Source organism: Rhizobium giardinii bv. giardinii H152 (genome assembly GCF_000379605.1).
GTDB lineage: Bacteria > Pseudomonadota > Alphaproteobacteria > Rhizobiales > Rhizobiaceae > Pararhizobium > Pararhizobium giardinii.
This window is the reverse complement of sequence record NZ_KB902746.1, coordinates 114,955-172,625: the sequence shown is the minus strand read 5'-3', so window position 1 is coordinate 172,625 and position 57,671 is coordinate 114,955. Positions and strand designations below refer to the sequence as shown.

Sequence of the window (57,671 nt, the reverse complement as noted above, 5' to 3'; positions counted from 1 at the left end):
GGATGCCCAGGTCTCGTGAAGCGCGCAGGAGTCCGATAGCCTGCTGATCGTTCGCGGTAGCGATTGCCGTCGGGCGCCGGCCCACGTTTCCCTGCAGGAGCTTTCGTCCAATCGCCTCTCCAGACTTGTAGTCGAAATTTCCTTCAAGAACTGTCAGTTGGACCAGATCCTGCGCCCGGTCGGAGGATGCCTCCTCGACTCGGCCCCGAAAGCCGTTCAGACGCTGTATTGATACGTCAGTTGTAGTAGGGCCACTGATGTAGCCGATCCTGCGATGACCAAGTTCCAGCAGGTGGCTTGCCGCTAAACGACCACCCTCGAAATTGTCGACCGCCACCAGCGAATGCCCGGTCAATGGGCGGTCGATTGTAACGCTCACCAGGCCATCGGGCAAAATTCCTCCAACCAGGCTACCGCTGACCGGAGCGATGACAATCCCGGCCGGCACGCGGCAGAGCAGGCTCTGAACCTGTTTGCACTCGGCTTTTGGATCATCATGCGTGTTCGCCAACAGGACAGAGTACCCAGCAGCCGAGGCGAGGGTTTCCAAATGCTTCGCCAGTTCTGCGAAAAAAGGATTGGTGATGTCGGGGATGATGAGGCCGATAATATCCGATTTGTTCAGTCTCAGGCTCCGGCCAAGGCTGCTTGGTCTGTATCCCAGCCTTGCGATGACCTCTTCCACCCGTTGTCGGATCCCCGGATTTACAGTTTCATTTCTGGCCAGCACGCGAGACACGGTTCCAACAGAAACCCTGGCCTCTCTCGCTACATCCTTGACAGTGGGACTCAACACGATCTCCAAACGCTCACTTCTGGGTTTTTAGCACAATTCTCCGGCCTGGGCGGCATTTATGGCAATGAAACGTTTCATATTGACCAAACGGGTTTTTCAGAATACCTCATACTCACGTTCTCATACACGCTATGAAACGTTTCATCGACGGCTGGAGGGCTGTCAGATCAAAGGAGGAGTGGTCATGAAATTCTTTACAGCTGCGTCTATTATTGCGCTCTCTGTTGCAGCCGCATTGCCGCCAGCCGCGGTCGCGGCCGACAAGCCGGTGGTCGGTCTTGTGATGAAGTCGCTTGCCAATGATTTCTTCAAGAACATGCTGGAAGGCGCCGAAGCTCACGAAAAAAAGCGCGGTGACTATGAGCTCAAGGCCATCGGCATGCAGAATGAAACGGATTTTGAAAGCCAGCTGAATGGCGTGGAGAACTTCATCACGCAAGGCGTGGACGCTATCGTCATCGCGCCGGCCGACTCCCGTGCGATGGTCACCCCGCTCAAGAAAGCAATGGATGCCGGAATCACCGTGGTCAACTTTGACGTCTCGCTCGATGAGCAGGCGAAGAAGGATGCGGGCATCGATCTTGCCTTCGTTGGCCCGGACAATCGGGGTGGCGCCAAGATGGTTGGCGAGGCGCTCGCCAAGTCGCTTGGCGCGGGGGGCAAGGTCGTCATCCTTGAAGGTAATCCTGGGGCTGACAACGCCGCCCAGCGCAAGCTTGGCTTTGAGGATGCGATCGCCGAAGGCAAGCTTGATCTGCTCGATTCCCGGACCGCGCATTGGGAAACGGAAGAAGCGAATTCGGTCTTTTCGACCATGCTGACCGCCCATCCCGACATCCAGGGGGTGATGGCCGCCAACGACTCGATGGCCATCGGCGTCATCAAGGCGCTGGACGTTGCCGGTCGTTCCGACATCAAGGTTGTCGGCTTCGACAATGTGCCGGCTGTCGCACCGCTTGTGAAGGATGGCAAGCTGCTGGCGACGGTAGACCAGTTCGGCTCGCAGATGGCGGCTGACGCGATCGACAAGGCACTCGAGGTCGTGGCCGGTGGGCCGAAGCTCGAGGGCTGGGTCAAGACCAACATCGAACTCGTTACCAAAGATAACGTGAAGTAGCCCCGACAACACGTGCCGCACTGGTCGTCCGGTGCGGCTCTCTTTTTTGAGGGGGTTCTCATGACACATACGGATTCCGGCGTAGCGCACCAGGCGATCGCACCGCGTCTGCCCATCCTTGACCTGCATGATGTCCGCAAACGCTTCGGTGGCACGGTTGCGCTGAACGGCGTGACATTGTCGGTTGCGCCCGGCGAAGTACACGGGCTCATCGGCGAGAACGGGGCTGGCAAGTCCACGCTGATCAAGGTCCTCTGCGGCATCGTGAAACCCGATTCAGGTGCAATCAGTCTGGCGGGCGAAGCCTATGAGCCCCATACGCCCCGCGAGGCGAAGGCGCGGGGACTTCAGGTCGTGCATCAGGAATTCAACCTGCTTCCTTTCCTTTCCGTCGCGGAAAACATCTTCATCGAGCACCTGCCGCGCAATCTGTTCGGCGTAGTCAGGCGCAACGACATGAATGCACGGGCCCGCGCAGCCCTCGATGCCATCGGTCTGAAGGATATCGACGTCCGCTGGCCGGTCGAGCGCCTCGGCATCGCGCACCGCCAGTTGGTCGAAGTTGCCCGTGCGCTGATGACAGATAGCCGTGTCCTCATTCTCGACGAGCCGACCGCGACGCTCACGTCACGCGAGACAGACCGGCTTTTTGCCATCATCAACGATCTGCGCAGCCGTGGAGTCTCGGTGATCTTCGTCTCGCATCATCTGGACGAGATCTTCCGCATTTGTGACCGCGTCACAGTTCTGCGCAACGGCGAGACTGTCTTTTCTCGCCGCATCGGCGAGACCAGCCATGACGAACTCGTGCGGGGTATGGTGGGGCAGCAGTTGCAGCGGGAAATGGCAAGTGGGGCGATATCCAGCGCAGGGGAGGGCACCGCACTCTCGCTCGTCAATTTCCGCCATGCCCAATCGCCCCATGCGGAGGGCATATCGCTTGATCTACACAAGGGCGAAATTCTGGGAATCGCCGGCCTTGTGGGCTCAGGCAGGACGGAATTGCTTCGCGCCATCTTCGCAGCCGAGCAGCCGCTCTCGGGAACGCTTCTGAGAGATGGCAAGCCGGCCACGTTTCGCTCGCCGCGCGAAGCGATCCAGGCCGGTATCGGCTTCGTGACAGAAGACCGCAAGGAAGAAGGCCTGATTCTAGCAATGCCGATAGCTGCCAACGTCACGCTTGCGTCTCTGTCCAGCATCTCACGGGTCGGCCTGCTCGACCGCAAGATGGAAAATACCATGACGCAACAGTTCGGCGCGGATCTGAAGCTCAAATATGGCGGTCCGTCGAGGCATGCAGCCACCCTTTCTGGGGGCAACCAACAGAAGGTGGTTCTAGCCAAGTGGCTGGCGCGCAATCCACAGATCCTGCTGCTCGACGAGCCCACCCGGGGGGTCGATGTCGGGGCCAAGGCGGAAATCTACGCGCTGATCCGCAGGCTCGCCGAAAAGGGCCTGGCTTTGCTGGTGGTCTCTTCCGAGCTGCCTGAGCTGATGACGCTTTGCGACCGAATCATGGTGATGTCGCAGCACCGCATCGTTGGCGAAGTGGCGCGCGCAGATTTCTCCGAAGAAAAGATTTTGACTTATGCCTACCATGGCGAACGAAGACAGACGGGGCACTGATGATGCAAGCACTTGATAAAACAACGCTGAACGCCCCAACAGAGGCAACTGTGTCGGGCATGTCGATGAAGTTGCTGCTTCGCGATGCCGGCATAGGGATCGCACTGCTGCTGCTGATCGTATTCTTCTCGCTGAGCACCGAGCATTTTCTCACCTCCAACAATATCTCCAACATCCTGACCCAGATCACGATCAACCTCATCCTTGCCATTGGCATGACATTTGTCATCCTGATCGGCGGCATCGATTTGTCGGTCGGGTCCATGCTTGCCTTTTGTGCGGTGGTGGCGGGCACGGTTCTGACCATCCCCGAGCTTTCGGTGTTTCAGGCTGTTGGTCTCGCAACGCTCGCGGCTATTGGCACGGGCGTGGTCTGCGGCTTCCTCAACGGCTGGATCAGCGCCTTTTGGGGCCTGCCGTCCTTTATCGTCACACTCGGCATGCTCAACATCGCGCGTGGAGCCGCACTGCAGGTGACCGATGCGCGCACGATCTATTCGTTCCCACCAAGTTTCAATGCCTTTGGTTCGCAAATGGTGGTGGGCGTGCCGGTGGTATTTCTCATTGCGCTGGTACTGGTTGCGGTCGCGTGGTTCGTGCTGTCCAAGACAGTCTTCGGCCGCTTGCTTTACGGGATCGGCAACAACGAGGAGGCAGTGCGCCTCGCGGGCCATTCTCTGATGTTCTACAAAGTGGCGGCGTTCACAATCGCCGGCGCGTTGGTCGGGATTGCGGCCATGATCTATATGGCGCGGCTCAACATCGCGAGTCCGATTATCGGAATCGGCTTCGAACTCAATGCGATTGCCGCCGTTATCATCGGTGGCACCAGCCTCAATGGTGGGCGTGGCACCGTGGTCGGCACCCTGCTTGGCGCCTGCATCATCGGCGTTCTGGCGAATGGTCTCATCCTCTTCGGATTGAGCGACTTCATGCGCCAGATGATCACCGGGGTCGTCATCATCCTCGCGGTCATTATCGACAAGTACCGCGAGCGGATCACGGCATCCTGAATGCAGGCGTTTCCCATCCACAAGGAGCGCTACGCTTAAGAACTCGATCCCCTCTTGAACGCGCCGACACGGCCTGTCTTGCCCGCCAGCGACCGGTCGCCGCAAAAAAACCTTCGTATTAACGACTTCGTGAAAAAAGGGGACCAATCAGGCGGTTACGGCGCGCGAGCAGGCGCGAAGGTCTCGTTCGTCGGCGACATGGCGTTGAAGGCCTATCAAGAGGCTGGCGTCACGGCAGAGCTAACCGTTCTGGATGGCGTCGCAACCGGGGCGGCGTTCATGTTGAACGATCAGACGGGCGAGAACGCAACTGTCGTCTATCGGAGTGCGCGGGGGGCCCTGTCGGTCGATGTCGAGACCTCCGGCGCGCGGAACGAAAACCCGCTATGGACGTTGGTTATCATTGCGACCGGCGCATCGTGCAAGCAGTGCGATGGAGATGGTCAGGTGCTTCGAGGAGACCTGCATGGATACGACCACACTTCTCATCATAGTACTCGTTCTTCTACTGCTCGGCGGAGGTTGGTACGGACGAGGACGCTGGTATTGAGCAGGGCCAACACACCTGGTGCAGAGGAGGTCGCGGCCACTCGTTATGAATCCGACGACGCTTCTGTCTGCCAGCTTGCGTCGATCAGCGTTGGTCAGCGGGGCCAAGTTTTCCGGTACGCCCAAGAACCGCACCTGAAGGTGGTTTTCAGGTGCGGATTGCTAGCCGCATGGACGGAGTGCCGGAAACCTACTCGGCCGCAGCCGCTGCGGCCAATTGCAGGTTTTCGGCTAGGCTAGGAGCCGGTTCGCTCCGCCCCTCGAGGTCGTCCAACAGCGCCATCCATAAGCAGACGCACAGCCCGACCATGACGACGAGGAAGGGCGCTGCCGCGATGATTGATGCGGTCTGCAGGCCTTGCAAACCTCCCATCACCAGCAACACGCAGGCTGACGCTCCTGCAAGGATGCCCCACAGGACGACGACGCCGCGTGCTGGCTCAAGCGCGCCGCGGGACGACAGCATACCCATCACGATAGAGGCGGCATCCGCTCCCGAGACGAAGAAGATGGCGACAAGGAAGATCGCGACGAACGACGTGAACGCAGTTCCTGGATACTGTTCAAGCAGGGAAAACAGCGAGATAGCTGCGCCTTTGTTGTTGACCGCCTCGACGAGCCCGCCGACCCCCATCAGTTCGGAATGCAGCGCCGTGCCACCCATGATGGTGAACCAGAGGAAGGTTACGCCGCTTGGAATGAGCAGAACGCCGATGACGAATTCGCGGATGGTGCGGCCGCGCGAGATGCGAGCGATGAACACGCCGACAAAAGGCGCCCAGGACACCCACCAGGCCCAGTAGAAGATCGTCCAGCTGCCCAGCCATTTGCCGTCGCTAAAGGCGGCGGTGCGGAACGACATGGTGACGAGATCCGCCAGGTAGTCGCCAAGCGCTTCGGTGAACGTGTTGAGGATGAAGATGGTCGGCCCGACGATGGCCAGGAAGAGGAGCAACGCGGCGGCGACCACCATGTTCATGTTGCTCAGAAACTGGACGCCCTTGCCGACGCCGGACACCGCCGAAAGGATGAACAGCACCGACAGCACCACGATGATCGCAAGCGCAATGCTTGTTCCTTCGCCGGTTCCCCAGAGAAAATTCAAGCCGCTGTTGATCTGCTGTGCGCCAAGTCCGAGTGATGTCGCCGTGCCGAACAGCGTGGCGATGACGGCGAGAATATCGATCGTCTTGCCGATCGGCCCGTTAACCGCGCTGCCGAGCAAGGGAGTGAATGCACTCGAGATCAGGATTGGCAAGCCCCTGCGGTAGGTGAAGTAAGCGATCGCCAGTCCGACCATCGCATAGATCGCCCAAGGGTGCAGCGCCCAATGGAAATAGGAATATTTCATTGCGACCAGCGCAGCTTCCTTGGTTTGCGCGCCCGCCAGCCCGTGAGGCGGTGCACCAAAATGGAAAACTGGCTCGGCAACGCCCCAGAACATCAGACCGATGCCCATGCCGACGCTGAACATCATGCATACCCACGAAACCGTCCGGAATTCGGGAAGTTCGTCATCGGCGCCAAGCCTGATCCTGCCGAAACGGCTGATCGCCAGGAACCCGGCAAAGACCAGGAACCACGCGGTCGAAACAACAAAGCCCCATCCGAAACCGTTGATGATCGCCGAAAGAGTAGCTTGGGTGACCGAGGCGAGGCTATCCGGTGCCACCGCTCCCCATGAGATGAACCCGGCCGTTATCGCTACGGCCGGCCAGAATACCGCCGGATCTATGCTTCGCAATCTGTCTGCAGTCGACATGCCTTATCCTCCAACTTTATGTGACGTTCCCTTTGACTTTCAATGGATAGCGCGACGGGGCCGGCCTCTTGCGGGGGAGGCCAGGTCGTGGACTGAAAAATACTGTTGAGGTAACGACGCCGGACGCGCCTTTGTGACTTGCGGTTCTACTGCCGCTTGCCTTGGTGACTAACAGATCACCCGCTTACACTCGTGTCAGTTGCGACGATGGGCTTGTCCAAAAGCGAACTTTGCAGGTGGCGAAATTCCACAGCCATAGGCGAAGCACACATTCGATACGACGAAGGACAATGATGAACAGGACCAGCCGGACGACTGCGGGTCAGTCGGTTGCATTTTCGGTCTTCCCCATTAAACTCTTGGGCTGCTCGACATCTGCCGATCGGTCATCTTTCATGTGATCCTTTCCGTGGCTATCGGCCTTGGGGAATGCAAAATCGATTCTGCCTGACCGTTCCTCAACGCGGACGTTGCCCTATGGACCATGTCCGTACAACACTCGCTGCGGCAGAAATGGCTGCCGGATGGGCAGTCCGAGCTCAGCCCCGGCGGGTGGTTGCGGGGAGGGGTGGGTAGGGCGCGGCCCACCCGAAGGTGTGTTCTCAATCGGCATCCATGAAATCTCCATATTCAGCCGCCTTGGCAGCCACGCCAGCACGACCTCGAATTCTGGCGGGCACCGCCAGACCCAAGCACACGGGCCGGCCATTCAGGCCGCCTTGTTCATGACCGACAACACCTCCGCCACCGTCTCGCCGAACGAAGACGGCGTCGGCACAATTGTAACCCCAGCGCTTTTCAAGAGCTCGACCTTCTCCTGCGCCGATTCCCCGAAAGCGGAGATGATCGCACCCGCATGGCCCATGCGACGGCCCTTCGGGGCTGAAAGGCCTGCGATGTAGGCGATCAACGGCTTCTTCATGTGATCGCGCGCCCAGAGTGCGGCCTCCGCCTCCTGCGGGCCGCCGATCTCGCCAATCATCAACACCGCGTCGGTGTTCGGATCTTCCTCGAACAGCTCCAGCATGTCCTTGAAGGACGAACCGTTGACCGGGTCGCCGCCGATTCCGACCGACGTCGACACGCCAATGCCGAGCGCCTTCATCTGGCTTGCAGCCTCATAGCCAAGCGTACCTGAACGGCCGACGATGCCAATGCGGCCAGGCAGGTAGATCGAGCCTGGCATGATGCCCATCACCGCCTCCCCGGGCGTGATCATGCCGGCGCAGTTCGGTCCGATCAGGGTCATGCGATCCTCGAAGCGGTAGCGCCTCATGTATCGCTTGACCCTGATCATGTCCTGGGAGGGAATGCCGTCGGTGATGCAGACGCAGAGCCGGATGCCGGCATCCGCCGCTTCCATGATGGAGTCTGCCGCAAAGGGCGGCGGAACGAAGACGATCGAGGCGTCCGCGCCGGTTTCCTGCACAGCACCCTTCACCGTGTTGAAGACCGGCATGCCGAGATGAGTATGGCCCCCCTTGCCAGGGGTGACGCCGCCGACCACGTTGGTGCCGTAGTGCTTCATGTCCTCGGTGTGGAAACTGCCGATCTTGCCGGTGAGGCCCTGAACGATGACGCGGGTGTTCTTGTCGAGTAGAATGGACATATCCGGAGCCTCCCTCAAGCAGCTTTGTTTGCGCTGAAAGCGCGCCACGCTTCGACGGCCTTGTCGGCAGCCTCGGCCAGCGTTTCCGCAACGATGATGTCTTCGCCGGACTCCGCGAGGATGCGCCGGCCCTCCTCCATGTTGGTGCCGGAGAGGCGCACGACGAGCGGAACCGGCACGCCAACCTCACGCAGTGCCTTGATCACGCCCTCGGCCACCCAGTCACAGCGGTTGATGCCCGCAAAGATGTTGACCAGGATCGTCTCGACCTGTCTGTCCCGCAGCACGGCGCGGAAGCTCTTTGCGACGCGCTCTGGGGAAGCGCCGCCGCCAATGTCGAGAAAGTTCGCGGGCTCGCCGCCGGCGATCTTGATCATATCCATGGTCGCCATGGCGAGGCCGGCACCGTTGATGATGCAGCCGATATTGCCCTCGAGGCCGACATAAGAGAGGCCGCGGTCGGAGGCGTAGGTCTCGCGCTGGTCTTCCTGGCTCTTGTCGCGCATCTCGGCGATATGCGGACGGCGGAAGAGGGCGTTCTCGTCGAAGCTCATCTTGGCGTCGAGCGCCAGCAGGTCGCCGCGGCGGGTGACGACCAGCGGATTGATTTCCAGCATCGCAGCGTCATAGTCGACGAAGGCGCGGTAGCAGCCGAGCAGCGTCTGCGTGGCGCGGCCAATCAGGGCATTGTCGATGCCCAGTCCGAACACGATCTCGCGGGCCTGAAAGTCCTGCATGCCGACGCCGGGATCGACGGTGGCGCGAATGATGGAGTCGGGCTCGGCCTCCGCGATCTCCTCGATCTCCATGCCGCCCGAGGACGAGGCGACGATCATGATGCGCTCGGATTTGCGATCGAGTACAAAGCCGAGATAGATCTCGCGTTCGATGTCCATTGCTTCTTCGATATATAGGCGGCTGACCAGCTTGCCCTGGGGCCCGGTCTGGTGAGTCACCAGCCTGGCGCCCAGCATCGCATCGGCAGCCTCGACGATCTCATGGTCGGACGAGCAGAGCTTGATGCCGCCCGCCTTGCCGCGCGCACCGGAATGGATCTGCGCCTTGACCACCCAGCGGTCGCCCCCGATCTCGCTTGCGCGATAGGCGGCCTGCTCCGGACTATACGCCAGCCCACCACGCGGAATATGGATTTGATAGCGGGCGAGAAGTTCCTTGGCCTGGTATTCGTGAATGTCCATGTCTTCCTCCTTCTACCGGCTGCCGCCCGCGATTGCGTCATGTGTGGCAAGTACGTTGCGCGCCATGCGCTCGGAAGCGGCGTCGATCATCTTTCCGTCAAGCGAGGCAGCACCCTTCCCCTGGCTTTCAGCAACCCTCAGCGCGTCGACGATGCGGCGGGCGCGCTCGACCTCCTTGTCGGGCGGTGAGAAGATGTCGTTGGCAAGCGCTATCTGGCTCGGATGGATTGCCCACTTTCCCTCAATGCCGAGGGCGGCGGCACGGCGGGCGGCGGCCATGTAGCCTTCGGGATCGGAGAAGTCACCAAACGGTCCGTCGATGGCGCGCAAGCCATAGGCACGGCAGGCGACGGTCATACGCGACAGCCCGAAATGCCACTGGTCGCCCGGATAGTCAGGGTTGAGGCCACCGATATTGACCGTGCGTGCCTTGAGGCTGGCGGCATAATCGGCGACACCGAAATGCAGCGCCTCGAGGCGACCGCCGAATGCGGCAATCGCTTCGACATTGGCCATGCCGAGCGCCGTCTCGATCAGGGCCTCGAGGCCGACACGGGTCTCGTAGCCCTTGCCAATCTCGATCTGGTTGACGATGGCCTCGACCGCGTAGAGGTCAGCGGGCACACCGACCTTCGGCACGAGCAGCGTGTCGATCCGGTCGCCGGCCTGCTCCATCAGGTCGACCACGTCGCGGTACATGTAGTGGGTGTCCAGCCCGTTGATACGGACCGAGATAGTTTTGCCGCGGGCGCGCCAGTCGATCTGGTTCAGCGCCTGCACGATATTGGCGCGGGCACGCTCCTTGTCTGGCGGGGCCACGGCGTCCTCGATGTCGAGGAAGATGTAGTCGGCGTCCGAATTGGCCGCCTTCTCGATCATCTCGGGATTCGAGCCCGGCACGGCGAGTTCGCTGCGTTGAAGCCGGAGGCGGCGCAGATGGTGGATGGTGTGGCTCATGAATTCCTCCCCTGATCTCTTCTCAAGCAGCTTTGGCTGTCGCCGTCGCGGCGGCGGCGCGGAACTGGTTGATCGCGGCCCCCCCGCCCGAGCCAGCCTCGATCTCCACGCCGCAATCGAGCAATGTGAGTTCGGCGGCTGCGAGCGCACCAAGCACCATGACTTCGTTCAGCGACCCGAGATGGCCGATGCGAAATACCTTGCCCGCCACCTTGCTGAGCCCGCTGCCGAGCGAGGTGTTGTAGGTGCGATAGGCGTGCTTGATGACCTCGGCGCCGTCGACGCCCTCCGGCAGTCGGATGGCCGAGACGGTGTCCGAGTACCACTTCGGTTCTGAAGCGCAGAGTTTCAGCCCCCAGGCGGAAACTGCGGCGCGGACGCCGTTGGCGAGGTGATGGTGGCGGGTGAAGATGTTCTCGAGGCCTTCCTCGAAAATGACGTCGAGCGAGGCGCGCAGACCCCGCAGAAGCTGCGTCGGCGGTGTATAGGGAAAATAGCCCGCGTCGTTGGTCTTGATCATGTCCTCGAACGAGAAGTAGCAGCGCATGTGACGCGCGGTCTTCGCAGCGTCGAGCGCCTTCTCGCTGACCGACAGGAAACCGAGACCGGCAGGCAGCATGAAGCCCTTCTGGGATCCGGAGACGGCGCAATCGACGCCCCATTCGCCCTGGCGGAAATCGATCGAGCCGATCGAGGAAACGCCATCGACGAAGAGAAGGGCCGGATGGTTGCAGGCATCAAGGGCGGCCCGGACGGCGGCGACATCCGAGGTCACGCCGGTTGCGGTCTCATTATGCGTCACGAAGACGGCCTTGATCGTGTGCGCCTTGTCGCCAGTGAGACGTTCCGCATAGAGCTCGACCGGCACGCCCGTGCCCCATTCCATGTCGATGCAATCAACCTTGAAGCCGAGGCGCTCGGCCATGTCGACCCAGAGATGCGAGAACTGGCCGAAGCGGCTCATCAGCACATGATCACCGGGCGAAAGTACGTTGGTCATTGCCGCTTCCCAGGCGCCGGTGCCGGAGGAAGGATAGATGAAGACGCGGCCGTTCTGGTTCTTGAACACTCGTCTGAGGTCGGCGAACAGTGGCAGCGTCAGCTCCGGAAAGCGTGGGGAGCGCATGTCCTCCATCGGCAGGTTCATCGCTTGGCGGACCTGTTCGGGGATGTTGGTGGGGCCGGGGATGAAGAGATGATTGTAGCCTGGCATGGTTTCCTCCGATGCACGCAGCGTCCGCGGGCGGACTGTTCCTCGGCACCAAAACTGCCTTGCTGACCTATTGCGCACAACACTCGCCCAGACGGAAAATAGTGCCTGACGGGCAGCTCAAACGCGGTACCATTGGGTGGCTCTTGGGAAGAATGGGTAGGGCGCGGCCTACCCGTAGGTAGTCTCAATGCGGATTGCGCCGACGCTCTCTGGTGTAAAGCGCAACGGCCATGGCGCGATTGCGCACTTCAAGTTTGTCGTAGAGATTTTTGAGATGATATTTCACCGTATTCTCGGAAATGCCTGTGCGGCTGGCGATCTGGGTGTTCGACCACCCATTGGAGAGCATGCCGAGCAGTTCCGTCTCGCGCGCGGTGAGTTGTTGGAAAGGCGTATTGGAAATTTTTGAGAGCACCGTATAGGGAATGCAGATGCGGCCCTGCATCACGGCGGTGAGCGTCGCAAAGAGAATCTCCGGATCTTCGAACTGGTAGCAGAGCCCGTTCACGCCGAGCCGGATCGTTTCATTGACCATCGAAGGGTTATTGGTATCGGCAAACAGCACGATTTTCGGATCGAAGCCCAGACGGCCGAGATCCGCCAGCACATCCGGAGCCTCGGCATCTTCGAGTTGCCAGGATAGCAGCACACAATCAGTCTCGACCAAGGTAAGTTTCTCGCAAAGCTCGGCTGATGTGCGCGCCGTATCTACGATGAAGAAGCGGGAATTTTCGGAAAACAACCCTCGCAGGGCGGCAATGACAAGCGGATTGCGTTCTGCGATCAGAACACGCCCTACCGCCTCCTGCGACACGGATGAAACCATGCTTTCTCTCCCATTGACGCAAACCTGTTATCGGAACGTAACATTTGAGTGTGCGTTCAGGTCACTGCAGAGCGACGGAAGATATTCAAATAGCCCGTTCTCTCAGCGCTGGCGCATTTGGTTGCTTTTCGCGCGGCGCGGCATCCCGGCGGAGTTATTCGCGGGGCTGTCCAGAGTTTCCAAGGTCGCGTTGGCAGCCGACGAGATCTGCAAACGCTTCACTCCACATCGCGGCCAGTTCCTCTCGTCTATAGGCGATCCGGCGCGCGACAATTTCCAGCCCCGGCGCTTGGGCGCGTCTTTTCAACCCTCCAAGGACAAAAAAGCGCGAACTGGTTGCCCACATAGTCGATCATGGCGGCGCTCGACGCGGACAGAGTAACTTTCTGTCCGGCAACCGCCGCGGGCGGCAAAGGATCCGAAAGCGCCGATCGCGCTCTCGGCCGGAAATGGCGGACGAAACTCAATTTTCAGGCAAGGTAAAAACCGAGCAGGGATGGGCGATACCGCGCAATCGGTGCCTGCCCAGGGACACCAAAGCTGTTGTTGCCTCTACCGCCACCGCGCCTGAGATGAGCACGTTGTAACCAAGGGGCTTGCATAGACCTTCGAGCCGGCTGACCAGGTTGACGGCAGGCCCGATGGCGGTAAAGTCCAGCCGGTCGGCAGCGCCGACATTGCCCCATAATATCTCTCCGAAATGTAGCGCCACACCAAAGGGTAGCGGAGGCAATCTTTGCGTCTGGCGCACCGCGTCGAGATGGGCCATCCCGGCGCGAGCGGCGGCGATCGCGCGCAATGCCGCGTCGCAAGCCTCGCCTTGCTTGCCGGCGACGGGGAAAATCGCCAGCACGCCGTCGCCTATGAACTTCAGCACTTCGCCCCCGAAAGCATGCACCGCTCCGGTGACCCGGTCGAACCAGGCGTCGAGGGCAGCTATCACCGCCGCGGGCTCTGTCGCCTCGGACAGTGCCGTGAAGTCGCGCAGATCGGCATAGAGTAGCGCAGCGCGGATCGTCTCCCCCGTGCCGCGAGACAGCGCGCCGGCCTGTACCCGGGCGGCACTCCGCCGACCGAGATAAGCCTCGAGCAGTGCGCTCAGCGCGCCGCGCGCGGCTAAGGCGGCCAGGGGCGCCGCGGCGAAACGCGCTGCCTGGCGCAGCCGATCGGCCTCTACGGGGCCGAATGGCCGGGCCCCAGCCCAGCCCAGCACCGGACCGTTTGATGCCGAGGGGACTTTGTCCTCCCGCACCGGTCCAAGCCCGGCCAGCCAGTCGCACCCGGCTTGATTGGGGGGGCCGCCGACGAAGCTCAGCGCTTCAATCACCGCCCCGGTTTCCGCCCGCCATAGCCATGTGCGATAGGCGATGATCGGATGGGGCGTTGCGAGCGTCAACGCTCCGCCGGCAAGCGGCAGGCCATCGGCCAGTAGGCGGGAGCCCAACTCGGCCAGGAACGATTGAGGGTCAGGCGAGGCAGCTGCCTCGTCAATCAACCAGACAAGAGGGGCGGGCAAATCCATGCTGAGATCATGCCATGGCGGCCACAGGCTGTCATCCGCTATGGTGGTTGCGCTTCTACCCGTCGGGTTGCCGCATGTGAATACTAGGACCGGGCTCCTTCGGGAAGGGCAATCCGCATGGGTTTCCGCTGTCCCACCGTCCCGTGCCAGGTCGCCATACTGCAGTGGCACGATGTAGTCTCGTCGGTTGCAACGTCTGCGAGCCGCCGGTTAAGCTAGATATCTCAGCGCTCAAAGGCGCCGATTTCGGAGTGCAATTACACCCGTCCAGCCCACGGGTCCGGACCCGGTTTGCCACCGGCGGCAACCTCGGCCAGTCGATCGAGGTAGTGAGCCCAGCCTTCCGCGTGGCCGGCACATTGCTCTGCATTGGGAAGGCCGGAATGAGTCAGGCGCAGAAGCGTTCCATCAGGTTGTTCGATCAGATCGATTTCGACCAGGCTCGATTCAGGAGGAACCACCTCGCTACCGTCCCAGCCGAAGCTGTATGCCAGGCGGTGCACCGGCACCACCTCGCGAAAGGTTCCACGAGCGAAGCGAGCGCCGGTGACATTGACGAGATAAATGCCCCCAGGCTGAGGTTCGATCTGTGCCTCTGTTCCCATCCAGCGCAGAATATTCTCTGGATCGGTCATGAGCGCGAACACCGCGGCGGGCGGCGCCGGGATGCGCATCTCGCGGCGAACGACATTGGGATCTTGCATCGGTCTCTCCCATGTTTGCTTGGCTAGTTCATCTTGGTCGGCGGATGGGTCGTTGGGTCTGCGCTATCGTGGGCCTGACAGAACAGTATGTAGGCGAACGTTCGCCTTCAACAAGGCTCAGCGCTCGCGCCACCGCCGCACGCAGATCCTTGCGAGCAACCGGGGCATGCCGCTTCCCTGTCTTCCGATAGCTACTTGACGTCGGATTTCACAAACTGCCGCAATTCCGGCGTCTGCGGGTTAGCGAACAGTTCCCGGGATGGTCCTGCTTCCCAGATCGTGCCCTTATGCATGAAGATGGTTTGCGTAGCCACGCGGCGTGCGAAACTCATTTCATGCGTCACAAGTATCATGGTCATGCCGTCACGGGCGAGTTGTTCCATCACCATCAGCACTTCCTCTGTCAGTTCCGGGTCGAGCGCCGAGGTTACCTCGTCAAAGAGCATTACCTTCGGCCGCATGGCAAGCGAGCGGGCAATCGCCACGCGCTGTTGTTGCCCGCCGGAGAGCTGATCGGGATATGAATCGAACTTCTCGGCGAGGCCGACGAGTTGGAGCACCTCGCGGGCAATTTGCTGCGTTTCGGGCCTAGTCGCGCCCTTGACGATGCGTGGCGCGAGCATGATGTTCTCGCCGACGGTCAGATGCGGAAAGAGGTTGTAGCTCTGGAAGACGATGCCGACGTCGGCACGCAGGCTGCGCAAGGTCTTGGCGTCACCGCCGAGCGCGTGGCCCGCGATCTCGATCCGGCCCGAATTGATCTTCTCCAGTCCGTTCATGCATCGGAGCAGCGTGCTTTTTCCGGAACCGGACCGGCCGATCAGCGCGAAGACTTCGCCGCGTCCGACGGTGAGCGACACCCCCTTGAGCACTTCGAGCGCACCGAAGCTCTTGTGAACATTTTCAACGACTACTTCAGGCATGAAGCCTCCTTTCCAGCCAACGCGAGAGCTGGGACAATGGGTAACAGACGACAAAATACAGAACGGCAACCGCGATGAAGACGCGGAAGGGCTGGAACGTCGCGTTATTGATCAGTTGCCCGGCACGCGCGAGTTCGACAAAGCCGATGATTGAGGTGATCGAGGTGTTCTTGACCACCTGCACCGCGAAACCGACGGTTGGCGGAAGGGAAATGCGCCCCGCCTGGGGTAGGACGACGTAGCGATACTGCTGCAGCCGCGTCATTGCGAGCGACTCCGACGCTTCCCATTGCTGCTTCGGCACCGCCTGGATGCAGCCGCGCCAGATTTCTGCAAGATAGCCAGATGTGTAAATCGTCATCGATGCGCCCGCGGCAAAGAGCGGCGGCAGTTCAAACCCCGCAAGGCTGAGACCGTAATAGGACAAAAACAGGATCATCAGCACCGGAATACCCTGGATGACCTGGATATAGGTGCCTGCTGCAAACCTAATGGCCTGGACGCTGGAGGTGCGGGCAAGCGCCACTGCAAATCCGAGAAGGCCCCCGCCGATCAACGCGATGACCGTCAGGAGGAGGGTCCAATGCAGCGCTTGCAGCAAAAAGCCGAATTCATCAAAACCAAATGTTCTGAGCGTCATGCCGGCACCTCCGGGAGCACCGTCATCGCCTGCCGGGCGACGCGGCGGCCGAAAAGCCACATGCCCACAAGTGCTAGGCCCGCCCTCAGCGCCAACGCAAGTGCGAGATAGATCAGGGTGACAACGATATAGATCTCGAACGATCGGTATGTCTGTGATTCAACGAAGGCAGCCGAGGCGGCCAACTCATGCGTCGAGATCGCCGAGCAGATGCTCGACGCCAGCATCATAAGCACGAACTGGCTGCATAGCGCTGGATAGACCTTGGCGATGGCCGGCACGATGACGACGTGGCGATAGATCTGAAAACGCGTGAAGCCGAGCGCCTCACCGGCCTCGATCTGGGGTTTGTGGACGGCCTCGATGCCGGCGCGGATGATTTCCGTCGAATAGGCGGCGAGATTGATGGTCATGCCGATCAATGCCGCTGTGTCGGCGCCGACGCGCAGACCAAGGCCGGGAAGCCCGAAATAGACAATGAAGAGTTGGACCAGAAAGGGCGTGTTGCGGATAATTTCGACGTAGGCATCGACTAGAAACCGCACCGTGCCGCCCTGTATGGAGCGCATCGATGCGAGCACGACACCGGCGGCTGAGCCGAGAATGATCGAAAGGACCGACAGCTTGATCGTCAGCCAGATACCGGTGAGGATTTCATCCTGGTACTGCGCAACCACGCCGAATTGGAACGTATAGGACATGAGCAAGCTCCGTCGAAGTTTCGCGGCCTGCCGGCGCCCGTCGCCAGCAGGCTCTTGCGCGACCCGGTTAGAAGGATGGAAGGGTCGGCATCGGGCGGCCTGTCCATTTCATTGCAACCTTGTCGAGATCTCCGGAGATCTTCATCAGGTAAATCGCCGTGTTCAGCCACTGGCGGAGTTCGAAATCCTCCAGTTTCGTCGCCATTGAATTGCCTTGCTGGAAGAAGGTGAATCCCACCTGCAGGCCCGCATCGGGACGCTGTTTGATAATCGCTTCGCCCACGGTCGAGGGCAGAGCAACCGCATCGGCCTGACCGGCGATCAGAGCCTGTGCGCTGGTGGAATCGTCCTCGAAAACAACGATTTCCAGGCCCGGTACGGCCGCCTTGCGCAGTGCAGTCTCCTGCGACGAGCCACGATTGACCGCCACGCGCTTACCCGCGAGATCGGCAAGGCTCGCGAATTTCTGGTCGGGACCGGAGATAATGTCCATGTTGAAGGCGCTGTAAGGCTGCGTGAACATGACGGTCTTGGCGCGCTCGCCGGTTGGTGCCAGCGTCGCGACCAGAAAATCCACTTTGCCGGTCTGAAGGGCTGGAATACGAGCCGGCGGGGTCAGCGGCACAAGTTCAACGGGCAGCGACAGATATCCAGCGATCAGATTTGCGACATCGACGTCATAACCAGTTGGATTGCCCTTTTCATCCACCATCCCCATTGGCGGCGCCCCGGTCAACACGCCGATCCGAACCGTTCCGCGCGAAATGATGTCGTTCAAGGCCGCGGCACCGGCGTCGGCAATCGAAGCCAGGCTTGCGACCCCTATCCCGATCGCGGTCACCGCGGCACGCATGAAATTCGAAATCTTCATTGGTCTTTCCTCCACTTGGGTGATTGCGGATTGCTCCGACATGGAATTCGTTGTGCGACTTCCGTTTCGCGGTCTCGAACCGGTAAGGTTGCTTGCGCAAGGTGAGGATTGGTGGAAGTCGCCTCCATCGACGTTCCCCCGAAACCCAGTCGTTCGGTGCCGCAATATTGCATCCGTGCCGCACTTAGGTTATCGCTAACCTAGGCAAATGTTATCGATAACATTATCGGGCGTCAAGCCCTTTGGCGCGAGGCCTCTTCGGGGAGCAGTGAAGATGGAAGAAGAGCGCGGGAAGGTCGTCACGCTCCTTGAAGTGGCCGCAAAAGCAGGGGTGAGCAGAATGACTGTCTCCAAGGTGATGCGCGACGTCGGAAACATTTCCGAGGAAACACGACGGAGGGTGAGGCAGGCCGCCCACGAGCTTGGATATCTGCCCAATAGCCTCGCGGGATCGCTCAGTTCACGTTCAAGCCGGATGGTCGCTGTGATCATCCCTTCAATCAGCGATATCGTTTTTTCCGAAGTCCTGAGCGGGGTAAACGCGGTCCTTCGGCCCAGAGGCTTTCAGACATTTATTGGGGAATCGCATTTTGATCCGTCCGTCGAAGCTGATCTCATCCGGACGATGCTGTCATTTCGGCCGGCGGGGCTGCTGCTGAACGGTGGGATGGCGCGCAGTGCGGATGCGGAAAGATTGCTGGCAAAACGCAATTGCCCGGCCATTCAGCTTTGGGATTGCGACAACACCGATTTCGATTTTGGTGCAGGTCCCTCCCATGCTGAGGCGGGCCACCTGGTCGCCACGCATTTTCTCGCACGCGGCTTGCGGCGTGTCGCCTATGTCGGCGCCGAGTTGGACAAGGATCTCTGTGCCCGCCGCCGCTACCTGTCCCTGCAGTCTTCGCTTGCCGCCGAAGGCGTCGATCTCGTGAGCATGACGTCCGAAGAGAAACCGAGACAGGCCGATACAGGCCGCGCCTTGGCGGAGCAATTGATCCGGACCCATCCAGACATACAGGCAGTCCACTTCCTCAATGACGCCATGGCACTTGGCGGCTTGTGCTATTTGCACGAAGCGGGCATAGCTATCCCAGACCGCGTCTCGGTCGTTGGGTTTAACGGGACGTCCATTCCCAACGCGGTGCGGACCAAGCTCACAACCGTTGACGTGCCTCGCGTTGCGATTGGCAAGACGGCAGCTCAGGCGCTTTTGGATATACTTGCGAAGGCGGATGTGACTGGATCGTGGCGAGCAGCGATACAGCTGGTTCAGGGCAACACCACTGTGAAGCTTTAGCCACCCGTCGTCTACCGCCTTCTTCCCGTCTTGCTCACACTCGCACAATTGGCGGCGCCTGCACAGCTTAGGTCCGTCACGGGCGAAGGCCGAAAGGGAGGTTCCGCAGCGGCGGGGCGGCGCCCAGTCAGCGCGAGACGGAGCCCCATTCTTGCTCTACTGCGACCGCCCGCCGCATCTCATGTCGCAGCTTTGCGCAACGGGAGACCGCGCCGCCGCTCGGCTTGTATCCCCGCAACCTTATCGCGTCTGCTGGTATTCACACGGCGGGGACGCGCCCCAGTGCCTCGTTGACTGCAATCCTGGTCGACAACGTCGACAGAAGCGCTTCGCCGCGGAACATGGACCGGGTTTAAAGGCCTCGACGCAGGTGGCCGCACGACATCTTCATCGTCTGTGACGGCCGAGCAGTTCTTGCATTTTGCAAGGAAATTGTCATGGTGCTAATCAACGCATGATTGAATACTCGCCATTCGAGGGAGCAAGGGATGACAAATGCCACGCCGCACCAAATCGATATTCACGTCGGCAAGCGTCTGAGGTCGCGTCGTCTTGTGTTGGGACTGAGCCAGGAAAAGCTAGGAGATCACCTTGGCATCACTTTCCAGCAGATCCAGAAGTATGAAAAGGGTACTAACCGAATCAGCGCGAGCAAATTACAGGCTGCAGCGGGAGTTCTAGGCGTTCCGGTCACCTACTTCTTCCAGGATCAGCAGGTGCCGGCGACGGATCTGCAAGAAGTGGACGAGATTGGCGCATTCCTCTTGTCCCGCGATGGAGTAACGCTTAACCGAGCTTTCACGTCGATCAAAAGCAAGAAGGTTCGGCAGACCATCATCACACTAACCAAGGCTCTGGCTGACGCCGATGATCCGAACATTCGTATTGACGACGTGGAGCTCCATTCACCTTACCTTCGGTGAGCGGCGTGTTCCTGCAGACCTTTGGTAGGTTGCGCCTCCTCGATGCTGCGGGGCGGGAGTGCAAATATCCTCGCAAAGGACTGTTGCTTGTTGCCTATCTGGCTACGAGCGCATTTTCTGAAATCAGCCGCGAGGAGGCGGCCGAATTCCTGTGGAGCCACGATGACCGTGCAATTGCATTCACGAATCTGAGAAAGTTGATTTCGCGTCTGCGGGTTGCCCATGGGTCGCTGCTGACGTTTTCGCCGACACACGTTTCCCTCAATCGTGACCACCTCGTCTGTGACGCAGATGTGTTAAAGGTGATGCACCCAACAGAGACTTCGTTGTCGTCTCTCGTCGATTTGATCAATCGCACGTTTCTCGTCGACATGCACGAGCCCGACGGTGTGTTTGCGCGCTGGGTGAAGGAACAACGCCGGAAACAACTCGAACTGATGCGTGCTCGGCTTCTTGAAACGTCTGCCCAGGCATCGAGCGCGACGGAGATCGCAGCGGCACGACAAGCAGCATTCTACATCCTGGAGCGCTTTCCAGACGACCAGCTGGTGCGAGACACCCTTTCGGTGGCCCCCAAAGTGGCTGCCGCCGCCCGCATGTTCGGCGAAATCACGCCGGCGGGCACGGCACAGATAGCAACTGGCGTTATAGAAAGCGCTTTCCAGCCGCAGAAGTTGCCGCGCGTTGCGCTCTTGCCGCCCACGGGAAGTTATACGTCGGGTCTGGATCTTCCCACAGCAAGCGCATTGATTGACGATGTGGCGATAGGCCTTTGTGCCTTGCGTGGCTTATCGATCGTTGCGCCCTATACAGCGGAGCGTATCCGCGCAAGCGATGAGAAGCTTTTGCTCCTCGAAAAGCACCAGATTTCCTACGTGGTCGATACCAAGCTGACGGGCGACGGACTCTTCGTTCAGATCATTTTTGTCCCCTCGGACAATGTGATTTACGCTGATCGCTTCGAAATCGCACGTGGGCTTTTATCATCGCATCGAAAGGCGTTGGCGGAGATTGTCACGGGTCGAATTCTTGCCGAGTTGAAGCGTAATGAGCGCGCCCTCAGTGATTACGAGCACCATCCGGGCGCCTATCAGAGATATCTTCTCGGCGTCCAACAAATGAGCCGACTTACGCTACCGTCCGTGCGCGGCGCCCGAAAGACATTCAGAGAGGCGCTGCAGCAGAATGCCAACTTCTCTCATGCGTATAGCGGCCTTGCCAAAACCTACTCCATCGAGTGGGTTCTCACTGCGCGGGGCGATCCCGAGTTGCTGCGGAAAGCAGAAGAAAGCGCTCGTTCCGCAATCACACGCAATCCTGAAATCGCCTACGGCTACAAGGAGCTTGGCATGGCGAAGCTTTACTTGGGGGAGCTTGATGAAAGTCTCGATGCGCTCGCCCGCGCCGAAGAGTTGAGCCCTCATTACGCGGACGCGATCTATAGTTTCGCCGACTCGCTTATTCATGCATCGCGCCCAAAAGATGGCTTGGAAAAAATTGAGAAGGCCATCGCACTGAACCCGCTTGGGCCCGATGAGTATTTTTGGTGCGCGGCGGGCGCAAGTTATTTCGTCGGTGCATTCGACAAGGCGATCTCGCGGATCCAGAGCATGTCCAATCAGGCGTCAGCGTACAGACTGTTGGCTGCAAGCTGCGCAATGCTTGGCGACAGCAAACGTGCACATCATTACCGCCGCAAGGACAGAATGGCTAATCCTCAATTTGATTTGCAAAAATGGCTCGCTGTAGTGCCGATCAGGGAGCAATGGCAGAAAGAGATGTATCGGGAAGGCCTTGTGAAAGCCGGATACTGAAACGTTAATAAAGGAGAAAATGAAATGTCAAAGGTGGTGATTATCGGATTTCCGGGTGATCCGACACTTTATGTGGCTGACATTGATGCTGGAACGGTCATGCCGATCAGCAATGTGACGGGCGCTCTCGCCTCGGCCAGCCAGCTTCGCGGCTCTGGTGGTGTCGTGGTAAAGAATGTCGACTTCGCAGTTGCCATCGCCTCCGCCGCATCGGTATCGGCCGGTCTTTTCGATACCTGATGTTGGGCAAGGCGGGATGGCCGGACAGGGCATATAGTGCGGCGGAAACCTACTTTCGTGTCGCTGGCTGCCTTGCTGATTTCGGCATCACGCGCGTTGCTCGCCATACAGGTCTGGATCGTATAGGCATCCCGGTTTGGTGTGCCTATGCGCCCAACGCAAAGTCCATCGTCGTCGCCCAGGGAAAAGGTCTTACTGACGAGGAGGCGAGGACATCCGCCGTAATGGAGGCGTTGGAACGGATCGTTGCCTCGGATCCGCACTGTGACATCGTTCGTGCATCAGCCCACACGCTCAGGGTTGCCGGGAAGCGGTTCGACAGACTCCCGAGCCTGATTGCGATCGGCAAGGTAGCGGCTGAGGACGAGGAGGATATTCCTTGGGTCCTTGGCCGCGACCTGATTTCGGGCGAAAAAATCTATGTACCACTCGACGCTGTAGTGCTCGACCGAACGTCGCCCAGTTGCATATATTGGCAATCGTCCGATGGCTTGGCTTCGGGAAACACTTTGGAAGAGGCCGCGCTCCATGGGTTGAACGAGCGCATTGAGCGGGATGCGTACGTACTTTGGCAGGTGACCAGTTTCAAGACGCGGCTTGCGTCATGCATTGATCCGGCCTCTCTCGGGTGCGAGGAAATTTCGTCATTGGTCGCCCCTATCGAAGCTGCCGGCCTGATTCTGAGGGTGTTCGATATCACCAGCGACATTGGCGTTCCTTCCTTCACAGCGCTTATTGCTCCGATAGAGGTGCTCTCCGCTCGGCGGTCGCGATTTGTGGACGTGAATTATGGCGCGGGAACACATCCATCGGTTCACAAGGCGATCTCGCGCGCGATTACCGAAGCGGTACAATCTCGCATGACATTCATTAGCGGCGGCAGGGACGATATCTATCCCCAAGTTTACCGCCAATCCCTGGCCGAGGAAACGCTCAATCTATTGCGAGCACATCCGAGGAATGTGTATCCGCAAGACTTCAAATGCTCCCAGATCGACCGCATGAGTGCAACTGTCGATGTTTTGAGGCGTATGGGGCTGGGGCCGATCCTTGCCGTGAGGCTCAGTGATCCCGCCTGGCCGTTCGCGGTGGTCAAAGTGCTTGCGCCACGATTAGAGAATCCCGAAGGCGCCCGGAGACAGCGCTTTGGCGACCGTGCCCTGTCCAAAGGATCTTTCGGATGAAAATCCTTTATGTCGGCCCGACATTGCCCGATGCGCGCGAGCGAGCCGGTGATATCATTGTCCATGGCCCGGCTATCCAGGGAGACGTCTTCCAAGCCGTGGAGGAGGGGGCCGCTGTCATCGGCATCATCGATGGAGGATTCGAATATACCGCTCCGGTTTGGCATAAGGAGATCCTCTATGCCCTCAGCGCTGGCGTCACGGTTGTCGGGGCGGCCAGCATGGGCGCGTTGAGAGCGGCGGAATGCCACTTGTTCGGCATGATCGGCGTAGGCAAGATTTTCCAGGAATACAGAGATGGAATTCGCGTGGACGATTCGGATGTGGCTCAGGTCCACGGCCCAGAAGAACTCGGTTGGCTTTCACTCAGCGAGCCCTTGGTAAACGTTTGTGCCACGCTTGATGCCTTGGTTGACAGGCAGATCCTCAGTTCCGGAGAAGCCGACCACCTCAGCGCGGTGGCACGATCAATCTTTTTCAAGGATCGCACATGGCGCTCCCTCCTTGAGCATGCAGACCTTATCGACGAGAACAGACGGTCTCCGATTGCGGCGGCTCTTCAGCGTCTGGCAGTCAATCAGAAGCGCGCCGATGCGATAGAGCTTCTCACTGTTATGTCACAGTTTGCTGACATTCGATCAATACCCGAACTGGAATGGCAATTCCAGCGAACAACCCTTTGGAATGAAATGGTGAAACAACATTCCGTAGCGCGCGTGACCGGCAATCTATCTTGAAGTGTGTCACGCCTGTGTCACGCGAAGTTTCCATCCGCTCTGTCTAGGATCAGCGCAACATCATCGTTGCGGAGCCAAAAATGACAGCACAACAGGCCACCATCCCGCTCTCGGAGCTGAAGGTATCGGCGGAGAGCGAGATTGAAGAATTCCACGCCATAACCCGTCTTGTCGTTTTCGCGAGAGAAAGTGCCATGCTTCTGGATGCGGAGCAAACGGTCTATTGTCTTAACCTGGCACTTGAGCAGATCGCTAAGGAATTGCGTCATCGGGCCGATAATTCGTCGGATGTCCTGTCCTATTTTACGGATTGCGTTAAGCGACACTAACTTTCAATCTCGAGCAAGCCACAGATGGAAAGCCGGGCGTTGATTTGCCGAACCGCGCCCGGCGATACCAAGCTCGACTTCAATGACCTGTTGGCACCCAAGCGACGTCGGCGGTAGAGCATGTTGATCCTCGGGATCTACTGGCAGCGATGCCATGCAACCGACGAACCTCTGGCGGGACATGGCGTTCGTCACCGCCACTGGTAGGCAGGCGCCAAAGGCGGATCGCGCTCGCCACGTACGTCCTTATCTCCTTCGATGGTGACACTGGAAGCAAGGGCACCGTCATGCGATATATTGGATCCAAAGTCTGGCTGGGATGCTTTCGCCTGGGCGCGCAAGCTTGTCCACGTGAACAATGAGCGACCTGGACCTTACGGCGATTTTTCGAGCGTAGTAGCACCTGCCCGGCGCTGCCCCATTGCGGCATGTCGACGACGAGTGCGTCGTTCTGGCCGATGCTCAGGGCCAGAGTCGCGTTGTGCGCATTGCGCCTGACGTAGAGCAGCGAGCGAGAAGAAGTTCAGGGGGATGGCGGCGTTTACGGTGAATAGCGAGAATCAGATGAGCCGTCGAAGCCAACTATGCAGTGCGCGTGCGTCCGAAGGCACGCAACAACAGGTTCACTGAGACGGCGACCTTGTCGATATCGGGAATGTCCTGCGAATAGCGTCCGGTATAGAGCTTGACGATCATCTTGTCCCGCTCCACCCCGTTCAAGTCGAAATGAAGATGGAGGTAGTATCGCCGCATGTCGCCTGATCGGCTGATGTCTCCGCGCCGCTGCGTTGCCTGCCTGAGCTCCGCCTCGATCGGCTCGAAGCCGTCGAGCGCCAGTCGCACACGTGTGGATTGAAACCGTGTTTCCGTTGGAACCGCGATCACAGCCTTTTCGAGGGAAAGGCTGACGAGGCGACCGGGCGAACCGTCAACATTTGCTGCCTCATCGAGCTTGAATGCTTGAAAGAGACGCCGCGGCTTTTCGAAACAGATCAGCGAAGCGATGACGAGCACCATGATGTTGATCCCGGCCCAGAGCGCGGCGATCGGCGAAAACGCCCCCTGTATTCGCGTCGTTTCCGGAACGATGTTGATGACTATGCCGAGGGCGGTGACGACGATGAACCCCGCTATCCAGGCAAAGGTGTAGGCGTCGAAGACGCCCTCCTCGTTGCCGCTGCCCTTGGGCGTCACTTTGAATGGCTTGCCAAACGGCCGCACCAGGCTGGAGATTACCGTCGGCAACATGCGGAACGCCGCGAAAGTACCGACGGCGCTGGAGACCACGGGCAGATAACGGGTCGGCGTGATCCAGAGCATCAACAGGAAATAGGCGGCCAACAACGGCACCTGGTGGGAGACATAGTCGGCCACCTCGGTGAAGTGGAGCGGCAGCGCCCCGAACCAGAAATAGGCGATCGGTACGACCAGCACCGTTATGCGGACCAGATATTGCACCAGCCAGGACATCGGCAGGAACATGATCCGCTGAAAGAGGGAAAGCCCGGGTCCCCGCAGCGGACCGTTATGCAGGTAGAGCGTCTGGATGCCCCCTTGGCACCACCGCTCGCGCTGGACGAAATAGCCGGTCAGGTTTTCGGCCGCCAGCCCCATCGACAGCCGCTCGTTCAAATAACGGGTCTTATAGCCTTTGTTGAGCATCGAGAGCGTGGTCAGCAGATCTTCCGTGATTGACTCGGTCGGGAAGCCGCCGATCGCTTCGACTGCTTTGCGGCGAGCGATCGAGCAGGAACCGCAGCAGAAGCTTACGTCCCAGCCATCGCGGCTCGGCGCAATCTCGTCGAAGAACAGGCGCTGCTCGTCCGGCCATATGTTCTCGAGGCCGAGATTGGATTGCACCGGATCAACGTTGAAGAAATGCTGCGGCGTCTGAACGATGCCAATGGTGCTGTCTGAGAAAAACGGCAACGTTCGCCTGAGGAAATGACGGTAGGGTACGAAGTCCGCGTCGAAGATGGCGACAAAATCGCCGGAACTGATGCGCAAGCCATTGTTCATATTGCCGGCCTTGGCATGGGCGTTGTCGGGTCGGATCACATGAACCGCGCCGTGGTGTTCGCAGTAGTTACTGAGCCAGTCGCGACGGCCGTCATCAAGCACATACACTCTCAGCTTGTCCTTGGGATAGTCGAGCGCAAGCGCCCCGACGATGGTTCTCTCGAGCACGTCGAGCGGTTCGTTATAGGTCGGGATGAAGACGTCGACCGTGGGCAGTTCGCTCTGGTGGCGGTGAAAGAACACCCGCGCGAGCCGGTCGGCCTCGGCGCTGCGGTCGACGTGGCGGCTCATCAGGATGAGAAAGAGGAAGACCTCCGAGACGGCCAGAAGCTCGACAATGAAGATGAACCAAACCCAATAGAAGTTGGCGCCGTCATTGGGATAGGGCAGAACCGTTTCCGTCAGGCGCCAGATCATGTAGCGTGTTGCCGCCGCTGCGACGAAGGCGCAGGTAACGGCCCGCGTCCAGGTTTGCCGGCGCGACCAGTTGAACGGCCCGATAAGAAAGAAGGCGATGACCGCAAAGGTCGGCGCCAGCACTAGAAGAGACTGAACCATAGGCTTTCGATCCATTGCGACAGCCGAACGGCGCGTTTGGAAATACGCACCTGGACCGTTCGACCGGTTTGGCAGAAACTGGCGAAGTCGGTGTTGAGTGCCGAAGGGGCAAGCAGGATGCGGATCCGGGCATTGCGCTCGTCGGTTTCCGGTTCGTTGGCGGCAAGCAGATCCTTTTCGACGACAGCGGAACTGCCCTTGACCGATTGCACTTTGCCCTTGAAGGTCTCGGAACGCCCAAAGAGCCGGACCTCCGCCTCGCGCCCGGGATAAATTTCGTCGTAGTCTACCTCGGGCACGAGAATATCGACAAACAGCTCACGGCAATCGAGCACTCGCATCATCTCGTTGTTCAGGATGACGTTGGAGCCGCCGACGATATTCCTGCTCCAGACGACGCCCTTGAACGGCGAGAGAATGGTCGCCGATTCGAGGCTGCGAACGCGGCGCTCTTCCTCGGCCATCTGCTGTTCGCTCTGGCTCGCCCGCGTCCTGTTCTCCGCGATCCGCGTGTTGAGGTCATTGATGCGAACGATCACTTCGTCCTGTCGCTGGCGGGAGTACGGCACATCGTTTTGGCCATCGCCGCCGACAAATATCCCCTGACGCACGGCTTCCAATCGATGCTGCAGCAATTCGACCGTCAGGCTGTTCACCTCGACCTCGCCGCCCGTCGCGGCCCCGGCAGCCTTGGCAGACTCCACCATCTTGCGGGCGAAAATTCCCCTTGACTCCAAATCCTGCCTGCGGCCGAGGTCCACTTGTGCCACCAGATCCTGGGCGCGCGATACGTCGACCCGCTTCCGCAGGATCTGCAATTCCCGTTCCAGGCTGGCAATGGTCGCGCGCTGGAAGACCTCAAGTCGTTCGGAAAGCTGATTGCGCAGCTGCGATAGCTCCGCGCGCTCCCGCTCAAGCGCAGCAACACGTCCGACCGCGGTGCGGTGTTCTGAGCGCAGCGAGGCAAGGATTGCCCGGTTGACGCGCTCGTTGCGAATGGTCGCAAGTGCCTCCCCCTCGCTCACTGGCGTTCCGATCCGCAGCGGCGATCCCGCAACTTCGCCGTCGATCGGCGCGTTTATGACTGCGAGGCGTGCATTGACCGTGCCATCCAGACTGGTGACGCCCGTGACCCCGGGCAATAGGGCGACGGCAACAAGCACCAGGAGCAAAATGCCGACCGCGATCCGCGTAATGCGATGGTTCAGGATCCTCATCTCAAGCATCCGTTCTGTCGCTGAGCGGGGTTCGCGATCACGATTTCGCCCGCGCTGCGCGGTCTTAGCATTCAACAGTATTTGACGTTGAACAACCCTAAAATTTGCGGGCTTTAGTAAGCGAAACACAAAAATACTGTGTCGGAACAGGTCCGCGCATTCGTTTTCTGCTACTGCGAGACCAGCGGAGAGAAGAATCCAAATATAATTGCATGCTAATAAAGTAACATCGCAAGAAGGATGTGTGATTCAAGCCGGAAACCGAATGATGCTGGCTTCCAAGCTGAAATTCGGTTTCAATTCCCCGCGACCCCCGCCCGAGATTTCTCAGAGATCAGCATAGGCACGTTACCGCGCTCACCTAATAAGAGGGAGAGCAGAGGGAGATCGCATCCGGTGATACAATCCGACGATAGAAGTTCGGTCCGGTCCGCAGCGCGGCGTCGCTGGTCGACGGTGCAGGTGTCCCATTGTGTGTATAACATCGACGACAATGGACAGGTAGGGATTTGGTTTTCCTGTGCTGCTGGCGGTTCGACGAACAGGGAATCCGTGCTCTCCTGTTCGGGGCGGCGAGTGCGAGGCTGGCGCTGCGTCTTAATAAAGCTCAAACCGGTCTTCGCATAAGATCGGGGATCCAAATCTATGAGAAGGCCCACGTATCGTGATGACTGGCATATGGGAGCAGTTTGCTGGCAACCTTGCCTTTGTCAGCTTGGCCATTTCGATTTGGGCACATCTCTCGATCTGGTTTCAACGACAAATTGTCGGATTTGAAAAAATCATGTTCGGCATCATGGCCGGCGTTGCGTCCATCGGCTCGATGTTGCTTGCCGTTCAATTCAGTCACGGCACTTTTGTGGACCTCCGCTTTGCGCCGCTTGCTCTTTCGGGGATGTTTGGCGGGCCGATTGCGGCAGTCATCACCGCCTCGCTTACGGTTGCTTTCCGCATTTCGATCGGCGGGGCCGGAATGACTGATGGCGTGCTGGTGACCATTGCCGCCGCTGGCATGGGGATTGTAGCGAACTTCCTAATCAGAAAGAAAGCTCCGGTCTTTTCGCACATTGCTCTACTCGCGGCCGCGATCGGATGTCTGCTTATTGCGTCAATGGGATTGCTGCCTGCTCTGTCGAAGGTCCAGGCGCTATCTGCAGTCGGCCTACCTATGACGGCGACGAACTGTGTAGCGACCATCGTGGGTGGCCTCATCCTATTGAAAACGCAACGTCTCGAACTCGAGCGCAGAATTTTGGAGACCGCGTTTTCGCAGTCGCCCGATTATCTCTACGTGAAGGATCGAGACAGCCGGTTCATCACCGTCAACGAAAATATGATCCGTCTCTATCGTTTCGAGTCCACGACAGAGATGTTGGGCCTGTCGGATTTCAATCTCTTGCCGCGGCCGCTCGCCGAGGAATTGTATCACCGCGAGCAGGAGGTCATGCGCACGGGCCTACCCCTTATCGACTGCGCCGAGTATATCGAGGGTAGAAATCTGCTCGCCTCCAAGGTTCCCCTGAGGGATCGGGATGGGCGCGTAATCGGTCTGGCAGGCGTAACGCGGGATATCACCGAACGCACCGCTCTTGAACGGGAATTGCGGCAAAGCAAGAACTTGCTATCCCATGCGATGGCGGGAATGCCAGACGGTTTTGCGATGTTTGATAGCGAGGGCATTCTCCTCTTTTGCAATGAACAATACCGAGACGCGTTTCCGTTATCCGCAGATGCTCGGGTGATTGGTGCGCACATCAGCGACATTTTACGCCGTGTGGCCGAAACCCGTGAGCGTCTGGATATTTCCTACGATTCGATGGAAGACTGGATCAAAGCGGCCAGCGGCACATTGCATGAGAACAAGAACGAAGAGATTCAACTTCAGAACGGCGACTGGCGCAGCATCAAGACGCGACGAGCGGCAGACGGGACCGCGATGGTTGTTGTTTCGGACATCACGACAATGAAGCAGGCAGAAATCGCCTTGAGGCTGTCTGCCGAGCAGATGAAGAACCTTGCGGAAACCGACGGATTGACGGGGATCGTCAACCGCCGGGCCTTTGACGACGCGTTTTTGCGTGAGGCGGCGAGAAGTGCAAGGAACAAGACACCACTGAGCCTGTTGATGATCGATATCGATCGTTTCAAGGCGTTTAATGACACCTACGGCCATCCGGCCGGAGACCGATGCCTGCGCCTCGTCAGTGAATGCCTGCATCGATCCGTGAAGCGGCCCGCGGATATCGTCGCGCGATATGGTGGCGAGGAGTTCGTCGTTCTGCTTCCCGAAACAGATGAGAATGGAGCGGCTATCGTTGCAGAAGGATTTGCAAGCCACTTGAGGGAGGAGAATATCGTCCATTCCCAGAGTGAATTCGGCAGAGTCACTGCGAGTATCGGTATATCGTCCGCAACAGGGCGTGTCCTGCGAGAGGAGCCAAATAGCCTTGTCTCAATGGCGGACGCCGCGCTTTACGAGGCCAAGGCGCAAGGTCGCAATCGCATTCTCGCTCGCTCCCCTGCCGCCGGTCTAAACTTCGTCAGGGACGCCGCTGGCGCCAATTGATAGGTTGGTCGATGCTGCCCAAATCCACAGCACCCCGCTGAGTTCGGTAAAGCGTCTGGAGCTTTTGTCACGGATGGCGGGGAAATATGCCGCATCAGCGCGCAATTGGCCGATTTTGTTGAAAAACTCCGGGGTTGCCTGCACTGCAAATCACTGATTCACTTCCAATATCTAAAGTGGAGCGAAGCAGATGCTGGGACCCAGGCAAGTCGATCAGGCCGCGTTGTTTTACGAGTTCTCAATCGAAGGCCACATCCCCGCTGATCACATGCTTCGCGCGATCGACCGCTTTATCGATCTGTCGGCAGTTCGAGGAGAGATGGCCAGTTTTTACAGTCACACGGGCCGACCATCGATTGATCCTGAACTGATGATCCGCATGCTGCTTGTCGGCTATTGCTTTGGCATCCGTTCGGAACGCCGACTGTGCGACGAGGTCCATCTGAACTTGGCGTATCGCTGGTTCTGTCGGCTCGGTCTTGATGGCCGCGTACCGGATCATTCCACTTTTTCGAAGAACCGTCATGGGCGCTTCCGCGAGAGTGATCTCTTTCGGCGCGTGTTCGAGATGGTGGTGTCGCGCTGCATGGAGGAAGGGTTTGTTGGTGGTGAGGGCTTTGCGGTGGACGGCAGCCTTATCAAGGCAGATGCCAATCGCCAAAGCGGTATCGAGGGAGCCAATTGGAGCGCACCGGAAAAGGCCAATCGTGCGGTCAAGGAATACGTCGCAGCCTTGGATGACGCGGCGTTCGGGTCAGCGACCGCGGTCACACCGAAGTTCATCTCACCTGCCGATCCGGCAGCTCGTTGGACCGCCGCCAACGGGGGCGCGGCCTTCTTTGCCTATACCGCCAACTATATGATCGATCTCGACCACGCGATCATCGTCGACGTCGAGGCGACAACCGCCATTCGCCAGGGAGAAGTGACGGCCGCCAAGCGTATGATAGAGCGCACCAGAGAGGAGTTCGGCCTTTATCCGGCTCGGCTGGCCGCTGATAGCGGATACGGATCGGCGGAGATGCTCGGTTGGCTTGTGCACGAACAAGGCATCGAGCCGCATATTCCGGTCTTCGATAAGTCCGCAAGGACGGACGGCACATTCTCCCGCAGGGACTTCACCTGGGATCGGCCGAATGACATCTACCGCTGCCCGGCAGGCAAGGTGCTGACCACCAGCGGTACGATCGTCAACGACAACCAGCTTCTTTACCGCGCCAGCAAATACGACTGCGAGGTCTGCGAACTCAAAGCGAGATGTTGCCCGAAGGAACCGGCACGCAAGGTCCCACGATCAATCCATGAGGGCGCGCGGGATATGGCTCGCGATATCGCCAAGACGGAAGCCTATGTCACATCGAGACGGCAGAGGAAGAAGATCGAGATGCTGTTTGCCCATCTCAAACGCATTCTCAAGCTGGATCGCTTGCGATTGCGAGGACCGAATGGCGCAAGGGATGAATTCCATCTCGCAGCCACCGCCCAAAACCTCAGAAAGCTCGCCAAATTGATCCCGATGCCTGCACCCAAGCCGGCATAACGGCGACGACCCATCACAAAATCCGCAGGACCCGCCATCGCATCAAGGCATCGACTGAGAACACGCCGACTTTTTCAACGAAATCGGCCAAGTGTGGATCACAAAATAGAAGCAGTTACCCGCGAGGTTTGCGCTGCAACAGACGCTGGCGCTTAAGCGAAACGCCCTGATTGCGGCTTCGACGCCAAGAACCGTATCACTCCCCAGTGCTACATGGTATGGTCGGATGCAATTGAGCGCGTCCGAAACAGCAGTCGCTGATTGCGAGACCCTCTCCGTTGGCCAAATTGCGGGATTGAGGCGGAAGGTTTCTTCCATGCACCGCGTCTTTGTCTTTGTCTTTGTCTTTGTCGGCCTTGCCGCTGTGGTCAGTTGCTCCGCGCATGCCGACGTGTTGATCGGGGTTTCGGCCGCGATGACGGGACGGCTGGCCTGGATTGGTGAGCAGGGGCAGCGTGGAGCAGAGATGGCGGTTGCCGATCTCAATGCGACGGGCGGCGTTCTCGGCCAGCAGGTGCGGCTCATCACGGTCGACGACTTCTGTGATCCCGAGCAAGCGGTGGTCGCCGCCGAAAAGCTCGTGGCTGACGGTGCCGTGTTCGTCGTCGGACATTACTGTTCTGGAGCCTCGATTCCAGCTTCGAAAGTGTACGAGGCCGCAGGCGTTCTGCAGATTTCGCCAGGGTCGACCAATCCGCTGTTGACCGAACAGGGTCGCGACAACGTCTTCCGCGTCATTGGTCGCGACGATGCACAGGGTGTTGTGGCCGGCAGCTACCTGGCCGATCATTGGGGGAACAAGAAGATTGCGATTCTGCACGACGGCACCACCTATGGCAGGGGACTTGCCGACGAGACCAGAAAGCAGTTGAACAAGCGGGGTGTGACCGAAGCGATCTACCAGTCGTACACGCCTGCAAAGAATGACTATTCGGCTGAAATCACTGCGCTGAAGGCGGCCAATGTCGCTGTGGCATATGTTGGAGGCTATCATGCCGAGGTAGCGCTCATGGTTCGCGGCGCGCGTGATCGCGGTAATCCGATACAGTTCATCTCCGGAGATGCCCTCGCGACCGAGGAATTTGCCCTGATCGCCGGCCCCGCGGCTGAGGGAACCCTCTTCACGTTTTCAGCAGATCCCCGGCGAAATCCCACAGCCGCCCCGGTGGTGGAGCGGTTCCGCGCGGACAACTTCGAACCCGCAGGCTATACGCTGTTGAGCTATGGCGCCGTTCAAGCTTGGGCGCAGGCAGTCAAGCAAGCCGGTTCGCAGGACTTGCGCGACGTGATTAGGTCCTTGCGTAGCCATCAATTCGATACGGTGCTCGGTCGCATCGACTTTGATGAGAAGGGCGACCTCACGGTTCAGAGTTGGGTATGGTATGTCTGGAAGGATGGCGAATACGTGCCATTGAAATAACACACCGCTGATCACCACGGATCGTGTTCGAGAAAAGAGCTGTGCGGGCCATGTTGACCACATCAGCCGGATCGATGGGTCGCCGCGATGTTTGAACGTCTCGGCATACGCGGCCGTTTACTCTTCGCTTTTTTTGGGATCAGCACCTTCGCGGTGCTCGCGACCGCAGCGGCCGTGTATGCCTTCCTCCAGGTGGGTGCGGTGGTCGAGCGGATCACCGATCGCAGGGTCCCATCCGCGCTCGGATCGCTCGAAGTCTCCCGCCAAGCTGAGCGGGTCGCCGCCACTGCGCCGGCCGTGCTTGCTACCACCAGCACGGTCCAGCACAAGGAGGTCTCGGCTGCGATTGGATCGGAGATGGCGCGCCTCGAAGATTTGCTCGCCGCGCTCAAGGGCACCGCGGTCAACGCCGCGGCCTTAGCTGAGATCGAAAGCGCGGTGATCGGGCTGCGGCGCAATCTCAAAGCTCTCGACGATCTTGTCGCCGCTCGCCTCATCGTGGTCACACGCAAGGAGGACCTCCTGCGCCGTTTGTCGGCGACGACAACCGCAAGCGAGCGTCTCGTGGCTCCTGCTATTCTGGTGATGAATGCTAAGATCCCACAATGGCGCGCCACGGTTGCCGACGTTGCCGCCCCACCCGACGTGCGTGCTGCGGCGACAACAGATCTTGCGCGTGCAATTTCTTCCTACATCCCACAACAGAAGGCGCAAAGAGAGATCTCTGCAATCAATGAAGCGCTGCTCAAGGCGGCGGTGGCGCCGACGGCCGGCGATCTGGCGCTGATGTCCTTTGCGTTGCGCCGCTCGGTTGCGTCCCTCGCTGCGGCGACACCCGAGATCGATGAGAAGCTGCGAACGCGGTTCCGCCAGCGCGTTAACGAGTTCGAGGCGCTGATCGACGGTGCAAAGAGCATCCTGAAGGCGCGCGAAGTAGAGCTCGCAGTGCTCGCGAAGGGCGGAGCGCTCTTGTTGGAGAATGACCAGCTGTCGCGGAATTTAACCGGTGCCGCGAACCGTCTTGTTGGTGCGGCCAATCGCGACATCTCCGCGGCTGGCCGCGAAGCTGCAACCGTCCAGCGTGTCGGTACCGGTGTTGTCCTTGGTTCGGCCGTCCTGAGCCTTCTCAGCTCGGTTTTGATTGTTTGGCTCTATGTTGACCGCAGTCTTCTTGCCCGGTTGGCGGGGTTGAGCCAGAGCATGCTTGCCATCGCCGGAGGCAACCTTCGGGCACCACTGCCTGCTACGGGCCGCGACGAGATCGGTCGCATGGCCCAAGCGCTGCAACTGTTCCGCGACACCGCCGTCGAGATCGAGGAAAAGAACCTGCGCGAAGTCGCCGAAGCGCGCCAGCGCCTCGTCGATGCAATCGAAAGTATCTCCGAAGGCTTCGCCCTTTACGATGCCGAGGACCGTCTTGTCCTGTGCAACAGCCGCTACAGGGAAATCCTCTATCCCGGCATAGCCGATTCAGTTGTCCCAGGTGCACAATTCGAGACCATCGTTCGAAAGGCGGTGACACAGGGCCTCGTCGAGGATGCAAAGGGCCAAGAGGAGGAGTGGGTCGCCGCGCGGCTTGAGGCACATCGCAATCCTAAGCAGACGCTGGTTCAACACCGCAGCCAGGACCGCTGGGTTCAGGTTAACGAGCGGCACATAACAGGCGGCGGTACGGTCGCGGTCTACACGGATATCAGCAAGCTCAAGCAGCACGAAGCCGAGCTCGAGCTCGCGCGGGATGCGGCCATGGCGGCGACACAGGCCAAAAGCAAGTTTCTTGCAAGCATGAGCCACGAATTGCGCACGCCGTTGAACGCCATCCTGGGCATCACCGAAATGCTGCAGGAAGATGCCAACGAAGCCGGTCAAGGCGAGTTGATCGAACCACTTGGGCGGGTCACGCGTGCCGGAAAGCATCTGCTGAAGCTCATTAATGAGGTGCTTGATCTTGCCAAGATCGAGGCCGGCCGCCTGGAACTGCATATCGAGACGTTTGACATCGCAGGTATGGTTCACGAGGCCGCGACAACCGTGCAGCCACTTGCCCGGAAGAACCGAAACGGGATGATCGCGAAGTGCCCAGATGACATTGGAAGCATGCGCGGCGATCCGCTTCGGGTACGTCAGATCCTCCTCAATCTGTTGAGCAATGCATGCAAGTTCACGGAAAATGGACAGGTCACGATCGCGGCGACGTGCATGAAGGTCGACGATGCCAAGGGCGTGTTGTTGACGGTTGCCGATACCGGCATCGGCATGACGCCTCAGCAGATGAAGAACCTGTTCCAGGAGTTTAGCCAGGCCGACAGTTCCACTACGCGCAAGTACGGCGGCACCGGGCTAGGGCTTGCCATCAGCCAGCGCCTGTGCCGCGCAATGGGTGGTGACATAACCGTGAACAGCACTCCCGGCGTCGGTACCAAGTTTACCGTGTGGCTGCCGTCGGCGATCGAGGCGCCTACCACGCAGGCACAGCCGCCGGTCCGTGGGGTCTCCGCCGCCGAGCTTGTTCGCCTCTCGAACGTCGTCCTCGTCGTTGATGATGATGAGGCTGTGCGCGACCAGATGCGGCGATTTCTGGTCCGCGAGGGCTGCGATGTGGTGACGGCCAAGGACGGTATGGAAGGACTTAAACTGGCGCGGCAACTGAAGCCGGCACTTATCACCCTTGATGTGCTTATGCCGGGTTGCGACGGCTGGAGCGTCCTGCAGGAATTGAAGGCGGATCCTGAGCTCGCGACGATCCCCGTCGTGATGCTCACCATGGCCGACGAGAGGAACCGAGGGTACGCGCTCGGGGCCGCCGATTACATGGTTAAGCCGATTGAGCGCGATGCGCTGCGGAAACTCATCGCAAAACTCTGGTCGGGGGCGCCTGGCTCAGCGCCGCGGGTTCTGATCGTTGAGGATGATGAGGACACACGTCAGCAATGGCGTCGCATATTGAGTACAGAGGGTTGCGACGTCGACGAGGCCGAGAATGGCCGGTTCGCGCTGGAACGTGTCATCCATGAGCGTCCCGACGTCATCATTCTGGACCTCATCATGCCGGAAATGGACGGCTTCGAGTTTCTTGTCGAACTGCGCAAGCGGTCCGCGTTCAAGGCGGTGCCTGTCGTGGTGGTGACAGCCGCGACCCTCAGTGAGGAGGACCATGAGCGTCTTAGCGGCGGCGTCGAGCGTGTGCTCGCCAAAGCTGCCTTCAGCCGCAACGAACTTCTTGAGGAGTTGCGCAAGGCTATTGCGCTGTACAGTCTTAAACGGAACTCGCCTGACAAGGATCACCAGCATGGTTAGCATCCTTTATGTCGAAGACAATGAGGACAACATCTATATGCTGTCCACGCGGCTCAGACGCAAAGGTTACGAGGTCATCGTCGCCACCGATGGGGAGCAAGGTGTGGCGCGTGCGCGATCGGACGCACCGTCGCTTATCCTGATGGACTTGAGTCTTCCCGTCGTTGACGGCTGGGAGGCCACCAGGCGTCTGAAGGCCCTGGCTACGACGCGCGACATCCCCGTGATCGCGCTTTCCTCACACGCGATGCCTGGCGACCGCGAAACAGCACTGGCAGCGGGCTGCGATGACTTCGATACCAAACCCGTCGAGTTCGCGCGCCTGCTTGCAAAAATCAAGGCTCTGCTTCCAAGGGAGACAATATCATGAGCGAAATTGGGCCTGCTCTGCTCGTCGTCGACGATAACGAGGACAATCGCTTCACATTGACGGAGCGGCTCAAACGAGAAGGCTACGGAAACGTGGCATGCGCCAGCAATGGTCGGGAGGCGCTCGAACTGCTGGCGACAAGGCCATTCGACCTCGTGCTGCTCGACATAACGATGCCGGAAATGGACGGCTACCAAGTGCTCCATGAGGTCAAGGCCGACACGACGCTGCGCAATATTCCGATTGTCATGATATCGGCCGTCGACGAAATCGACAGTGTGGCGCGCTGCATTGGCCTAGGTGCAGAGGACTATCTGGCCAAGCCGTTCAACGCGGTTCTTTTGCGCGCGCGTTTGGCCGCCTGCCTGGAAAAGAAGAAACTACGCGACCAAGAGGCGGTTTATACACAGCAGATCGAAAACGAAAAGCGCCGAGCAGACGAGCTTCTGTACGCTATGCTTCCTCCCGGCGCTGTACGCGAGCTCAAAGCGACCAATGCCGTCCGCCCCCGTCGCTACGAGGAAGTCGCGGTGCTATTTTGCGATATCGTTGGCTTTACGGCCTATTGCGACGAGAATCCGCCGGAGAAGGTGGTGGAGCATCTCCAGGCTCTGAACGAGGAATATGAACGGATCGTCCGTCAGCACGAGATGGAGAAGATCAAAACGATCGGCGACGCCTTCATGGCTACAGCCGGCCTGTTCACTCCCGTGCCAGATCCGGTTTTTGCCAGTTTGCAATGCGGACTGGACATGGTCACGGCATCACGCCGCACCGAACCGAGTTGGGAGGTTCGAGTCGGCGTCCAGTTCGGACCAGTCGTGGCGGGCATCATCGGACACCGACAATACCTGTTTGACCTGTGGGGTGACACGGTGAATATGGCGTCCCGGATCGCAGCTCACGCTAACCCGGGGACTGTTGCGACCAGTGGGGCCACCTGGCATCGCATTCGCGATCGGGGTCGCGGGCGCTCCCTGGGCTTCGTGGACATCAAAGGCAAGGGCCGGATCGAATTGATCGAATGCCAGGGACTGAAGGAGCAGGGACCGTCCTAGACAGTTTTGTTTTACGTCATGGACCCGTGGGCTGGACATCGTAGCCGGGTTCGGCAACGTATGGCGCGTTCCTGTTGGATCCTCGACGCAGGGAAACGGTGGTACATAGAAGGTGCGGCGATCTTTCCTGGCGCCAGCCGTCACGCGTGCCCGTCAGCGCGAGACGCAAGGAACGCGCATTTTTCCCGTCAATGGGCTGGAACAATCCGTTTCGTCGTGCGTTAGGCGTCGGGTCGATTTCTGTCGACATCAAACACCGTGATTTGCAACGATGCGAGGATGCGCAGATGAACAACCGGCTCCCACAACTCCATGAAGGACACGCGCCGATCACGCTACACCAGCTGTTCCGCGACGCCCTGGAAGCCTATGACGACTGGGTCGATGGCGGAGAGACTCCGACGGTATACTTTCAAGGAATGCCAATTGTTCTGGACGTCGTCTTCGATCATATGCGCGGTTGCACGGACATTCTGCCGAACAACATGGTCAGTGCCATTACCGAGCGCCTGACAAAGCCCTGGAGCAGCGACAGCCCTCTTGATGAGATGACCTTTTCCACTGCGGCACGCATTATGTGCGTGCTGATCCGCAAGCGAGAATTGCGGCGCACGGGCAGCGATATCAATGCCTTTATCCGCCGGTTCGAAAAGCTGCGCTCAGACCACGTCGATCGTTAAGGTTTTTGCGTAAACCAAAGCCTCTGGGTGTCCCAGGGGCAAACCATTCATCCAAATCCTACTAAGTAACGGCAATGTATCGAAAAATTACAGGGCGTGAAAACGACTTGCTACCGTGTGTTGCCCGTGCTTAAATGACAAAAAACATAGAGAATGTCGTATATTTTGAACTGGCGTATGAGTGACAGTGCCGATGTTCAACAATCCAGCCGCATGATGCGGGGGAGGGGATGATATGACGGTTCACGGTTTCGCGTCTTACCCTTATGGCGGCCAGCCCGCTCAGATCGCCATCGTCGGCCGCGGCTTTTCGGGTCTGATGATGGCGATTGCTCTTCTGAAGTCAGTCAGCCAGCCGTTCCAGTTGCGCATGTTCGATCCGCAGCCGATCATCAGCGGCGGCCAGGCGCTGGCAACGGCCCGCTCCACCGAAATCCTCAATAGCCGCGCGCGCGATCTCTCCGTCTCGACCGGTGAGCCGAAGGATTTCACCCGCTGGCTTCAGGCCAACGCGCATTTTCGGGAAGCGGTTTCCGCTGCGATCCCGGGATTCGGCCAGATCTTTGTGCCGAAGGCTACCTTCAGCGATTATGTCTATCAGCGATTTTCCGAAGCTCTGGCCCAGCGCACGGATGTGAGCGTCCAGATGTCCAATGAAGGCATTTCGAGGATCCAGCGCAGCGACAATGGCATGTTCACGCTGAGGCTGGCTGACGGCAGCGAGGCTGTTTGCGACACTGTAGTTCTGGCAACCGGCTATGGCTTGAAGGCTCCTCCACCGGAGACGAACGAGCACGATGGTGCGGGCGCTCTGCCGGGATCCTCCGGCAATGCTCAGCATGTCGTCGTGATGGGCAATGGCCTGCGGGCTGTGGATCAGGTTTTGCAACTGCGCGACGGCGGATTTGCCGGGCGCATCACGATCCTGTCACGCCGCGGGTTCCTGCCGCAGCCGCACACGCGCATGCCCGCGGATGCTGTCTTCCCGTCGCAGCCCATGCCATCGCAGCTTCGCCATATCGTCCGGTTCGTCCGCAATGCGTGCGCGGAAGCCGAAGAAAACGGCTGGAGCTGGCAGGCGGCGATGAACGGCCTGCGCAAGCGTGCCCGCACCTTGTGGGCCTCGTTGCCGCCGAGCGAGAAACGGCAATTCAATCGTCATCTCAGGGCCATCTACGACAGCCATCGCAACCGGCTTCCGGCGGACGTGCATGCACGGTTGGAACGGGAACTGGCAGGCGGATTGACCCAATTGAAGCGAGGGACCACGCTGCGGCACGTCCCGGGCGGACTTGTCGTGCGCTGGGCCGGTGGGTCGGCCGAAGAGCAGTTCGCGGCGGACAAAGTTATCGACTGTCGCTGTCTGTCGCCCGATTTGAAGGACCCCGTCATCGCCGAGCTGCTTTCCGCCGGTCTCGCAACCACGGATGAACTCGGTCTTGGTCTTGCGGTCAATCCTGCGGGCGAACTGTTGACACCCAGGGGCAGGCCCGCCGGTCTCTTCGCCATCGGCCCCCTCGGTCTCGGCTCGCTTCCAGATATCGATCTCGTTCCGGAGATCGTGACACAGGCTTACGCCGCCGCAACACTGGTCAATGCGCAATTGCGGCCGCAATTGCAGGCGGGCTGACCGATTTTTGATCCCGTCTGGTTGTGATCTGATGCCGCGGCCCTTGGTTCGCGTCGAGTTCCGACCTGCAGGTCGCCGTGTTGGACCCTTGAATTTAACGCCTCATGAACGGCGTGCGGGGAGGACGGATTTTTTAAACTCCATAAATTTTATAGATATAATTGTTTTGTAGTCGACGTCCTGTCGGGGAACACTGTCAGCCAGAATGACACCTCCCTAGGCATTGGAGAAAAATCGCACATGAGCGCCGTTCCTGAAAAAATCAACGTTCTCTGGTTTCTGCCGACCCATGGAGAGAGTCGCTATCTCGGCACCTCTGTCGGTGGCCGCAACGTCGATATCAATTATCTGAAACAGATCGCCCAGGCCGCTGACAACCTCGGCTATTACGGCGTGCTGATCCCAACCGGCCGAAGCTGCGAGGACAGCTGGATCGTCGCCTCGGCGCTGGCGCCGCTGACGCAGAAGCTGCGCTTCCTGGTCGCCGTTCGCCCCGGCCTGCTCAGCCCGACACTTGCAGCCCGCATGACGGCAACCCTCGACCGGCTATCGAGCGGACGGCTGCTCATCAACGTCGTCACCGGCGGCGACCCGATAGAGAACAAGGGCGACGGCATTCATTATTCCCATGAGGAACGCTATGAGGTCACCGAGGAATTCCTCGACATCTATAAGGCCGTGCTGCGCGGCGAGGATGTGACCGTCAAGAGCAAGCATTTCGACATCGAAGATGCAAAGCTTCTGTTCCGACCGTTCCAGGATCCGCATCCGCCGCTCTATTTCGGCGGCTCCTCCGGCGTCGGCCAGCAGGTCGCGGCGCGCACGATCGACAAATATCTCACTTGGGGCGAACCGCCGGAGGAGGTCGAGAAGAAGATTGCAGAGGTGAGGGCGCTGGCCGACGCCGAAGGCCGCGAGGTTACCTTCGGTATCCGGCTCCACGTGATTGTCCGAGAGACGGCAAAGGAGGCCTGGACTGCGGCCGAGGAGCTCATCAAGTATGTCGACGAGGACACGATCGCGGCGGCTCAAAAGGTCTTCCAGCGGATGGATTCAGTTGGCCAGAGCCGGATGAGCAAGCTGCATGGCGGCCGCAAGGACAAGCTGGAAATCAGTCCGAACCTGTGGGCCGGCGTCGGCCTCGTGCGTGGCGGCGCGGGGACAGCGCTCGTCGGCGATCCCGACCAGGTAAAGGCGCGGATCGACGAGTATCGCCAGCTCGGCATCGACACCTTCATTCTCTCCGGCTATCCGCATCTGGAAGAAGCTTACAAGTTCGGCGAGCTGGTGCTTCCGAACCTGCCGCTCAACCATCCCGTGAAAAGCTATTCCGCCAGCACAAACACCGGTCCATTCGGCGAGACGATCGCGGGCGACCATCGACCGACACTCTGGGTTTCCCAGTCTTGACCGAGCCGACGTCAACCCGATGCCTTTCCTTGAAGGATATCTGGAGTTGCGGATTTTTATAGAGTGTCCTGCGATTAAACTGTGATGTTCAACCGTTAACCAGGGCAGTGACCACAGATCGGTCGCTGCCCGTTTCGGTTGACAAGCGACTGACAAGTCTGAAGAGTACGACCGGTCAAAACGGCAGCGTTGGGGAGGACTTATGTCTATGCGCGCGTTTATCCGATTTTCAGCCATTATTCTCGCTGCCCTTGCTTTTTCACCCACGACCCACGCGGCGGAAACGAGCCGGCACGTCGTGACGACGGAAAACGGCGATTATTTCGGCTTTGACCTGCGCACCGAGCAGAACGTCACCCTCGGCCAATGTGAAAAGGTCTGCATCGCCGACGCCGCCTGCCGTGCCTTCACCTACAATCCCAAGGTGAAATGGTGTTTCCTCAAATCCGACTACAACAGGCTGAACACATTCAACGGCGCGATTGCCGGCAAGATCGTCGAAGCCGCCTCGAATGAGCCGGATATCGGTGCGCCGCCGGCACTGCCGTTCCTCGGCGAGCAGCTGCTCGCCGACGCCCGCGCAGCCAAGGACAATCTCGCGCTGGAAGCGGATCAGGAAGGGCAGGGGCTTAACGGCCTGATTGCGACTGCCCATCGCGAACTTGCGGCCGGCAACATCGCCCCGGCACTCAAAGCTTTCCAGGGTGCCCTGGCGATCCTTCCTGATGACGGTGCCCTGTGGATAGAGGCGGCGCGCGCCGCCAACCGCGTCTATGGCAATACCGATTTCGCAACGCAGGCCGCGCTTGCGGCCATCAACGGATATCAGTTGACACGCACGACCCAGTCGCGCGCCCAGGCTCTTGCGGTTCTGGCAAAGGCGCTCGAAAGTTCGGAGAATTTCCGTGCAGCTCTTGGTGCCTACAAGGCGAGCCTCGCGCTCGCCGAGACAAAGGCGGTTCGCGCCGCCTATGCCGAACTGAAAACCCGCCAGGGTTTCCGCGTCACCGACCATACGGTCGATTCCGACAGTGCGGTACCACGGGTCTGCGCCCAGTTCTCCGAGCCGTTGATCAAAGCGGATTATACGCCCTTCGTCACGCTCGATGGCGCCGCGCCCAAAGCGCTGGAGGCAAAGGGCAGTGAAATCTGCGTCGAAGGCCTGAACCACGGCCAGCGCTACAAGCTGGCCTTTCGCAAGGGCTTGCCATCGGCCATCGCAGACGAACCGCTCGACGCCCAGGTGAATCTCGAGGTCTTTATTCCGGACCGGGCAGCGATGGTTCGCTTCACCGGCGACAGCTTCGTGCTGCCGGAGACGGCCCGGCGCGGCATTCCGATTGTCTCGGTCAACACGACGAGCGCAAATCTCAAGCTCTACCGCATCGGCGACCGCAGCATCGCCTCGCTGCTGACATCCTCGCAATTCCTGACCCAGCTCGACGGATACAGCGCCGAGCGGATCCGGGACGAGAACGGCGAGATGGTCTGGCAGGGCTCGATCGATATTTCGACCGACCTCAACAAGGAAGTGGTGACGAGCTTCCCGGTGGATGAGGCGTTGCCGCAGCGCAAGCCCGGCGTCTATGTGCTGACCGCGGTCTCCGCAACCGGAGCGACGAACGAGTGGGACAGCCAGGCGACGCAGTGGTTCGTCGTTTCCGATATCGGCCTGTCCACCTATTCCGGCACCGATGGCCTGAGCGTCTTTGCCCGGTCCCTGGCGTCGGCAAAGCAGATCGCCGGCGTCGAACTGACCCTGCTCGCCAAGAACAACGAAATTCTCGGGACGGTGATCACGGACGCCGATGGTCGCGCCACCTTCGACGCCGGTCTCCTGCGCGGCACTGCCGCCATGACCCCGGCTGTCATCACCGCCAAGGGCGTCAATGATGATTTCGTCTTCCTCGACTTGACCCGGGCCGGCTTTGACCTCTCTGACCGTGGCGTCACCGGTCGCGTGGCCCCGGGCGCCATCGACATCCTGACATGGACCGAACGCGGCATCTACCGTGCGGGCGAGATCGTGCACGTCTCGGCCCTTGCACGCGACAGCGCCTCGGTTGCGATCGAGAAGCTGCCGCTGACCTTCATCTTCATGCGACCCGACGGTGTGGAGGATCGTCGCGTCGTCAGCGATGGCGGACAGGCCGGTGGCTATACGCTCGATCACGCCCTGCAGCCGAATGCCATGCGCGGAACCTGGACCGTGCAGGTCTTTACCGATCCCAAGGGGACGGCGATCAGCGAAAAGCAGTTCCAGGTCGATGATTTCGTCCCCGATCGGGTCGAGTTCGAGCTGGCAAGTGCCGTCAAGCAGATCGAGATCGGCAAGCCGTCCCCGGTGACCGTCGATGGACGCTTCCTCTATGGCGCGCCGGCGGCAGGGCTCGAGCTCGAAGGTGAGGTCGGCTTGAAGCCGACCCGCGAAAGTGCCGATTTCAAGGGCTATTCGTTCGGGCTCGCCGATGAGGAAGCAACGGAAGACAGCCGCACGCCGCTCGAGGGCCTGGTGCCGCTCGACGAGGATGGCAAGGCGACCTTTGACGTCGATGTGGCAGAAACGCCTTCGACCACGCAACTGCTCAATGCCACGATCGCCGTGCGCGTTCAGGAGGCCGGTGGCCGGGCCGTCGAGCGGTCGCTGGTCCTGCCCGTTCGGCCGCAAGGCGACATGATCGGCATCAAGCCGCAATTCACCGGCGACCTCGCCGAAAACGCTGTCGGCAAATTTCATGTCATCGCCATCGACGCGAATGGCCAAAAGCAGGCAAGATCCGGCTTCATCTGGAAACTGCTGCGTGTCGAGCAGGATTATCAGTGGTACCGGGACGGCTCCGCCTGGAAATACGAGCCGGTGATTTCGACCAAACAGGTTTCGACCGGCAAACTCGATGTCACCAGGGACGGGGGAGAGATTTCGCTGTCGGCCGGCTGGGGGCGCTACCGCCTCGAAGTCGAGACCGCCGATATCGACGGCCCGGCATCGAGCGTCGAATTCGATTCAGGCTGGTATGTCGCGACGACCTCGACGGAGACGCCGGACGGCCTGGAAATCGCGCTCGACAGGCAGGACTACGCGATCGGTGACACAGCCAAGCTCAGGATCTCGCCGCGGTTTGCAGGCGAGGCGTTGGTCACGATCGGTTCGGAAAAGCTGATCGCCACAGAGACGGCGACCATTTCCGCAGAAGGTGGCGAGATCGATATTCCGATCACTGAAGAATTCGGCGCCGGCGTCTATGTCACCGCGACGCTCTATCGTCCGGGCGATGCGCAGGAGAGCCGCATGCCGATGCGGGCCATCGGCATCAAATGGCTGACCGTCGATCCCGCCGACCGCAAGCTTTCGGTCAAGCTGGACCTGCCGGAAAAGACATTGCCACGCCAGACCCTCAACATCCCCGTGGAAGTTGCCGGGGCAGGCGCGGGTGAAGGAGCCTATGTCACCGTTGCTGCCGTCGATGTCGGCATTCTCAATCTCACGCGGTACGAAGTGCCCGATCCGGAGGGATGGTATTTCGGTCAGCGGCAGCTCGGCCTCGAAATCCGCGATCTCTACGGGCGCCTGATCGATGGATCGCTCGGTGCCACCGGGCGCTTGCGCACGGGGGGCGATGGCGGTCAGCTGCCGCTTCAGGGAAACCCGCCGAGCGAAAAGCTCGTGGCCTTTTTCTCAGGCCCCGTCGAGCTCGACGCCAGCGGCAAGGCGATCGTCAGTTTCGACATCCCGCAATTCAACGGCACGGCCCGCGTCATGGCGGTTGCGTGGTCGAAGAGGGGTGTCGGTCACGCCAGCGCCGATGTCGTCCTTCGCGATCCGGTCGTGGTGACGGCGAGCCTGCCGAAATTCCTGGCGCCCGGCGACAAGGCAGAGTTGCGCCTTGACATCGCCAATACCGACGGTCCCGCCGGCGACCTCAATCTCAAGGTCACCAGCAACTCCTCCGTCGTTATCGACTCGGTCCAAGCCGAGCAGACCTTCAACGTCAAACCGGGCGGCAAGTTCGATCTGACGCTGCCACTCTCGGGCGTTCATCCTGGCAGCGGCGCTATCTCGATCGAACTGACGAGCGCCGATGGGTTGTCGCTGCAGCAATCTGTTTTCGTTCCGGTTCGCCCAGCGGCGCTGCCGGTGACGACACGTCATCCGGTCACCATCGAGCCGAATGCCAGCCTGAAGGTGGACGGCGAGCTGTTGGCGGAAAGCATGCTGCAAGGGTCAGCCGTCAGCATCAGCGTGACGCGCTCGGCCGCATTCGATATCCCCGCGCTGCTGACCTCACTCGATCGTTATCCCTATGGCTGCGCGGAGCAGACGACCAGCCGGGCGCTTCCGTTGCTCTATCTGAGCGAGCTTTCGAAGCAGTCCGGCCTGCCCGAGGATACGGACGTCCAGAAACGGGTGCAGGAGGCGATCTACCGCGTCCTGTCCTACCAGTCCTCGACCGGCAGTTTCGGCCTGTGGGGTCCGGGGTCGGGTGATCTCTGGCTGGATGCCTATGTAACCGACTTCCTCACCCGGGCGCGTGAGCAGAAATTCCAGGTGCCCGACCAGGCCATGGTGCAGGCGCTCGACAATCTGCAGAATGCCCTGAGCTACGAAGTCGACGTGAAGAGCCAGGGCAACGAGATCGCCTATGCCCTCTATGTGCTGGCGCGCAATCGCAAGGCCGCCATCAGCGACTTGCGCTATTATGCCAACACGAAGATCGGCGAGTTCCCGACACCGCTGTCGAAGGGGCATCTGGCGGCAGCGCTCGCGCTCTACGGCGATGCGCAACGCTCCCAGAGCGTTTTTGCAGAGGCGCTGCAGATGGCCGCGGACACGAAGACCAGCGTCCTCGATCGCTCCGACTACGGTTCGCCGCTCCGCGACGATGCCGCGGTGCTGACGCTGGCGGCCGAAAGCCGCCCGGTGCCCGCGATCATTCCGCAACTCGCCAAGATCGTTGCGCGCGAATGGGAGCGCACCTCTTATACAAGCACGCAGGAGCAGATGTGGACCCTGCTTGCCGCCCGCGCCATTCAGGGCGGCGACCAGGATCTGAAGCTTGACATCAATGGAACGGCGCGTAGCGGCGGTTACGCGGCGCGTCTCACCGGCGATGCGATCCTCGACCAGCCGATCACGATCGGCAACCGGTCGAGCGATCCGGTCACCGCTGTCGTCACCACGGTTGCGGCCCCCGCCTTCCCGCTGCCCGCCGGCGGCAATGGCTTCACCATCCAGCGGACCTACTACACGCTGGACGGCGAAGAAGCCAACATCACCCAGGCCAAGCAGAACGAACGCTATGTGGTCGTCATCAACGCCACGGAGAGCAATGCCTGGCCGTCGCGGGTGCTGATCACCGACCTGCTGCCGGCGGGCTTCGAGATCGACAACCCGAGCCTCGTCGACAGCGCCAAGCTGTCGAACTTCGAATGGATCGGCGAGATCGAGGCCGCGCATACCGAGTTCCGCAGCGACCGTTTCGTTGCGGCTTTCGACCGGTCGAGCGGCGACGACCGGGCGATCACCGTCGCCTATGTCGTCAGGGCAGTCACCCCGGGAACCTACGATCACCCGGCTGCCAGCATCGAGGACATGTACCGGCCGCAGTTTTCCGCGCGCACGGCGATGGGGCGCATGGAGGTTCAGGCGGTCGAATAATGTCGCGCTGGCGGAAGTCCTCCATTGCATTCTGCTGCCTCGCCCTTCTGGGCGTGGCGGTGCTGGCTGGCCTGGAGGCAGCCGACCGTGCCTATCCACCGCCGCTTGAGAAGGCGCGCACCGTCTCTGCCGAGGTGCTTGACGCCGATGGCCAGCTGTTGCGCGCCTTCGCGACGCATGAAGGTCGCTGGCGGTTGAAAACGACGGCAAAGGATGTCGATCCGCAGTTCGTCCGCATGCTTGTTGCCTATGAGGATCAACGCTTTTGGCAACACAAGGGTGTCGATCCCTGGGCACTGATGCGCGCCGCCTGGCAGTTTGCGACGCATGGGCGGATCGTTTCCGGCGCGTCGACGCTGTCGATGCAGGTGGCTCGCCTGATCGAACCGCGCGAAGGCCGCTCGCTGACGGCAAAACTTCGCCAGCTCGCCCGCGCCATTCAGATCGAGCGGCGCCTGAGCAAGACGGAGATCCTCGATCTCTACCTCACGCATGCGCCCTATGGCGGCAATCTCGAGGGCATCCGCGCCGCAAGCCTTGCCTATTTCGGCAAGGAGCCGCGGCGCCTGACCGTGTCGGAAGCTGCACTGCTTGTGGCGCTGCCGCAACTGCCGGAAAAGCGCCGGCCTGACCGCCATCTGAAGGCCGCCGAAGCGGCGCGCCAACGTGTTTTGACACGCATGGCTGTGGCAGCCGTGATCGGCGAAGGGGAGGCAGAGCGCGCCGCTGCGGTCGCCGTGCCGGAACGCCGCCTGCAGCTTCCGACCCATGCCGCGCACGTCGCGGAAGCGGCCCTGCGCAAACAGCCGAACGGTCCGCGGCACCAGACGACACTCAGACGGCCCATTCAGAAAGCACTTGAGACAGTCGCGAAGGACGCTGCGGCAAAACTCGGACCCAAAGTTTCGATCGCCATGGTCATGGCCGATGCGGGCACCGGCGAGATCGTCGGCGAGGTGGGGTCTGCCGATTATTTCGACGCCAGCCGATCCGGCTGGATCGACATGACGCGTGTTTCCCGCTCGCCCGGGTCGACGCTCAAACCCTTTATTTATGGCCTCGCCTTTGAGGAGGGGCTTGTCTCGCAGGAAACGATCATTGAGGACCGTCCCGCGGATTTCTTCGGCTACCGCCCACGCAATTTCGACATGACCTATCAGGGTGACGTCAGCATCCGCCAGGCCCTCCAGCTGTCGCTGAATGTGCCGGCTGTAAGGCTGCTGGACGCTGTCGGTCCAAGCCGGATGATGATGCGTTTTCGCCGAGCGGAAGTCAGACCGGTTCTGCCTCCCAACGAGGCTCCCGGCCTTGCGATCGGGCTCGGCGGGCTGGGTGTCACTCTGAAGGACCTTGTGCAGCTCTACGCGGCGCTTTCAAACCGCGGCCAGCCGATGCGGCTTGGCGACGGCATACAGGACCGGCCGGGCCAGATCGAAGGCGAGCCGCTGCTCGATCCGGTCGCGACCTGGCAGATCACCGATGTCCTGTCAGGCGTGCTGCCACCGGCCGGAGCCGTCCAGCGCGGCATCGCCTACAAGACCGGCACGAGCTACGGCTACCGCGATGCCTGGTCTGTGGGATTCGACGGCCGCCACGTCCTTGGCGTCTGGGTCGGCCGGCCGGACAATGGGGCGGTTCCAGGCCTGACCGGCTACGGATCGGCAGCACCCATCCTGTTCGAAGGGTTCGCCAAATCCGGCGTCGCGACAACGCCGCTACCGCGTGCGCCTGCAGGCGCGACACGGATCGCCCAGTCCGAGCTGCCGATCAGCCAGCGGCGATTCTCGCTGAACTCCAATGGTCTCGTCTCTGCGGTCGTCCGTGAGCCGGCGCCGCAGATCGTCTATCCCCCGGAGGGAGCCCGCGTCGAACTCGGGGTCGATACAACGGGCACCCCCATGCCATTGGTCCTCAAGCTGCAAGGCGGAAGGGCACCCTTCCGCTGGCTGGCAAACGGCAAGCCGCTGCCGGAGACATCCCGGCGTCGCATCAATCAATGGGTTCCCGATGGAGCCGGTTACTCGACGCTGACGGTTATCGATGCGGCGGGCCGCGCCGCGAGCGTTCGCGTCTTCCTTGACTAGACAGACTGTGCGTTGTCGATCCGGGCGGGACAGGCGAGCGTTTTCACATCTTCAATTGTGCGTCGTGGTGAATTGGGATTCCCGAAGGCAAGCGCATGATTTATCAATGGGCTTGTGATTCGGCTCGGCTTGATTCGAAAATGCGCCGCGATCCTCCTGCCAGGAAACAGACGGGGGCTCATTGTCTTCTGCAGAAATTCCAACGTCACGGTATGCGCTTGCCGGCATCATTCTGACGCTCAGCCTTGCCGGTTGCGGCGCCCGCGACGGCGTGCGGCTGTCCGATACGGCGGTGACAGTTTCTGACGAGACAGCCTTTGCACTGCCGCCGCCCGGCGGGCCGGCGGTCGTCAGCATCGTCGAGCGCCGTTTCAGCAACAGCACGCAGCAGGACATCTTTCTGTTTACCTCTGCATCGACCCCGGGGCAGAACGTCCTTCGCGTACAGATGTTCGGACCGGTCGGCCTGCAGATGGATGGGCAGAAGGCGCTTGGCTATTCCTCTGTCAGGGCAAGCGACATTGCCAAGGAAATGCGCCGAGAGCTTCCAGGCGTTGCCCTCGCCCAGTCGCCGCTCTACCTGCAGAACAATTACGGGCCTTTCAGCTACGCTTACGGCCGAGGTCACGGCAATGATGCCTGTCTCTATGCCTGGCAGCAGATCCGCTCGCCCGACGAAGCAAGGACGGTCTTCCAGAACCGCGGCACGATCCAGGTCCGCCTTCGTCTTTGCGAAGATGGTGCGAGCGAAGAGAAGCTGCTCGGTACAATGTACGGCTACACCATTCGGGGCGCGTTCAATGCAGCGGGATGGAACCCCTATGGCGAACCGCCGAGCGTTGATCCGACCTTGGGCCGTACCGGAAACCCGATCTATCCGAAGAGAGAGGAACTGCGCGATGCTGCCATCGTGGGGGTAGAAAGCACGAAACCTCGCCCCGTCGTTCGGCAATCGCAAGCCGTGCGCGTCGAGAAGGTCGAGCCCGCGAAACAAGCGTCTTCGAGTGAAACGGTTCCTTTACCAACAGGCACGGATATAGGGGGCGTCGTTGTTCCTTCGCCGGACTGTATGACACAGTCTGGAGGTACCACGCAGTGCAAGTAACCTCGACATGGTCAATTGCTGATCGCAGTGAGTTGACCATGGCGTTTTAAGGGCCTCCGCCATGAACGGCTTGTCACCGGGCGGTCTCCTGAAGGGCATCCACCATGCGCAAGGTAGCCATTATCCTTTTCTGGATCATCACGTCCCTCGGCGTGATTGCACTGGTTACCCTGCCGATCAACCTTCAAACGCAACTGATCGCCAGCATTGCCGTCGTCACCTTCATGGCGGTTATCAAGATATTGCGGGCGGAAGGGACGTGGCGGCTTACCGCGCTTGCCTTCGGCACAGCCATCGTCATGCGCTATGTCTACTGGCGCACGACCAGCACGCTGCCGCCGTTCAACCAGCTCGAAAATTTCATTCCCGGCTTTCTGCTCTACCTGGCCGAAATGTACAGCGTCATGATGCTAGGCCTCAGCCTTTTCGTCGTTTCGATGCCGCTGCCGCCGCGGCCGTCGCGCGCGGCATCGGAAGGCAAATATCCGAGCGTGGATGTCTTCGTCCCCAGCTACAATGAGGACGCCGAGCTTCTCGCCAACACGCTGGCGGCTGCGAAGGCCATGGACTATCCGGCCGAGAAGCTGACTGTCTGGCTTCTCGATGACGGTGGCACGCTGCAAAAGCGGACGTCGCCCAACCTTCTCGAAGACCAGATGGCCAAGGCCCGGCATCAGGAACTGCAGATACTCTGCAACGATCTCGACGTACGCTATCTGACCCGTGACCGTAACGAGCATGCCAAGGCCGGCAATCTCAACAACGGCATGCAGCATTCAACCGGCGAGCTGATTGCGGTCTTCGATGCTGACCACGCCCCGACCCGGGATTTCCTGCTCGAGACGGTAGGCTATTTCGAGGACGACCCGAAGCTGTTCCTCGTTCAGACACCCCATTTCTTTCTCAATCCAGACCCCGTGGAACGCAATCTGCGGACCTTCGAAAAGATGCCGAGCGAGAACGAGATGTTCTACGGGATCATCCAGCGCGGCCTGGACAAATGGAACGCTTCCTTTTTCTGTGGTTCCGCCGCCGTGCTGCGACGGCAGGCGCTTGACCAGACCGGCGGCTTCAGCGGCCTCAGCATCACGGAAGACTGCGAAACGGCGATCGCGTTGCATGCCAGCGGCTGGAACAGCGTCTATGTCGACCGGCCGCTGATTGCCGGTCTGCAGCCGGCGACATTTGCCAGCTTCATCGGCCAGCGCAGCCGCTGGGCGCAGGGCATGATGCAGATCCTGCGGTTCCGCTTCCCGCTGCTGAAGCGTGGCCTGTCCATCCCGCAGCGGCTCTGCTACATGTCATCGACCCTCTTTTGGCTATTCCCCTTTCCGCGCACGATCTTCCTTTTTGCGCCGCTTTTCTACCTGTTCTTCGACCTGGAGATCTTCACGGCATCCGGCAGCGAGTTCCTCGGCTATACGCTTGCCTATATGCTCGTGAACCTGATGATGCAGAACTACCTCTACGGCTCGTTCCGCTGGCCCTGGATCTCCGAGCTCTACGAATATGTGCAGACGATCCACCTGTTGCCGGCCGTCGTCTCGGCCATCGTCAACCCCCGGAAGCCCAGTTTCAAGGTGACCGCCAAGGACGAATCCGTCCTCGTCAGCCGGCTGTCGGAAATCAGCCGACCATTCTTTGTTATCTTCGCCGTTTTGTTGCTCGCCGTCCTGGTGACTGCCTATCGTGTCTACACCGAACCGTACAAGGCCGACGTCACCCTTGTCGTCGGCGGCTGGAACCTCCTCAACCTCCTACTTGCCGGCTGCGCGCTCGGCGTTGTCTCCGAGCGCGGCGAATTGACGGCAACCCGAAGGGTCAAGGTCGCGCGCCGATGCGAATTCGGGCTTGACGAGCAATGGTACCCGGCCACGATCGATAACGTTTCCGTCAATGGCGCTCGCGTCAATGTTTATGCGAAGAACCTGGGGACCTTGCCGTTGGACAAGCGCGGCCTGATCCGCTTCACGCCATACAGCAGCGGTCATGAGGAAATTCTGCCGGTGGCGGTCCGTAACACTCAGGTCGCCGGCGATATCGTCACCGTCGGCTGCCTTTACCTGCCGGAGGCAGCACGCGACCACAGCCTGATCGCCGATCTCATTTTCGCGAATTCGCAGCAGTGGACGCAGTTCCAGATGTCGCGCCGCGGCAATCCGGGCTTGCTGCGTGGAACCATCTGGTTCCTCGGGCTTGCCCTTTATCAGACCAGCCGCGGCATCATCTATTTCTTCAGCAGTCCAGGGGCGAGAGACAAGGCCCGTTTGGCTGCGGAGGCGAAACGATGACGAGGACCGTTCTGCTGGCATTGATCCTGCTTGCATCGCACAGTCTGCCGGTTCGCGCGCAGGCGCCCTTTGACATGACGCCGGAGCGGCCGGCGTCGGACGCACCGATCGACGGCTGGACAGGGGACGAGCCGGCTTCCCGGCCTGTGGTCGAGACACCGGCCGCCCAACCGCCCGAAGCCGAAGCGTTCAAGCGCTACCTTCTGCCAAACGGCAATCTGGATCTCAATGGGGAAACCGCGGGCCTGGTCTGGTCTGTGTATCTGACGCCACAGCAGGCGGCGACGGGGGCAAAATTCAATCTCGGTTATCAGAACTCAATTTTCGTCGCGCCGGAAGTGTCGCGTCTTTCGGTCGAGATCAACGATACGAAGATTGCCGACGAAGCCGTTCGGTCCGCTGATACCGTATCCGACTTGAGCTTCACCGTGCCGAGGGATCTGCTGAAGCCCGGCTCGAACCTGATCCGCCTCCACGCAGACCAGCGTCACCGTACGGACTGTACGATCGAATCGACCTATCAGCTCTGGTCGAACGTAGATGCGGAAACGACTTTTCTGAGCTTTTCGGGCAGCGAGGCGCGGGGGTTCCGGAGCCTGGACGATATCCGGGCGATCGGCGTTGACGACGATGGCCTCACCCGGTTCAATTTCGTAGTGCCCGCATTGGATCAGCCCAGCACGACGATACCCTTGATGCGGCTTGCCCAGGGGCTGGCTGTTCTCGCCGGCATGCCGAACCAGTCCTTCTCCTTCGACACGCGCAGCGCGGCTGAAGCAAAGCCGGGCGAGTTGGCGGTGCTCGTTGGTACGCCCGCCGAGCTTCAGCCCCTCCTTGCCTCATTGCCCGCCACCGCCAGTGCAGGCCCCGTCGCCGGTTTCGTCGAAGATCCGGCGACCGGCTCGCCGGTGCTTGTCGTCAGCGGGCCGACATGGCAGGCGATCGGCGCGGCCATCGAGAGTATCGTTGCACCCACCGACGTCAATGGTCCCGCAGTCCGTCGCGACGTCATAACGACGCAGCGGTGGCGCTCTCCCGACGCGCCTTTCCTTTTCTCCGATACGCGGCTGCGGTTCTCCCAACTCGGCTTCAAGACCGAAGAATTTTCTGGCCGGCGGTTTCGGACTGATTTCACGGTCGGCGTTCCGGCGGATTTCTACGCCAACGCCTATGGCGAAGCGGTCATCCTTCTCGACGCCGCCTACTCTGCGACCGTTGTACCCGGCAGCCACATCGACGTATACGTCAATGGAAATATTGCCTCGACCGTGCCGATTGCGTCGTACGGCGGTGGCATCCTCAGGCATCTGCCGATCAACGTGACGATGCGGCATTTTCGTCCGGGCGTGAATACGATCGCAATCGAAGCCATGCTCGAATCCGAGGATGACAAGCTCTGCGCACCCGGCGCGACCGGTTCCGAAACGCCGCGGTTTGCGCTGTTTGACAGCTCCGAATTCCACATGCCCGACTTTGCGCGCATCGCCCAACTGCCCAATCTCGCCGCATCCGCCGGCACCGGTTTTCCCTATGGTAGAAGCCTGGATCCCACGCGCCTCTACCTTGATCGCATCGATGCCGATACGCTATCAGCAACAGCCACATTTCTCGGGCGGCTGGCGGTTGGCACCGGCCACCCGATCCCCGTGGAGACCGTGGCGTCTCCCACGTCGATCGGCAGCCGAAGCGCAATCTTCATCGGTGCCCTTTCGCAAATGCCGGACACGGTTCTGACGCAGATGAATATCGACGAAACAAGTCGCACGACATGGGGATCGGACCCGGACGGGCAGGACGGCGTCAACACCGAAGCAGCCCTCGATGCGTGGCGCGAAAAACTGAGCGGCGGCACTTTCGCCGGCTGGATCGCTGCGTTCGAGGATTGGGTGAAGGAGAATTTCGACATTTCCCTTTCTTCGTTGCGTTTCGCCTCGGTATCGGAGAAGAGCTTTGCGCCCTCGCGTGAAACGACGCTGCTGGTCGCCCAAGGCGCAAGCCCCGATGGCAGTGGCACGTGGTCCCTGGTGGCGGCACCGACAGGAAGGGACTTGCGCGATGGCGTACAGGCCGTAAGCGCGCAGGACACCTGGGGACAGTTGGCCGGTCATATCACGACCTACGAGCGTGGCACCAAAACGATCGCGACCGTACCGATCAATGACTTCGATTTCGTCGAGACCCAGCCAGCGTCCCTTTCAAACTACCGGCTGATCGCCGCCAACTGGCTTTCGACCAACATTCTGACCTATGCCGTGCTGTTGGCAGGCCTGGGCGTTATGCTGGGACTTGCAACCGCCATGCTGCTCAACAATCTCGGGCGACGGGAATAATGGAAAAACTGCTTGCAGCGCTCCTCGCAGGCATTGTTACGCTCTGCCTGCAAGCCCCTCCGGCCGAGGCACAACAGCCGATGATCAGCACCGAAGCCTGGCAAGCCTACAAGACGAAATTTCTCGACCCCGGTGGCCGGATCATTGACGACGGGAATGGCAATATCAGCCACAGCGAGGGGCAGGGCTATGGCCTGCTGCTGTCGGTCCTGGCGGGCAGCCCGGCGGATTTTGAGTTGATCTGGACTTTCACGCGCACCGAGCTTGTGCTGCGCAATGACGGCCTTGCCGCCTGGAAATGGAGCCCAGGCGCCAAGCCGCATGTCACCGATGTCAACAATGCGACCGATGGCGATATCCTGATCGCCTACGCGTTGGGCCTTGCCGGCCAGCAATGGGGCCGCAGGGACTATACGGCGGCCGGGGCAGCCATCGCTAGCGCCATCCTTGCAAAGACCGTTGTCGAGGAAGGCGGCCGGACGCTGTTGCTGCCTGGCGCCATGGGCTTTTCGGCTGGCGACCGTAGGGACGGCCCGGTCATCAACCCGTCCTACTGGGTTTTCGAGGCCTTCCCGGTTCTCGACCAACTGGCGCCGTCGCCGGCTTGGGGAAAATTGCGCAGCGATGGGATCGCATTTGTCGATGAGCTTCGTTTCGGCCCGAAACAACTGCCCGCCGACTGGATTTCCCTAAAACCCGACCCGAGGCCCGCCTCCGGTTTTCCGGCTGAATATGGGTATAATGCGCTGCGCATACCGCTCTATCTCGTACGAGGCGCCGTCACGGACCGGCAACTGCTTTCAAGATTTCGACAATCCACGTCCGGCGCCAGCGGCGCGATAACAATTGTGGACTTGAGTTCTGGTGCAACCAGAAGCAATCTTACGGACCCCGGTTATCGAATTGTTAACCATATTCTGGCCTGTGTGGTGGACAAGACAGCGTTGCCGGCGGATGTAAAGCAGTTCACGCCGACGCTGTATTATCCTTCGACGCTCCACTTATTGGGGTTATCTTTCGTTGCTGAAAAGCATCCGGAGTGCTTATGAAGCCGTCCATTATCGCATTGTCAGCGATCATCGCGGCCGTCGGCATCGTCGGCATGAAGAAACCCGACTATGTGAGGAATATGGTTCAGTCCTTTTCGCCTGTGGGTGAAAACGGCTCCGCTCTGCCGTTGGGCCAGCCGCAACTACAGCCATCCCTACGGGCCGCGGAGGAAAAGCCGCCGATATTTCAGGAAATCAAGCGCCCTTCCCAGCCGCCGCTCGATACAGTGGTTACAGCGGCAACTGCATCCGAGGTTGACGAAAGCGCGCTACGCTACTTCGCGAGCCAGGGGGATGCCGCACGGCTGCAGGCGGAAATCTCGCGCCTGAAGGCGCTCTATCCCGATTGGACTCCGCCCAAAGACCCTCTGGCCATTCCTCCGAACGAAGACAAGCAACTGGAGACGATGTGGCAACTGTATTCGCAGGCACGCTACGCCGAAGTCCGCAAGGCGATCGCCGAACGGCAAGCTGCGGATCCCGCCTGGCAGCCACCTGCGGATCTGCTCGAACGCTTGAGTGTGGCTGAGGCGCGGCTGCGATTGATCAATGCATCCGATCTCAAGCAATACGAGACGGTCGTGCGCATCGGCGCCCAGACGACCAGTCTGCTGACATGCAGCGAGGTCGATGTTCTCTGGCGCGTTGCCGAAGCGCTTTTCCGGACCGGCAAGTCGCAGCGGGCGACTGACGCCTATACCTACATCCTGAGCAATTGCCAGAATCCCGCCGAACGTCTGGCCACCATCCAGAAGGCCGCGGATTTACTGCCCTCGAAAACGGTCGAGGAACTCCTGACCAAGGAGAAGACGGCACCGGATGGCAAGCCGGAATTCGAC

The 57,671-nt window shown here is 60.1% G+C and carries 41 protein-coding genes and 1 pseudogene (2 of these 42 only partly in view); 27 read left to right on the top strand and 15 right to left on the bottom strand.

Features of this window, described 5'->3' with window-relative positions; all coding sequences use genetic code 11:
* A protein-coding gene (locus A3AY_RS0132660; protein WP_245275979.1) for a LacI family DNA-binding transcriptional regulator crosses the window boundary here: on the bottom strand, window positions 1-796 show its 5' portion. Its footprint begins 212 nt before the window's first position; the window shows 796 of its 1,008 coding nt (coding positions 1-796); its start codon is at window positions 794-796; its stop codon lies off the left edge, out of view.
* Between the two features lie 184 nt (window positions 797-980).
* Between A3AY_RS0132660 and A3AY_RS0132655 the strand changes: the two genes are divergently transcribed.
* From A3AY_RS0132655 to A3AY_RS0132645, 3 genes are read left to right on the top strand one after another with little or no spacing between them, the layout of a single operon-like run.
* On the top strand, window positions 981-1,913 hold the full coding sequence (locus A3AY_RS0132655; protein ID WP_018329874.1) for a sugar ABC transporter substrate-binding protein: 933 nt from the start codon (window positions 981-983) through the stop codon (window positions 1,911-1,913).
* A gap of 60 nt (window positions 1,914-1,973) precedes the next feature.
* Complete coding sequence (locus A3AY_RS0132650; RefSeq protein ID WP_018329873.1) at window positions 1,974-3,539, top strand: sugar ABC transporter ATP-binding protein; 1,566 nt, start codon at window positions 1,974-1,976, stop codon at window positions 3,537-3,539.
* 59 nt (window positions 3,540-3,598) lie between these two features.
* The gene (locus A3AY_RS0132645; protein ID WP_085995087.1) at window positions 3,599-4,552 is read left to right on the top strand and encodes an ABC transporter permease; all 954 of its coding nucleotides are present in this window, start codon (window positions 3,599-3,601) and stop codon (window positions 4,550-4,552) included.
* 739 nt (window positions 4,553-5,291) lie between these two features.
* Here A3AY_RS0132645 and A3AY_RS0132640 read toward each other — a convergent pair.
* The 12 genes from A3AY_RS0132640 to A3AY_RS0132585 form a co-directional block, all read right to left on the bottom strand.
* Window positions 5,292-6,863 (bottom strand): BCCT family transporter, encoded by a 1,572-nt coding sequence (locus tag A3AY_RS0132640; RefSeq protein ID WP_018329871.1) that lies wholly within the window; start codon window positions 6,861-6,863, stop codon window positions 5,292-5,294.
* A gap of 709 nt (window positions 6,864-7,572) precedes the next feature.
* Window positions 7,573-8,472: a succinate--CoA ligase subunit alpha gene (gene sucD / locus A3AY_RS0132635; RefSeq protein ID WP_018329870.1), complete on the bottom strand. Its 900-nt coding sequence runs from the start codon at window positions 8,470-8,472 to the stop codon at window positions 7,573-7,575.
* Window positions 8,473-8,486: 14 nt separating this feature from the next.
* A complete protein-coding gene (locus A3AY_RS0132630; RefSeq protein WP_018329869.1) occupies window positions 8,487-9,671 on the bottom strand; it encodes a malate--CoA ligase subunit beta in 1,185 nt (394 codons plus the stop codon).
* Window positions 9,672-9,683: 12 nt separating this feature from the next.
* Window positions 9,684-10,628 (bottom strand): HpcH/HpaI aldolase/citrate lyase family protein, encoded by a 945-nt coding sequence (locus tag A3AY_RS0132625; protein WP_018329868.1) that lies wholly within the window; start codon window positions 10,626-10,628, stop codon window positions 9,684-9,686.
* A 22-nt stretch (window positions 10,629-10,650) separates the two neighbouring features.
* Window positions 10,651-11,841 carry an aminotransferase class V-fold PLP-dependent enzyme gene (locus A3AY_RS0132620; protein ID WP_018329867.1) on the bottom strand — a complete coding sequence of 397 codons (1,191 nt, stop codon included), beginning with the start codon at window positions 11,839-11,841 and terminating at the stop codon, window positions 10,651-10,653.
* A gap of 184 nt (window positions 11,842-12,025) precedes the next feature.
* Window positions 12,026-12,667: a response regulator transcription factor gene (locus A3AY_RS0132615; protein ID WP_018329866.1), complete on the bottom strand. Its 642-nt coding sequence runs from the start codon at window positions 12,665-12,667 to the stop codon at window positions 12,026-12,028.
* A gap of 463 nt (window positions 12,668-13,130) precedes the next feature.
* A complete protein-coding gene (locus A3AY_RS0132610) occupies window positions 13,131-14,189 on the bottom strand; it encodes an adenylate/guanylate cyclase domain-containing protein (RefSeq protein WP_018329865.1) in 1,059 nt (352 codons plus the stop codon).
* Between the two features lie 257 nt (window positions 14,190-14,446).
* Entirely contained in the window at window positions 14,447-14,893 is a 447-nt protein-coding gene (locus A3AY_RS0132605; protein WP_018329864.1) for an SRPBCC family protein, read from the bottom strand.
* A 191-nt stretch (window positions 14,894-15,084) separates the two neighbouring features.
* Window positions 15,085-15,816, bottom strand: coding sequence for an amino acid ABC transporter ATP-binding protein (locus A3AY_RS0132600; protein ID WP_018329863.1), 732 nt, complete (start codon window positions 15,814-15,816; stop codon window positions 15,085-15,087).
* Entirely contained in the window at window positions 15,809-16,456 is a 648-nt protein-coding gene (locus A3AY_RS0132595) for an amino acid ABC transporter permease (protein ID WP_018329862.1), read from the bottom strand. The genes A3AY_RS0132600 and A3AY_RS0132595 overlap by 8 nt, the downstream gene beginning before the upstream one ends.
* A complete protein-coding gene (locus tag A3AY_RS0132590) occupies window positions 16,453-17,157 on the bottom strand; it encodes an amino acid ABC transporter permease (RefSeq protein ID WP_018329861.1) in 705 nt (234 codons plus the stop codon). The genes A3AY_RS0132595 and A3AY_RS0132590 overlap by 4 nt, the downstream gene beginning before the upstream one ends.
* A 67-nt stretch (window positions 17,158-17,224) precedes the next feature.
* Window positions 17,225-18,028: a transporter substrate-binding domain-containing protein gene (locus tag A3AY_RS0132585; RefSeq protein WP_018329860.1), complete on the bottom strand. Its 804-nt coding sequence runs from the start codon at window positions 18,026-18,028 to the stop codon at window positions 17,225-17,227.
* Window positions 18,029-18,302: 274 nt separating this feature from the next.
* On the opposite strand from A3AY_RS0132585, the gene A3AY_RS0132580 reads away from it, so the two are divergent.
* The 7 genes from A3AY_RS0132580 (at window position 18,303) to A3AY_RS36800 (ending at window position 24,552) form a co-directional block, all read left to right on the top strand.
* Window positions 18,303-19,325 carry a LacI family DNA-binding transcriptional regulator gene (locus A3AY_RS0132580; protein WP_018329859.1) on the top strand — a complete coding sequence of 341 codons (1,023 nt, stop codon included), beginning with the start codon at window positions 18,303-18,305 and terminating at the stop codon, window positions 19,323-19,325.
* Window positions 19,326-19,813: 488 nt separating this feature from the next.
* Window positions 19,814-20,248, top strand: coding sequence for a helix-turn-helix domain-containing protein (locus A3AY_RS0132575; RefSeq protein WP_018329858.1), 435 nt, complete (start codon window positions 19,814-19,816; stop codon window positions 20,246-20,248).
* A 5-nt stretch (window positions 20,249-20,253) separates the two neighbouring features.
* Entirely contained in the window at window positions 20,254-22,062 is a 1,809-nt protein-coding gene (locus A3AY_RS0132570; protein ID WP_026204063.1) for a hypothetical protein, read from the top strand.
* Between the two features lie 24 nt (window positions 22,063-22,086).
* Window positions 22,087-22,302, top strand: coding sequence for a hypothetical protein (locus A3AY_RS0132565; protein WP_018329856.1), 216 nt, complete (start codon window positions 22,087-22,089; stop codon window positions 22,300-22,302).
* Window positions 22,302-23,486, top strand: a complete 1,185-nt coding sequence (locus tag A3AY_RS0132560; RefSeq protein ID WP_018329855.1) for a YcaO-like family protein — start codon at window positions 22,302-22,304, stop codon at window positions 23,484-23,486. The genes A3AY_RS0132565 and A3AY_RS0132560 overlap by 1 nt, the downstream gene beginning before the upstream one ends.
* On the top strand, window positions 23,483-24,223 hold the full coding sequence (locus A3AY_RS0132555; protein WP_018329854.1) for a TfuA-like protein: 741 nt from the start codon (window positions 23,483-23,485) through the stop codon (window positions 24,221-24,223). Before A3AY_RS0132560 ends, A3AY_RS0132555 begins: the two co-directional genes overlap by 4 nt.
* Before the next feature lie 80 nt (window positions 24,224-24,303).
* Window positions 24,304-24,552 carry a hypothetical protein gene (locus A3AY_RS36800; protein WP_018329853.1) on the top strand — a complete coding sequence of 83 codons (249 nt, stop codon included), beginning with the start codon at window positions 24,304-24,306 and terminating at the stop codon, window positions 24,550-24,552.
* A gap of 582 nt (window positions 24,553-25,134) precedes the next feature.
* On the opposite strand, the gene A3AY_RS0132545 is transcribed toward A3AY_RS36800, so the two are convergent.
* Together A3AY_RS0132545 and A3AY_RS0132540 are read right to left on the bottom strand one after the other, a co-directional pair.
* Window positions 25,135-27,129, bottom strand: a complete 1,995-nt coding sequence (locus A3AY_RS0132545; RefSeq protein WP_026204062.1) for a glycosyltransferase — start codon at window positions 27,127-27,129, stop codon at window positions 25,135-25,137.
* Window positions 27,111-28,355 (bottom strand): HlyD family secretion protein, encoded by a 1,245-nt coding sequence (locus A3AY_RS0132540; protein ID WP_018329851.1) that lies wholly within the window; start codon window positions 28,353-28,355, stop codon window positions 27,111-27,113. Before A3AY_RS0132540 ends, A3AY_RS0132545 begins: the two co-directional genes overlap by 19 nt.
* Before the next feature lie 658 nt (window positions 28,356-29,013).
* Here A3AY_RS0132540 and A3AY_RS0132535 point away from each other — a divergent pair.
* The 17 genes and pseudogenes from A3AY_RS0132535 to A3AY_RS0132460 form a co-directional block, all read left to right on the top strand.
* Window positions 29,014-30,912 carry a diguanylate cyclase gene (locus A3AY_RS0132535; protein WP_018329850.1) on the top strand — a complete coding sequence of 633 codons (1,899 nt, stop codon included), beginning with the start codon at window positions 29,014-29,016 and terminating at the stop codon, window positions 30,910-30,912.
* A 190-nt stretch (window positions 30,913-31,102) separates the two neighbouring features.
* Complete coding sequence (locus A3AY_RS0132530; RefSeq protein ID WP_018329849.1) at window positions 31,103-32,452, top strand: IS1182 family transposase; 1,350 nt, start codon at window positions 31,103-31,105, stop codon at window positions 32,450-32,452.
* 316 nt (window positions 32,453-32,768) lie between these two features.
* The gene (locus A3AY_RS0132525) at window positions 32,769-33,872 is read left to right on the top strand and encodes a branched-chain amino acid ABC transporter substrate-binding protein (protein ID WP_018329848.1); all 1,104 of its coding nucleotides are present in this window, start codon (window positions 32,769-32,771) and stop codon (window positions 33,870-33,872) included.
* Between the two features lie 87 nt (window positions 33,873-33,959).
* Window positions 33,960-35,828, top strand: a pseudogene (locus A3AY_RS40970) (PAS-domain containing protein); the annotation flags it as partial.
* 51 nt (window positions 35,829-35,879) lie between these two features.
* The gene (locus A3AY_RS40965; protein ID WP_420864900.1) at window positions 35,880-37,169 is read left to right on the top strand and encodes a response regulator; all 1,290 of its coding nucleotides are present in this window, start codon (window positions 35,880-35,882) and stop codon (window positions 37,167-37,169) included.
* Complete coding sequence (locus tag A3AY_RS0132515) at window positions 37,162-37,539, top strand: response regulator (protein ID WP_018329846.1); 378 nt, start codon at window positions 37,162-37,164, stop codon at window positions 37,537-37,539. Before A3AY_RS40965 ends, A3AY_RS0132515 begins: the two co-directional genes overlap by 8 nt.
* A complete protein-coding gene (locus tag A3AY_RS0132510; protein ID WP_018329845.1) occupies window positions 37,536-38,597 on the top strand; it encodes an adenylate/guanylate cyclase domain-containing protein in 1,062 nt (353 codons plus the stop codon). The genes A3AY_RS0132515 and A3AY_RS0132510 overlap by 4 nt, the downstream gene beginning before the upstream one ends.
* A 287-nt stretch (window positions 38,598-38,884) precedes the next feature.
* Window positions 38,885-39,277, top strand: coding sequence for a BRA0787 family protein (locus tag A3AY_RS0132505; protein ID WP_026204060.1), 393 nt, complete (start codon window positions 38,885-38,887; stop codon window positions 39,275-39,277).
* A 235-nt stretch (window positions 39,278-39,512) separates the two neighbouring features.
* Complete coding sequence (locus A3AY_RS0132500; protein ID WP_018329843.1) at window positions 39,513-40,907, top strand: FAD/NAD(P)-binding protein; 1,395 nt, start codon at window positions 39,513-39,515, stop codon at window positions 40,905-40,907.
* Between the two features lie 240 nt (window positions 40,908-41,147).
* Window positions 41,148-42,317 carry an FMNH2-dependent alkanesulfonate monooxygenase gene (gene ssuD / locus A3AY_RS0132495; RefSeq protein WP_018329842.1) on the top strand — a complete coding sequence of 390 codons (1,170 nt, stop codon included), beginning with the start codon at window positions 41,148-41,150 and terminating at the stop codon, window positions 42,315-42,317.
* Between the two features lie 208 nt (window positions 42,318-42,525).
* Window positions 42,526-47,973 (top strand): alpha-2-macroglobulin family protein, encoded by a 5,448-nt coding sequence (locus tag A3AY_RS0132490; protein WP_018329841.1) that lies wholly within the window; start codon window positions 42,526-42,528, stop codon window positions 47,971-47,973.
* Window positions 47,973-50,057 (top strand): penicillin-binding protein 1C, encoded by a 2,085-nt coding sequence (pbpC, locus tag A3AY_RS0132485; protein ID WP_018329840.1) that lies wholly within the window; start codon window positions 47,973-47,975, stop codon window positions 50,055-50,057. The genes A3AY_RS0132490 and pbpC overlap by 1 nt, the downstream gene beginning before the upstream one ends.
* Before the next feature lie 181 nt (window positions 50,058-50,238).
* Window positions 50,239-51,162, top strand: coding sequence for a cellulose biosynthesis protein BcsN (gene bcsN, locus A3AY_RS0132480; RefSeq protein ID WP_018329839.1), 924 nt, complete (start codon window positions 50,239-50,241; stop codon window positions 51,160-51,162).
* Between the two features lie 104 nt (window positions 51,163-51,266).
* Entirely contained in the window at window positions 51,267-53,453 is a 2,187-nt protein-coding gene (gene bcsA, locus A3AY_RS0132475; protein ID WP_018329838.1) for a UDP-forming cellulose synthase catalytic subunit, read from the top strand.
* The gene (locus A3AY_RS0132470) at window positions 53,450-55,783 is read left to right on the top strand and encodes a cellulose biosynthesis cyclic di-GMP-binding regulatory protein BcsB (RefSeq protein ID WP_018329837.1); all 2,334 of its coding nucleotides are present in this window, start codon (window positions 53,450-53,452) and stop codon (window positions 55,781-55,783) included. The genes bcsA and A3AY_RS0132470 overlap by 4 nt, the downstream gene beginning before the upstream one ends.
* Entirely contained in the window at window positions 55,783-56,832 is a 1,050-nt protein-coding gene (locus A3AY_RS0132465; RefSeq protein ID WP_018329836.1) for a family 8 glycosyl hydrolase, read from the top strand. The genes A3AY_RS0132470 and A3AY_RS0132465 overlap by 1 nt, the downstream gene beginning before the upstream one ends.
* Window positions 56,829-57,671 carry the 5' end (the start) of a hypothetical protein gene (locus A3AY_RS0132460; protein ID WP_018329835.1) on the top strand. 1,341 nt of this gene lie beyond the right edge of the window, so 843 of the gene's 2,184 nt are visible here — the first part of the coding sequence; the start codon lies at window positions 56,829-56,831; the stop codon falls past the right edge of the window. Before A3AY_RS0132465 ends, A3AY_RS0132460 begins: the two co-directional genes overlap by 4 nt.

What these genes read in the sequence shown, in the direction of transcription:
- A3AY_RS0132645 (WP_085995087.1), top strand. Translation starts at nt 3,599, where the DNA reads ATGTCGATGAAGTTGCTGCTTCGCGATGCCGGCATAGGGATCGCACTG.
- A3AY_RS0132640 (WP_018329871.1), bottom strand. Translation starts at nt 6,863, where the DNA reads ATGTCGACTGCAGACAGATTGCGAAGCATAGATCCGGCGGTATTCTGG.
- pbpC (WP_018329840.1), top strand. Translation starts at nt 47,973, where the DNA reads ATGTCGCGCTGGCGGAAGTCCTCCATTGCATTCTGCTGCCTCGCCCTT.
- A3AY_RS0132540 (WP_018329851.1), bottom strand. Translation starts at nt 28,355, where the DNA reads ATGCTTGAGATGAGGATCCTGAACCATCGCATTACGCGGATCGCGGTC.
- sucD (WP_018329870.1), bottom strand. Translation starts at nt 8,472, where the DNA reads ATGTCCATTCTACTCGACAAGAACACCCGCGTCATCGTTCAGGGCCTC.
- A3AY_RS0132535 (WP_018329850.1), top strand. Translation starts at nt 29,014, where the DNA reads ATGACTGGCATATGGGAGCAGTTTGCTGGCAACCTTGCCTTTGTCAGC.
- A3AY_RS0132650 (WP_018329873.1), top strand. Translation starts at nt 1,974, where the DNA reads ATGACACATACGGATTCCGGCGTAGCGCACCAGGCGATCGCACCGCGT.
- A3AY_RS0132630 (WP_018329869.1), bottom strand. Translation starts at nt 9,671, where the DNA reads ATGGACATTCACGAATACCAGGCCAAGGAACTTCTCGCCCGCTATCAA.
- A3AY_RS0132560 (WP_018329855.1), top strand. Translation starts at nt 22,302, where the DNA reads ATGTTGGGCAAGGCGGGATGGCCGGACAGGGCATATAGTGCGGCGGAA.
- A3AY_RS0132625 (WP_018329868.1), bottom strand. Translation starts at nt 10,628, where the DNA reads ATGAGCCACACCATCCACCATCTGCGCCGCCTCCGGCTTCAACGCAGC.
- A3AY_RS0132590 (WP_018329861.1), bottom strand. Translation starts at nt 17,157, where the DNA reads ATGTCCTATACGTTCCAATTCGGCGTGGTTGCGCAGTACCAGGATGAA.
- A3AY_RS0132545 (WP_026204062.1), bottom strand. Translation starts at nt 27,129, where the DNA reads ATGGTTCAGTCTCTTCTAGTGCTGGCGCCGACCTTTGCGGTCATCGCC.
- A3AY_RS0132600 (WP_018329863.1), bottom strand. Translation starts at nt 15,816, where the DNA reads ATGCCTGAAGTAGTCGTTGAAAATGTTCACAAGAGCTTCGGTGCGCTC.
- A3AY_RS0132605 (WP_018329864.1), bottom strand. Translation starts at nt 14,893, where the DNA reads ATGCAAGATCCCAATGTCGTTCGCCGCGAGATGCGCATCCCGGCGCCG.
- A3AY_RS0132620 (WP_018329867.1), bottom strand. Translation starts at nt 11,841, where the DNA reads ATGCCAGGCTACAATCATCTCTTCATCCCCGGCCCCACCAACATCCCC.
- A3AY_RS0132515 (WP_018329846.1), top strand. Translation starts at nt 37,162, where the DNA reads ATGGTTAGCATCCTTTATGTCGAAGACAATGAGGACAACATCTATATG.
- A3AY_RS36800 (WP_018329853.1), top strand. Translation starts at nt 24,304, where the DNA reads ATGACAGCACAACAGGCCACCATCCCGCTCTCGGAGCTGAAGGTATCG.
- A3AY_RS0132525 (WP_018329848.1), top strand. Translation starts at nt 32,769, where the DNA reads ATGCACCGCGTCTTTGTCTTTGTCTTTGTCTTTGTCGGCCTTGCCGCT.
- A3AY_RS0132655 (WP_018329874.1), top strand. Translation starts at nt 981, where the DNA reads ATGAAATTCTTTACAGCTGCGTCTATTATTGCGCTCTCTGTTGCAGCC.
- ssuD (WP_018329842.1), top strand. Translation starts at nt 41,148, where the DNA reads ATGAGCGCCGTTCCTGAAAAAATCAACGTTCTCTGGTTTCTGCCGACC.
- A3AY_RS0132465 (WP_018329836.1), top strand. Translation starts at nt 55,783, where the DNA reads ATGGAAAAACTGCTTGCAGCGCTCCTCGCAGGCATTGTTACGCTCTGC.
- A3AY_RS0132580 (WP_018329859.1), top strand. Translation starts at nt 18,303, where the DNA reads ATGGAAGAAGAGCGCGGGAAGGTCGTCACGCTCCTTGAAGTGGCCGCA.
- A3AY_RS0132530 (WP_018329849.1), top strand. Translation starts at nt 31,103, where the DNA reads ATGCTGGGACCCAGGCAAGTCGATCAGGCCGCGTTGTTTTACGAGTTC.
- A3AY_RS0132510 (WP_018329845.1), top strand. Translation starts at nt 37,536, where the DNA reads ATGAGCGAAATTGGGCCTGCTCTGCTCGTCGTCGACGATAACGAGGAC.
- A3AY_RS0132565 (WP_018329856.1), top strand. Translation starts at nt 22,087, where the DNA reads ATGTCAAAGGTGGTGATTATCGGATTTCCGGGTGATCCGACACTTTAT.
- A3AY_RS0132500 (WP_018329843.1), top strand. Translation starts at nt 39,513, where the DNA reads ATGACGGTTCACGGTTTCGCGTCTTACCCTTATGGCGGCCAGCCCGCT.
- A3AY_RS0132555 (WP_018329854.1), top strand. Translation starts at nt 23,483, where the DNA reads ATGAAAATCCTTTATGTCGGCCCGACATTGCCCGATGCGCGCGAGCGA.
- A3AY_RS0132470 (WP_018329837.1), top strand. Translation starts at nt 53,450, where the DNA reads ATGACGAGGACCGTTCTGCTGGCATTGATCCTGCTTGCATCGCACAGT.
- bcsA (WP_018329838.1), top strand. Translation starts at nt 51,267, where the DNA reads ATGCGCAAGGTAGCCATTATCCTTTTCTGGATCATCACGTCCCTCGGC.
- A3AY_RS0132575 (WP_018329858.1), top strand. Translation starts at nt 19,814, where the DNA reads ATGACAAATGCCACGCCGCACCAAATCGATATTCACGTCGGCAAGCGT.
- A3AY_RS0132505 (WP_026204060.1), top strand. Translation starts at nt 38,885, where the DNA reads ATGAACAACCGGCTCCCACAACTCCATGAAGGACACGCGCCGATCACG.
- A3AY_RS0132595 (WP_018329862.1), bottom strand. Translation starts at nt 16,456, where the DNA reads ATGACGCTCAGAACATTTGGTTTTGATGAATTCGGCTTTTTGCTGCAA.
- A3AY_RS0132490 (WP_018329841.1), top strand. Translation starts at nt 42,526, where the DNA reads ATGCGCGCGTTTATCCGATTTTCAGCCATTATTCTCGCTGCCCTTGCT.
- A3AY_RS0132585 (WP_018329860.1), bottom strand. Translation starts at nt 18,028, where the DNA reads ATGAAGATTTCGAATTTCATGCGTGCCGCGGTGACCGCGATCGGGATA.
- A3AY_RS40965 (WP_420864900.1), top strand. Translation starts at nt 35,880, where the DNA reads ATGGTTCACGAGGCCGCGACAACCGTGCAGCCACTTGCCCGGAAGAAC.
- A3AY_RS0132610 (WP_018329865.1), bottom strand. Translation starts at nt 14,189, where the DNA reads ATGGATTTGCCCGCCCCTCTTGTCTGGTTGATTGACGAGGCAGCTGCC.
- A3AY_RS0132615 (WP_018329866.1), bottom strand. Translation starts at nt 12,667, where the DNA reads ATGGTTTCATCCGTGTCGCAGGAGGCGGTAGGGCGTGTTCTGATCGCA.